The organism is Frateuria sp. sgz306004, assembly GCF_057750885.1.
This window is the reverse complement of the sequence record NZ_JBYLFE010000007.1, coordinates 227,335-282,810: the sequence shown is the minus strand read 5'-3', so window position 1 is coordinate 282,810 and position 55,476 is coordinate 227,335. Positions and strand designations below refer to the sequence as shown.

Sequence of the window (55,476 nt, the reverse complement as noted above, 5' to 3'; positions counted from 1 at the left end):
GGGTAGGTTTCGGCCAGATATTCGGCAATGGCCAGCGAATCCCACACGGCGGCGTGTCCATCGCGCAGGCAGGGCACACGGCCGTTGGGCGAAAAGCGGCGAAACGCCTCCCAGTTGGAACCTTCGGCAAACACCACCTGGTGCTCTTCGAAGGGAATGCCCAGCTCCTGCATCAACACCCAGGGGCGCAACGACCACGACGAATAGTTCTTGTTGGCGATGTACAGCGTCAGCATGGATCACCCTCTGGAGGAGTCGTATCAGGTATCGAGTATCAGCAATGTGCCATGACTGCCCGGCTCGACGCTGTGCGCCACGCCCGCTGGCACCACGCACAGTTCGCCGGCGCGCACGCACATGATGCTTTCATTCATGCGCAACATCATCTCGCCATCGAGCACCAGCAAGCCTTCGTCGTAAGCATGGCTTTCTTCGGGATAGGCCGCGCCATCCATGCGCACCAGCTTGAGCTGGGCGCCGCCAATGCGGGCAAGCACACGGGAGCGCCAGGCTTCGGGTAAGTCACGGGCGGTATCGAGCAAGGCGATGGGCAGCATGCATCAACCTTGTTTGGCGGTGGCGACGACCGGCGCACTGGATACCGGCGGGCGACGCCGCGCGTTCGCCAGCACCACGCCACCGATGGTGATGACGCCACCCATCAAGGTGAGCAAGGTGGGGCGTTCGCCCAGCCACAACCAGCCGATCAGCACCGCGATCGGCGGCGAGAAGTAGATGAAGCTGCTCACCTGCGAGGCGGAAGCGCGATGCAGCGCGGCGTTCCAGGCGATATAGCCGATGAAGGACGGCGCGATACCCAGCCACACCAGCGCCATGACGTGGGAGGTCGGCGCGGCCATCAGCGCCGCCGGCAGGCCGAGGCCGAACGGCAAGGTGCCCAAGGTACCGACGAAGAAGGTAAAGGCGGTGACGCCCAGCACGTTGTTGCGCGCGAAGAACGGCTTCTGACCCACGAAGAACACCGCCGAGGCCAGCACGCTCACCAGCACCAGCGCCGCCATCGGTTCCACTTTCACCTGCTTGCCGCTGGTGAGCACCACCACCACCACGCCCGCCAGCGCGATGGCCAGGCCCATGATGGTGCGTGCGGACAGCCGCTCGCGCAGCCACACCGCCGACAATGCCGCCGTGGTGGCCGGCACCAGCGAAATGAGGATGGCCGCGGTGCCGCTGGCGACCTTGGTCTCGGCCAGGTTGAGGCACAGGTGATAGACGCTCAGACCCACCACACCCAGCGCCGCCAATGCCGGCCAATCCCGTCGCGCCGGCAAGGACACGCGCTTCACCGCCAGCAGCACGGCGAAGCACAGCGAACCGATGCCCAGGCGCGCCAGCGCCACTTCGCCCGGCGTGAACGAGGCCAGTGCATAGGCAATGGCGGCATAGGCCGAGGACCAGGTCAGCAGGGCGACGCCGATATAACTCAGGGCCCGCCCGTCGAGGCGTTCCGGGGTGTGCATGCGTGCGATATCCGGTGGGGAAGGAGCGCATCGTAAGCCGAGCGACGATGCGCTTGAATGATGGATCGGCGTAGGATGAGCATGTTTCGCCAACGAACGAAATGTGCAATGAGCGCTGTCACCTTTGAATCGAAACCCACCTGGGACGCCACCGACTGGCAGTTGATCGAGGCCCTGCAACAGGACGCCCGCCTGGGCTATGCCGAGTTGGGCCGCAAGGTGCGCCTGTCCGCCCCGGCCGTGGCCGAGCGCGTGAAGCGACTGGAAGAGGCCGGCGTGATCGCCGGCTACCGCGCGGTGATCAACCCGCGCAGGTTGGGCTACGAGATCGACGCCATGATTCGCCTGCGCTGCGATGGCGGCATCTGCGCGCGCGTGGGCTCGCTGGTGACGGACATTCCCGAGGTGATCGATTGCCGCCGCCTGGCCGGTGAGGATTCGGCCCTGCTGCGCGTGGTGGCCATGTCCATTGCGCATCTGGAAAGCGTGCTCGACCGCCTGCTCAAGCTGCACGCCAGCATCAGCACCACCACGCTGATCGTGCTGCAGACCCCGCACGAGAACCGCCCGATCACGCGCGCGATGTGGAACACGGGCCGCGCCGTGCTGCTGGACTGAGCCGGGCACCCCTGACTTCTGTCACGGTCGCCCGGCGACCCCGGTACGCATACTCGGGTAGGTTACTTCTTACCTATGTGGGGATCGTTGCATGCGTCGTCTGTGGGTCCTGCTGTTGGGCAGCGGTCTTGCCCTCTCGCCCTCTTCCATCCTGCTGGCCAAGGACGCGCCTGCCGACAAACCCGCCGCCAGCAAGGACCAGGAGGTCCAGGCCCCCAGCACCGAAACCGCGGTGCGCACCAAGCACAGCGTGAGCATTGGCGGCCGTTCGGTCGCCTATACGGCCACGGCCGGCACGTTGGTGATCCGCGACGACAAGGGCCAGCCGCAGGCCAGCGTGTTCTACGTGGCCTATACGGTGGACAGCGGCAAGGCGGAGAAGCGTCCGGTGACGTTTCTCTACAACGGCGGCCCGGGCTCCTCCAGCATGTGGCTGCACATGGGCTCGTTCGGCCCCGAGCGCATCGTTACCGATAGCCCCGCATCCACCGGTCCGGCGCCGTACAAGATGGTGGCCAACAACGACAGCTTGCTCGACAAGACCGATCTGGTTTTCATCGACGCGGTGGGCGCGGGCTATTCGCGTCCGCTGGGCAAGGCCGAAGGCAAGGATTTCTGGGGCGTGGACCAGGACATCTCTGCCTTCAGCCGCGCCATCCAGCGCTACGTGAGCCTCAACCATCGTTGGAACTCGCCCAAGTTCCTGTTCGGCGAAAGCTACGGCACCACCCGCTCGGCGGCACTGGTGGACGCCCTGCAGGACAAGGGCATGGCGTTCAACGGCGTGGTGTTGATGTCCTCCATCCTCAACTACGGCGTGCGCCTGCCCGGCTACGACGAGATGTATGTCGGTTACGTGCCCAGTTACGCCGCAGCCGCCTGGTATCACCACAAGCTCGCCAACGCACCCGCCGACCTCAAGACCTACCTGGATGAAGTACGCGCCTTCGCGCGCGGTCCGTATGCCACGGCGCTGGCCAAGGGCCAGAACGTGCCCGATGCCGAAGCGGATGCCGTGGCGCGCCAACTGGCGGCCTATACCGGCCTGAGCGCCGACTACATCAAGCACGCCAACCTGCGCGTGGAACCCTCGCGCTTCCGCAAAGAGCTTCTGCGCGACGAACGCCGCACCATCGGTCGCTTCGATGCGCGCTTCCAAGGCGTGGATGAAGACGCCGCCGGCGAAACACCCGACTACGATGCCTCCGACGCGGGCATCAGCGGTGCGTTCATCACCGCCTTCCACGACTACATCACCAGCCAGCTCAACTACCACAGCGACCTGGACTATCGCCCCACCTACGACGAGATCGGCAAGAACTGGGAGTGGAAACACCAGGCCGCCGGTGCGCGACGCCCGCTGCCCACCGCCTATGTAGCGGGTGACCTGGCGCATGCCATGCGCACCAACCCCAACCTGAAAGTGCTCTCGGTGAATGGCTACTACGACTTCGCCACGCCGTTCTTCATCACCGAATACGATCTGGCGCACATGAATCTCGATGCGTCGCTGCAGGGCAACGTGCGCTTCCTGTACTACCCGTCGGGCCACATGATCTACCTCAACACCGATGCGCTGAAGCAGTTGAAGGCCGACCTGGCGCGCTACTACGACGACACCACCCATTCCTGATCCCTCCGGAGATCGACTGATGCGCACGCCCTCATTCGCCTCGCTCGCGCTCGCCACGCTGCTCGTGCTGGGCCAACTGCCCGCCCATGCCGCCGACACGCCGCCCAAGGACGCCCCCAAGTCGTCCACCGAGGCTGGCGACAAAGACAAGGACAAGGCCGGCGACGAGCAGCCCATTCCGCCCGAACGCAACGTGGTGACCAAGCACAGCGTGCGCATCGGCGGCCGCACCGTGAACTACACCGCCACCACCGGCACGCTGTTGATCCGCGACGACAAGGGCAAGCCCACGGTGAGCTTCTTCTATGTCGCCTACACCGCCGACGGCGGCAAGAGCGGCAAGCGCCCGGTCACTTTCTTCTACAACGGCGGCCCGGGTTCGTCCTCGATGTGGCTGCACATGGGCTCCTACGGCCCGGTGCGCGTGGCCAACGATGGCGACCAGCCGATTCCGCCGGCGCCTTACCGCTACGTGCCCAACGAATACAGCCTGCTCGACAAGAGCGACCTGGTGTTCATCGACGCACCGGGCACCGGCTACTCGCAGCTGGTGGGCAAGACCGAAGGCAAGGACGTGTGGGGCGTGGACCAGGATGCCGATGCGTTCACCCGCTTCGTCATGCGCTACGTGAGTAATAACCATCGCTGGAACTCGCCCAAGTTCCTGTTCGGCGAAAGCTACGGCACCACCCGCTCGGCCGTGCTGGTGAAATCGCTGCAGGACAAGGGCATGGAGTTCAACGGCGTGGTGCTGATGTCCTCCATCCTGGATTTCGCCGTGGCGGCGCCGGGTATCGACCACGGCTACATCGTCAACCTGCCGACCGAGGCGGCGATTGCCTGGTACCACAACAAGGTGCCCAACAAGCCGGCCGACATCGGCGCATTTCTCGCCGAGGTGCGCCGCTTCGCCTCGAGCGACTACACACAGGCGCTGGCCAAGGGCGACGCCATCGAGCCGGCCGAGGCCGACCGCATCGCCAACCAGATGAGCCGCTACCTCGGCCTGAGCCCGCAGTACATCAAGGAGGCCAACTTGCGCGTGGGCTCGAGCCGCTTCCGCAAGGAACTGCTGCGCGACCAGCGCCTCACCGTAGGACGTCTAGACGGCCGTTTCCAGGGCATCGACCCCGATGCCGCCGGCGAAACGCCCGATGGCGACACCGCCAGCGACGCCATCACCGGCGCCTACGTGGCCAGCTTCAACCAATACGCGGCCACCGAGCTCAAGTTCACCGAGGAACGCCCGTACCTGCCCAACAACTACGCCGCCATCGGCAAGAACTGGGACTGGAAGCGCAAGAGCAGCGGCGGCTGGCTGCAGGCCACTTACGTGGGCGACGACCTGGGCGAGGCCATGCGTCGCAACCCGCACCTGAAAGTATTTTCGGCCAATGGCTATTACGATCTGGCTACCCCGTTCTACGCGACCGAGTTCGACCTGACCCATCTGGGCCTGGAACCCGCCCAGCGCAAGAACATCACCTACGGGTTTTACCCGTCGGGTCACATGATCTACATCGATCAGCGTTCGCTGGAGCAATCCAAGGCGGACCTGGCCCGCTTCTACGACGATGCCGCACCGTGAGCCATACGCAGAACCCCACTCCCCCTGACGAACATCACGACGACCTTCCGCTCGATCCCTCGCGCCGCCGCCTGCTCGGCGGCCTCGCCGTCACCGGCGCCGCGCTTGCTGTAGGCGTCGGTGGCGAGGCGCTGGCCGATCGCGTGGCGCCCGCCAAGGGCGCCGCCACACCGCTGGACGAGGCCCTGCGCCAGCACATCCAGCAGGTAGTGGTGATCTATGCGGAAAACCGCAGCTTCAACAACCTGTTCGCCGATTTCCCCGGCGTGGCCCAGCCGCTTGGCGCGCTCAAGCCCGAGCAGTACCTGCAGCGCGATCGCGATGGCAGCGTGCTCAAGACCCTGCCACCGATCTGGCACGGCCTGGCGCCACACAAGCAGGTGGTGAACCACACCACCTACCAGGTGCTGCAAGACGACATCACCGGCCTGCCCAACGCGCCGTGGGCGCTGCGCACCGGCAGCGGCGAGCCCTTGCCGCAGGGCGTGGTAACGCGCGACCTGGTGCACGCGTTCTACGACAACCAGCGCCAGATCAACGGCGGCAAGAACGATGGCTTCGTTGCCTGGGGCGATACCGGCGCCATGGTGATGGGTCACTACGGCGACAGCGCCGCCCACCTGCGCCTGTGGCAGCTCGCGCGCCAGTTCACGCTGTGCGACAACTTCTTCATGGGTGCGTTTGGCGGGTCGTTCCTCAACCACCAGTATCTGGTGGCCGCGCAGCCGCCGTTTTATCCCAAGGCGGACGAGAGCCCGGCGCGCTTCAACATCGCCGTGACCGAGAGCGGCTCGCCCACCGATACGCGCTTGAAGCTGGCGGAAGATTCCCCGCGCAGCGCCATGGACGGCCGGCCCAAATACGCCTCGCGCAGCACGCTCACGCCGGACTTCTGGGCGGTGAACACCATGATGCCGCCGTACGCGCCCAGCGCTACCGAATCGGGCAGCAACCCGTTGCTCGCCGATTCGGACAGCCCTAACACGCTGGTACCGCAAACGCACCTGACCATCGGCGACGTGCTTTCCGCCGCCAACGTGGACTGGGCCTGGTATGCGGGCGGCTGGCAATTGGCGCTGGACGGCAAGGGCGATGGCGACGAGAAGAATTTCCCGCAACGCCCGAATTTCCAGCTGCACCACCAGCCGCTCAACTACTTCAAGCGCTTCGCACCGGGCACCGAGGCTCGCGCCACGCACTTGCGCGACGGCGGCGTGGGCGACACCGCGCAAACCAACCGCTTCCTTGCCGATATCGAAGCCGGCCGCTTGCCCACGGTGAGTTTCTACAAGCCGCAGGGCGACCTGAATATGCACGCCGGCTACTCCGATGTGGATGCGGGCGACCGTCACATCATGCGCGTGGTGGATGCCTTGCAGCGCTCGCCGGCGTGGAAGCATCTGCTGCTGGTGATCACCTTCGACGAGAACGGCGGCTGGTGGGATCACGTGGCGCCCCCCAAGGGCGACCGCTGGGGCCCGGGCTCGCGCATTCCCGCGCTGGTCGTCTCGCCCTTTGCCAAGAAGGGCCATGTGGATCACACCATCTACGACACCGGCTCCATCGCGCGTTTCCTCACGCGTCGCTTTGGCCTGGAACAGCTGCCGGGCCTGCGTATGCGCGAAGAAGCGATGACCGCAGCCGGCGGGCCCGCACCAGGCGACCTTACCAACGCGCTCACCTTCAGCGCCTGAAGCCTTCGGCGTGCTGGCGGCTCCTGCCCGCCAGCGCGCACGGACTGCTAACGAAGCCGATGCGATACTCCGCGCGTCCACGACAGGAGTCCTCCATGCAACGCACCCGTTTTCTCGCCGCCGCTTTCGCCCTGGCCGGCATCGCCGGCGCCGCCCATGCCCAGATCGGCCTGGGCAGCATGGCCAACACCACGGCCAACGTCGTGAAGAATTTCGATATTGCCGACAAAAACCACGACGGCCTGCTCACCAAGGAAGAAGCCGAGAAGGGCCCGGTGCCGTTCATCCGCGCGCACTTCGACGAGATCGACAAGAACCACCGCGGCGCCGTGTCCAAGCAGGACGTGCTGGACTACGTGCGCTCGCTGCACAAGGCCGCACCAGCCGCCGCCAGCTCCAGCCACTGAGCCCTGCGAGCCGGCGCCAGGAGCCTTCCGGCGCCGGCCAAGCGTGACCACCGGTACCCGTGCCGGCGCGCCGCCGATGGCATACTCGGCGTTCCTGCTGATGGAGTTTCCCCCGATGCGTCCGTTCCACGCCCTTGCCTTCGGCGCACTCGTGCTGCCGTTGAGCGCCTTTGCCGCCGATCCGCATTCCTACGCCCAGCCCGACCAGGTGAAAGTGACCCACCTGGACCTGGACCTGACGATCGACTTTCCGCACAAGCAGCTCGATGGCCAGGCCACACTCAAGCTGGACTGGACCAACCCCAAGGCGCAGTCGCTGGTGCTGGACACGCGCGACCTGAAAATCGCCCGCGTGGAAGCCATCGACGACGCCGGCAAGGCCAGCGCACTCAAGTACGCACTGGCACCGCGCGACAAGGAACTGGGCAGCAAGCTCACCATCGCCACGCCGCAGCACCCGGCGCAGGTACGCATCGTCTACTCGACCGTGCCCACCGCCTCGGGCCTGCAGTGGCTCACGCCGGAGCAGACGGCGGACAAGAAGCTGCCTTTCATGTTCTCACAGTCCGAATCCATCCATGCGCGCTCCTGGGTGCCGCTCCAGGATTCGCCGGCCATCCGCTTCACCTATAGCGCCCACGTGAGCGCACCCAAGGATGTGCGCGTGGTGATGAGCGCGCTCAACGACGCCAAGCATCCGCTGGACGGCAGCTTCAACTTCCAGCAGCCGCACCCGATCCCGTCCTACCTGCTGGCCATCGCCGCGGGCGACATCGCCGCCAAGGAAACCGGCCCGCGTTCGGCCGTGTACGCCGAGCCCAGCGTGGCAGGCAAGGCGGCCAAGGAATTTGAAGACACCGAAAAGCTGATCGTCGCCACCGAGAAGCTCTACGGTCCCTATGCCTGGGGTCGCTACGACCTCCTGGTGCTGCCGCCCTCGTTCCCGTTCGGCGGCATGGAAAACCCCAACATGACCTTCGCCACGCCGACCCTGCTGGTGGGCGACAAGAGCCTGGTCTCGGTGATCTCGCACGAGCTGGCACATTCGTGGTCCGGCAACCTGGTGACCAGCGCCGCCTGGCGTGACATCTGGCTCAACGAGGGCTTCACCACCTACGTGCAGGGCCGCATCACCGAGGCCGTGTACGGCAAGGCGCTGGCCGACGAGGAGGCACTGATCTCCGCCCGCTCGCTGCAGAAGGACATCGCCGAGATGCCGGCCAACGCGCAGAAGCTCGCACCGGAGCCGCGCGGCATCGGTGCCGACGACGCACTGTCGGATGTGGCCTATGACAAGGGCTCGTGGTTCCTGCGCACGCTGGAGCAGCGCTTTGGCCGCGACACCTTCGACGCCTACCTGAAAGGCTACTTTGCGCACTTCGCCTTCCAGAGCATCACCACCGAGCAGATGCTCGACTACCTGAAGGCCAACCTGTTCGACAAGAACCCCGGCAAGATGAGCTGGGACGAAGTGAAGGAGTGGGTGTACCAGCCTGGCATCCCCAAGAATGCGCCGCTGCCCGATTCGCCGCGCTTCAACGCCATCGACAAGGAGCGTGCCGCCCTGCTCGCCGGTTCGCTCACCGCCGACAAGCTCGATGCCAAGAGCTGGAACACGCAGGAATGGATGTACTTCCTGGATGGCCTGCCGGACGTGACGCCGCTGGAGAAGATCAAGCAGATCGACGCTGCCTGGCACCTCACCGGCACGCCCAACGCCGAGATCGGCATGCGCTGGTACAGCCACGCCATCGCCGCCGGCGACAAGGACGTATGGAACGCCGCCGCCGAGCACATGACGCGCATCGGCCGCCTGTACCTGACCATGCCGCTGTACAAATCCTTCGCCAAAACGCCTGACGGCCTGGCTTTCGCCAAGCAGGTGTATGCCAAGGCCAAGACCGGCTATCACCCGATGACGCAGGAAGCGGTGGAGGCGGTGTTCGCCAAGGCCGCCAAGAACAGCAAGTAAAAAGCACGGGCCCCGCCTTGCAAAAGGCGGGGCCCGCCGCCATCGATGACGCGCCCCAAAGCCAACCGAGCCACCCATGAAATCCAAGACCCAAGCGCCCCAGACCAGCACCGCCACGCGCCCGCTGTGGCAGCGGCTCGCCCTGCGCCGCCTGAAGTTCCTCGGCTTCGTGGCCGTGTTGCTCGCCGTATTGCTCGGCGGCTCCTACCTGTTTGCGCCGCAATGGCTGCTCAGCGCGGACATCAAGCGCCAGGCCGTGGCCGCGCACCTGGAAACCCATTCGGTACAGGTCGGCGACACGCGCTGGGTCTACTTCGAAGGCGGTGAAGGCCCCACCCTGGTGCTGCTGCACGGCTTCGCCGCCAGCAAAGAGGTGTGGCTCAAGCAGGCCGAACTGCTCACCCCGCACTTTCACGTGATTGCGCCGGATCTGCCCGGCTGGGGCGAATCCAGCCGCGTGGATGGCGCCAGCTACAACATCGACGCACAGGCCTCGCGCCTGGCCGCGTTCGTTGAAGCACTGCGCCTGCCGCGCTTCGTGCTCATTGGCCACTCGATGGGTGGCGCCATCGCCGGCGTCTACGCTGCCGAGCACCCTGAGCACGTGGCCGAACTGGCCCTGCTCGATTCGTTCGGCCTCAAGGCCAACGACAACGACTTCTCGCGCGAAGCCATGACCGGCAAGAACCCGTTCGTGTTCGACAACCGCGAACAGTTCGCCAAGGCCACCCTGCTTGCCTTCGCCAAGATGCCCACCATTCCCGGCCGCTTCCAGGATGTGCTGATCAAGCGGAACCAGGAAAATCGCGCCTTCATCGACCACACCTTCAACGAACTGCGTGACCCGTCGCAGTACCTGTCGGTGCAGAACCGCCTGGACAAACTCACCATGCCGGTACTTGGTATGTGGTGCCACGACGACAAGATCACCGACATCTCCGCGCTCGACAGCCTGCGCAACGGCCTGAAGAACGCCAGCGCCATCAGCACGAGCACGCTCAACGGCTGCAACCACATGCCGATCCTGGAGAAGCCGGAAGAAACCGCGCGTATCCTGACCTCGTTCTCGCTGTCGCACTGAGGCAGCCACACAAAGCAGGCTACGCGTCATCCACAGGGAAGGAGGGTGAAGTCCGCATGGCACACGAATTCAAGATCGGTGGCGTTTCACTCACCGTCGATGATCCACAGGGCCAGCTCGCACGCGCCGCAACCACGCAGCAACGCGCCGAACACGATGAGGCCGAGGCGCTGGAAGCCAGCGTGCGTACGGTGAAGAACCGGCCAACCGCTCAGGTCATCCAGACGGTCGATCCGATGGGCAGCATTTACGCGCGCGGCGAACTGGTCGACAAGATGGTCAACGGCAAGCAAGGCCTGGCGTCGGTGGCGCTGATGTGGATGCTGTTTGGCCCGCCGCTGATCACGTTTGCCGCCAAGATAGCCCTCTCCCTCGCTGGCAACGCGACCCGTCTGCACGGTGATGTGCCGACAGCGCTCACCGCGATGGGCGTGATGGCGGAACTTTTCATCATCGCCGGCTTGGGCCTGATGATCCGTCGCACGATACGTGTACTTCGCCAGCGGCGACGGGCGAACTCGGCGCAGACGGATTAATCCATCCGCGCCCGGCACTGCCATTGGATACCTGAGTTCAAAGCACGCCCGGGATCAGCGCCTTCACGCGCTGCATATAGCCCTCGTACACCGGGCCAAAGCTCTCGCGCATCCAGCGCTCTTCCAGGCGCAGCTTGAACCAGAACGAGGCGAACACGATCACCACGCTGAGCAGCCCTCGCCATTCGCCAATGGCCAGCGCGGTGCCGAAGAAGGCGAGCAGCAAACCGCTATAGATGGGATGGCGCACGCAGGCGTAGGGTCCGCGCTGGATCAGTTCGTGATCCTGCTTCACCTGTACCACCGAGCTCCAGTTGCGGCCGAGCACGTAACGCGCCCAGCAGGCAAAGGCGACACCAAGCGCGGTGAGTGCGGTGCCCGCGAGGGCGATGAGGAGGCTTGGCGGAAGCAGATGCTGGCCCAGCCAACTGCCGGCGTACCACTCGTCCGGTCCGGCCAGCAGCAACACGGCGACGGCCAGCGGCAGCCAGTATTTGAGCAAGCGCGGCAACGCCGGCTCACTGCGTCGCGCGCTTTTGACCCGCCGCCAGCCCCACAACCAGTACAACCCGAAGCACAGCCACAACACACGAATGATCTGGCCGATCGGCAGTTCCATGGCGCCCCCTCGCAAATGGTTGCGCCGAGCTTCGGGCAGGCGTGGGCCGCGCACAAGTGACACCCATCACCCGGCCCACGCCTGCTGACGTTTAGTTGGCGAAATCCATGTTCACCGGCGCGCGAGGCATGGCCATCACGTTGGTGGTGGTGGGCACGTCCTTGCCGACCACTTCAAGCTTGAGGCCATCGGCCCATACCTCGCCATGGCCATCCAGAATCACACCGAAGGCCAGCGCACGGGCGTTGTCGGGCACATCCAGCACCACCGCATAGTTGCGTCGCTCGGTGTCACCACGCACGGGCCGCGGTTCCATGTTGTCCATGCTGATGGGTTTGCGATCCGCGTCGTCAATGCGCAGCCAGAGCATGCTCTTGCCGGCGTTGTGCGTGCGCAGGTTGCCCGAGAGGCGCACGCGCTTGCCGCGATAGTCGGCCGCATCGATACCCTGGCTCAGCGTGCAGAAGCCGGCGCTGTCGTTCTTGGCGCGGATATGCACCACGCGTCCACCGGAGGCGCCATCAGAGGCTTCGGTGTTCACCTCGAAATCCTTGGCCGCCGGACCGGCGAAGTACCAGCCGCGCGGCGTTTCGGCATGCACCGCGCCCGCGAGCAGGGCGCACAGCAAGGCAGCGATCGACAACGATGTCCTCATGGGGTTTCCTCGGGTTGGTTGGGGAGCCGGCTAGCTACTTCGTCATGCAGCAGGTACTGCGCAATGTCCGAGCCAGGTGGTGCGGCCGGCACTTGCTGAAGTTCGTGGCGTAGCTGCAGCGCCTCCGCACTGGGCAGTGGCAGCGTGATGGCCGAGCCGAGCATCGGCGTGATCGGGTGCCATGCGGCCCACAGCACCAGCGACGCCGCCAGGGCCATCGGCCAGGCGAGATATCGCCGCCGACGTGGCGCATGCGCGGCGCGTTCGGCCGCTTGAAGAATGTGTGCATCCATCGCGATCGTGGTGGTTTCGCGTGCGGCCACGCGGTAGATGCGCAGCAGGTCATCCATGCCGGGATCGTTCACCGCCACGCCTCCAGGGCTGCGCGCAAGCGCTGCTGCGCATAACGCAGCCGGCTCTTGGCGGTTTCACTGGTCACCCCCGTGGCGTGGGCAATGTCTTCCACGCTGAGCTCGCCTTCGGCGCGCATCAGGAAGGCCTCGCGTTGCGGCAGCGGCAGCTGCCGGATCGCCGCAAGCAACGCCTGACCCAGGGCTTCGCTATGCGCCAGCTGCTCCGGGGCATGAATCGACGCGTGAGCCTGCTCGGTCAGCCAGGCCTCGCCGTCGTCATCGGCCAGCGTGGCCTCGGGCGCATGCCGCGCCAGCGTGCGCCAGCGATCAGCGGCGCGACGGTGGGCGATGCCGAACAGCCAGGTGATGAAGGGTGCCTGGGGCTGATACGTGTCCTTGCCGCGAATCACGGCCATCCACACGTCCTGGAAGATCTCCTCGGCATCGCTGGCGCGATCGGCCAGGCGCAGCACGTAGCGATGCAGCTTGTCGCGGTGACGCACGTACAGCAGGCGAAAGGCCTGCGCATCGCCGTTGCGATAGCGCTGCATGCACTCGGCATCGCTGGGCGCGGCGACATCCACCGTCGGCGCGGGCGCGCTCCACAGGGTTTGCCACTGCGTCAGCAGCGTGGCGTAGCGGTGCTTCCAGTCATCGGTGGGGCAGGCAAGCGTGGCCGACATGACGTCCATTCCAGGGGCGACCTAGAGATGATCGCTGGAATGGACGAAACGGGGTTAACGCACGCGCTCAATCGGCGACGTCGGCGATCAGGCGATCCAGCTCGGTCTTGAGCCAGGCGCCATTCAAGCGCAGCCAGTCGCGTTGCTCGCGCCAGTCGGGAAACAGCTGTTCCACCTGCGCCCAGAAGCGCGGTGCGTGACTGCGTACCTTGAGGTGGCACAGCTCGTGCGCGAGCACATAGCGCAGCGCGGCCGGCGGAGCGAGGGCCAGCGCGAGGTCGAGGTTGATGCGATCGCGCGTGTCCAGGCTGCCCCACAGGCTCTTCATGGGGCGCACGCGCAAGGCCGTGGGCGCCAGGCCCAGCTGCGGCACGTAGCTGGCCAGCCAGCGCGATACGTCGCGGCGAATCTGTGCTTCGAAGTACGAGGCCAACAGGCCACGCGCCACCGGCAAGGCGCGTGTATGCGGACGCGGCAGCTGCAGCGTGAGCGTGCCTTCGCCGGCCTCCACACGCGGGTAGTCGCCATCGGCCCAATCCAGCTGCACGGTTTCGCCGCGCAAAGGAAATTCGGTAGGCGTGCCGACGCGAAGCGGCGGCAACGGTTTGACGATGAGGTGCAGCTCGTCGAGCTTGCGTTCCAGCCAATCGGCATGATGACGCAGGAACGCACTGACCTGCGCCGGATGCGTGCCATGCGGATACGACACGCGCGCACCCTTGGGCGTCACGGTGAGGCGCAACCGACGTGCGCGCGGATGCGCGGCCTTGAGCACGCGGATGGTGCTGCCGCGCGCGGTGGCCAATTCGAGCCAATCGCCTTCGAGATGCTGCGTCATGTCCCCGCCCTACTGCCTACGGTTACTGCACGGCGTCCAGGCCTTCAGTGTCCCTCAGGGAATGTGGGGGGATCATGCAGGCTTCGCAAGACGAACGGGTGACCGGATACCCCTGACTTTTGGCCAGGGGTCGCTGTCTCAAGCGTCGGCGGGACGCGGCAGGCCGAACCACTCTTCCAGCTTGCCGAGCAGGCGCTCCAGCTCCATGGTGAGCAGGGCGAAGGTGGCATCGGCCTCGGCGGCCGCATCGGGGTGGCTATCGCCTAGTTCCTCGGTGACCACGTCGAGGAACTTAAGCTTGCGCACGATGAGATCCTCGCCGAGCACGAAGCTCATGCGCTCATCAAAGATGAGACCCAGCTGGAACACCTGCTTGCCGTTGCGCAGGTGCTCCTTCACTTCCTCGCTATCCAGGTCCTGGCGGCGGCATTTGGCGATGGCACCGGTGGCGCTGGCCGGGTCGCGCAATTCCACCTCGTCGCCTAAGGTCAGGCCGGCGGGCAGGTTGCCGGTGGCCAGCCAGTCGGTCATCAGCACGCGCGGGCCTTCCTCCGGTGCCAGCGGCACGGCGGGGAAGCTGCCCAGCGCCTCGCGGACCTGGGTAATCGCGTTCTCAGCAGACTTGCGACTGGCGGTATCCAGCACCAGCCAGCCAAGCTTCTTGTCCACATAGGCGCGCATGCGCGAGCTGCGGATAAAGGCGCGCGGCACCAGCTCATTGAGCACGTCTTCCTTCAGGCGCTTGCGCTCGCGGCCGCCGACCTTGCGGCCTTCTTCTTCCGCGATCTTCTGCACACGGCGGTGAAGTTCGTCGTTGACCACCGAACCGGGCAGCAGTTTGTCTTCGCTGCCCACGGTGACCATGGTGCAAGCGTTCACGCTGTGCGTCAGCGGCGCCTCGTCGCCCCGGCCAATCGGCGGCACGAAGCCCTTGGTGCCCATTTCCATCGGTCCACATGGGCGCAGGCGATGTTCGCCCAGTGCTTTATCCAGGCGGTTGAGATCTTCGGCGACGGCAGGGGAAAAACGGAACAGCGTGAGGTTGCGGAAGAACATGAGGTATCCGGAAACAAATGCTTGGCCGTCATCCCAGCGCGCCCCAAATGAGGGCAAGCGCTGGGCTCCGGCGTTTTTGGGCTTAGGCCACTGGGTCCCAGCTAGAGCTGGGACGACGGTGCGGGAAGGTTGAGGCTCAGCGGCTGACCGCAGCCACGGCGTTCACCACCGTATCCAGGTTGGCGCGGTTGAGGGCCGCCACGCAGATACGGCCGGTGCCGATGGCGTAGATGGCGTATTCCTCGCGCAGGCGATCCACCTGGGCCTTGCTGAGGCCCGAGTAGGAGAACATGCCCGCCTGCTCCTGGATGAAGCCGAACTGCGACGCACCGGCCGCCGCCAGCTTCTCCACCATGCCAGCACGCATGGCGTGGATGCGTTCGCGCATCTCGCCCAGCTCGTGCTCCCACATGGCCTTCAACTCGGCGCTGTTGAGCACCGCCGACACCAGCGCGCCGCCGTGGGTGGCCGGGCTGGAGTAGTTGGAGCGGATGGTGCGCTTGACCAGCGACTGCACGCGGAGCGCTTCCTCGCGATCCTTGCCCACCACGGACAACCCACCCACGCGCTCGCCGTACAGCGAGAACGACTTGGAGTAGGAGTTGGCGACCACGAACGATTCGATGCCCGAGGCGGCGAACAGGCGCACGGCGGTGGCGTCGGCATCGATGCCTTCGTCAAAGCCCTGGTAGGCCATGTCGATGAAGGGCATCAGGCCGCGCTCCTTCACCAGGTCCACCACCTGCTGCCACTGCTCGGCGTTCAGATCCACACCGGTGGGGTTGTGGCAGCACGCGTGCAGCAACACCACGGTGCCCGGTTCGAGCTTGCCCAGGTCGGCCAGCATGCCGGCGAAATCCAGGCCGTGGGTGGCGGCGTCGTAATAGGCGTAATCCACCACGTCGAAACCGGCCGCGCTGAACACCACGCGGTGGTTCTCCCAGCTCGGGTTGCTGATGGCGACCTTGGCGGTGGGCAGCACCTTCTTGAGCAGGTCCGCGCCGATGCGCAGCGCGCCGCTGCCACCGATGGTCTGCGAGGTGGCCACGCGGCCGGCGGCCAGCAGCGGGGAGTCTTCGCCGAACACCAGCTTCTGGGTGGCGAGGTTGTAAGTCGGCATGCCGTCGATGGGCAGGTAGCCGCGCGGCTTGGCTTCCAGCGCCAGCGACTTCTCCACCTCGTGCACGGCGCGCATCAGCGGAATGCGGCCCTGCTCGTCGTAGTAGATGCCCACGCCCAGGTTGACCTTGCCCGGACGGGTATCGGCCAGATAGGCCTCGGTGAGTCCCAGGATCGGATCGCCCGGGGTCATTTCAACGGATGCAAAGAGAGACACGGCGTTACTCGACTAAAAAGGTGATGAGGTCACGACTCGTCCGGCGTACCGGCGAGCCACTGGTGCGCGTCCGCGCGGGCGACACCTTCGCGCGCGCCCAGCGCGGCGAAGTCGAACAGGTTGCGATCCACCAGCTGGGAGGGTGCCACGTTGCCCAGCGCCCGGAAAATGTTCTCCGAGCGGCCCGGCTGGGTCTTCTCCCAGTCTTCCATCATGCGCTTGACCGCCTTGCGCTGCAGGTTTTCCTGCGAGCCGCACAGGTTGCACGGGATGATGGGGAACTCGCGCGCCTGGGCATAAGCGGCGATATCGCTCTCCTTGCAGTAGGCCAACGGCCGGATCACCACGTGGCGGCCATCGTCCGAGCGCAGCTTGGGCGGCATGGCCTTGAGCGAGGCCTGGTAGAACAGGTTCAGGAAAAACGTGCCCAGGATGTCGTCGCGATGGTGACCCAGCGCGATCTTGGTGACGCCGTTCTCCGCCGCCCACTTGTACAACGCGCCGCGCCGCAGGCGCGAGCACAGGCTGCACATGGTCTTGCCCTCGGGGATCACCCGCGTCACCGTGCTGTAGGTGTCCTGCTCGATGATATGGAAGGGCACGCCGCGCGCGGTGAGGTAATCGGGCAGCACATGCTCCGGGAAGCCCGGCTGCTTCTGGTCCAGGTTCACCGCGATGAGCTCAAAGCGCACCGGCGCCTTGGCCTGCAGCGACAACAGGACATCCAGCAGCGTGTAGGAATCTTTGCCGCCGGACAGGCACACCATCACCTTGTCGCCGTCTTCGATCATGTTGAAGTCGGCAATGGCCTGCCCCACCTGGTGGCGCAGGCGCTTGGCCAGCTTGGTGGCCTCGTGGTGCTGCTTGCGGTTGGCGTCGGGCTGGGCGGACATGGGCGGTTTCGGTACGGCTCGGCCCCCCATTGTAGCGATCTGACCGCCTGAGGTCCGGCGGGAGTACACTGGGGCTTCCCCTCCAGCCCCCAGCGCCCGCATGCAGGTTCAGGATCAAGCCGAGATTGCCCATCTGCTGGCCGAACTGCGCGTGGAGCACCGTGATCTCGACGTCGCCATCGAACACCTGGCCGCCCTGGTCGGTCGCGATGAGCTGCAGCTCACCCGCATGAAGAAGCGCAAGCTGCTGCTGAAAGACCATATCGCGCGACTGGAAAGCAAGCTGATTCCCGATCTGGATGCCTGAATCCCGCCCGCCGGAGTTTCCATGCCCGTGCTGCCCCCTGCCCGCCTCGAAGACGCCTTCGTCGCGCTTGAGCCCCTTACCCTCGAACACGTCCCGGACCTAGAAGCCGCTGCCGCCGATGGCGAGCTGTGGAAGCTGTGGTTCACCAGCGCGCCGGCCCCCGGTGAAGCAGCCGCGTACATCGCCAAGGCCCTGGAAGGCCACGCGGCCGGCACGATGCTGCCGTTCGCGGTGCGCGAGAAGAGCAGAGGTGAGATCGTGGGCACCACGCGCTTCTATGACTACGTGCCCGACCTGCCACGCATCGCCATCGGCTACACGTGGTATGCCAAGCGCTGGCAGAAGAGCCACCTGAACACGGCGTGCAAGCGGCTGCTGTTCCAGCACGCCTTCGACACCCTGGGTTGCGTGGCGGTGGAGTTCCACACCGACCATCGCAACCTCGACTCGCAGCGCGCCATCGAACGACTGGGCGCGCGCCGCGACGGCGTGCTGCGCGCCCACAAGCGCCGCCCCGATGGCACGCTTCGCGACACCGTGTGCTTCAGCGTGATCGCCAGTGAATGGCCGGACGTTTCGCGCTGGCTGACGATGCGCCTGGAACGGCTCGCCGGCTGAACGGTCCCGGCGCGGCCCTGCGGCCGCCCGTAAAACGCCACAGCGGGCTCGCAGACTGCCGCCTCTCAGTCGAAGGAGCGGCAGTGTCATGGCGGGCAGATCATTAGGCAGATGGTTTTGGCGTGGCGCGGGCGCGCTGGCACTCGCCTGGCTCTTCGGTGCGTGCGCCATTGCCCATGCCGGCTTGCGCAGCAAGCCACAGCCGGCCGACCTCGCCCTGGTGCTGGGCAACACGGTGGATCGCGAAGGTCGCCCGATGCCGCGGCTGGCGGCGCGACTCGATGCCGCTCGCGCGCTTTACGCAAGAGGCGACTGCGCCGTCATCATGGTGAGCGGCGGCATCGACGCGCGCGACGGCCGCAACGAAGCCCAGGGCATGAAGCGCTGGTTGGTGGAGCGCGGCGTGCCGGAGCACGCGGTGATCGAAGATGCATTGGGCGACAACACGCGCGCCTCGGCCGAGCATGCGCAAGCGTGGCTGCGCGCCAACGACAAGCGGCGCGTCGTGGTGGTGTCCCAGTTCTACCACCTGCCGCGTGCCCGACTCGCCTTGCAGCAAACCGGCGCCACGGTGGTTGGAGGCGCTTATCCGCATCAGTGGTTCGCGCGACATTTATTCGAGCCTGCGCGAAGTGCCGGGCTATCTGGTTTATGGATTGGGTTGGCGCTAAGGCATCGGCCTCAGCAGCGTGTTGCTCGTCAATCCAGCAAATGCGACCGGCACGTTTCAAGCGCCGAAGGCGCCAGTCATCCCGTGCTGGCTTTTCGGCGATTCGCTGGAATGACGATCGGCATCAATGAACCTTGAAAGCGTCACCGGCCTAGAGCAATCGCCCGATGAGGCTATCGAGCCGCACGCGACGCAGGCGCTTGAACAGGCGCCTTACTTCGGGCGGATAGCTACGCGCACCTTGCAGTTCGCGGTAGTGGTTCAGACGCGTGGCGTGCCGGCGCAGCGCCTGCCACTCGGCTTCGTGCTGGGTCACAAGCAAGCCTGCGGGGTCGCGCAGCAACAGGCCGTTTTCCAGATCCAGCGCCCACGCACGCGGGTTGAGGTTATTGCCGGTGAGCACGGCCACGTCGTGATCCACGAACAGACCTTTGAGGTGGTAGCTGTTGTCCTCGTGCCGCCATAGCCACAGATTGAGCTGCCCACGCTCGATGGCGCCCTGGTGCGAGCGAGCAAAGCGCCGCAGATTGCTCTCGTAGAGGTACGGCAACAGGCCGATGCGATTGAACGGCTGGCCCGGCGGAATGTAGAAATCGTTCGCCACCTTGTCGCCGACCATGATGTCGAGCTGGCAACCGCGGCGCAGCAACTGGCCGATCACCGCGCGCACGGGGCGCGGCAAGTTGAAGTACGGCGTAAGCAGGATCACCCGCTCGCGCGCGTTGCGCAGCAGGCCCAGCAGGGTTTCGTTGAGCGCGTTGTCGCCACGCCCGAAACCGGCCAGGGGTATCACCGCTACCTGGCCCGTGCCAGGCTCCTGGCGCGCGCCTTGGTACTGCGCCTGCTGCAGGGATTGACGTAAGCGCCGAATCGGCTCGGCCAGCTCGCGGGTGCTGGGCAGTGGCGACTGATCCAGGCGAGGCACGGCGTCGCTGCCACCGAACTCGCGCGCCACGAAGCTGGCCATGCTGTCCGCCAGTGCCCGATCACGGATGAGGTGATAGCGATCCAAGCGATAACGCTCGTGCTTGGCGAGGTAGACGTCGTTGAGGCTGGCGCCGCTGTACAGCACGGCATCGTCGATGATGAAGCCCTTCAGGTGCAGCACGCCGAACAGCTCGCGGTTCTGCACCGGCACGCCGCGGATCACCACGCCGCCGCCCAGGCGCTGGGCGTACTCGCGGTACATCGCCGCATTGCCTTCGCTGGCTCCCTTGCCGATCAGGCCGCGCCGCGCGCGATGCCAGTCGACATAGACCTCCACGCTCAGCCCCGGCCGCGCTGCCTTGGCCGCGTACAGTGCATCGAGCACTTCGCGACCGGCATCGTCGTCCTGCAGGTAAAGCGCCACCAGCACGATGCGCCGCTGCGCGGCGCCGATCTGCGCCAGCAGGGTCTGCCGGAATGCCTCCGGCCCGGCCAGGGTCGTGATGGCATCGGCCGGTACGGCCAATTGCGGAAAGCCGGACAGGTCCAGCGCCCGCCGACGCCGCAGGGACAGCAGGCGGCGGGCGAGGCTACGCGGCGAGGGCAAAGGTCGATTCATGGGGCGCCATGGTAATGAAGCGCGCCCCAATGTAGGAGCCATGGGCCCGGGAGCCCATGACGGGTCGGAGCCAGGGATGCGCCGAACTTGCTCGTCATTCCTGCGCAAGCAGGAATCCAGTGACTTTCCACTCAACGATTGACAGGCGCTGGAGGACCCGCCTTCGGCTGTAGCAAAGCGCCTCCAGCGCTTGCCCCTTTTGGGGGCTCGCCGGGATGACGCGCACCGTGTCGTTTAGTCAGACCCCGGTCAGCGCGCGTCCGCCGCCTTGTCCAGCACGCGGCGCGGCTGCACGTCGATGCTGGCCGTCATGCCAGCCGCCAGCACCACGTCCTTGGGCACACTGGCCTCGTCGATGGCGATGCGCACGGGCACGCGCTGCGCCAGGCGCACCCAGTTGAAGGTGGGATTGACGTCGGCCAGCAGGTCGCGGCCGGTGGGGTTGTCGCGATCCGTGATACCACGCGCCACGCCGATGATGTGACCCTTCAGGTGCACGCCGCCGCTCATCAGGCGCACGTCCACCGGGTCGCCCACGCGCAGGTGCGGCAGCTTGGTTTCCTCGAAGTAACCGTAGATGTAGTAGCTGTGGCGATCGATCAGCGCCAGGCGCGGGCTGCCGGTGGCGGCGTAGTCGCCCACGCGCACGTCGAGGTTGGTGACGTAGCCGTCGACGGGCGCACGCACTTCGGTACGTTCCACGTCGAGCTTGGCGCGATCCACCGCCACCTGGGCCTGCACCACGGCGGCCTCGGCCTGTTCGCGAGCAGCCCCGGCCTGGTGGCCGCTGGCCTGCGCCTGCTGCCATACCGCGAGCGCGGTGTCGGCGGCGGACTTGGCGTCAGTGCGCTCTTCCTTGGGCACGACATCGGCCAGGTCCTGGCGGCGCTTGGCCTGTTCCTGGCGCATTTCGAACTCGGCCTTGCGCGCGGCGGCGCTGGCGAGCACGGCGTCGATGTTGGCGCCCGCGGCGCGCGCGCTGGCCTTGGCGGCGTTGAGGTTGGCCTCGGCCTGCGCCAGCGCGATGTGGTAGCGCTCCGGGTCGATCTCGAACAGCACGTCGCCCTTCTTCACTTCCTGGTTATCGATCACCGCCACGCGGGTCACCAGGCCCGACACGTCAGGCGCGATGCGCACCACTTCGGCGCGCACGCGGCCGTCACGGGTCCACGGCGAGTACATGTAGTGGTTCCACAGGGCGCGACAGAGCAGCAACGCCACGATGACCACGATGGCGGTGATGGCGAAACGGAGCAGGGCTTGGGATTGGACTTTCATAGGTGCACTCAGGGATACAGCAGCAGCCCGGCAACGCCGAACAGGACGAAGAACACGGCTACGCGGAACAGCGAGGGATGCCACACATAGCGATACAGGCCATAACGGCCCACGATGGTGTCGACCACCCACAGCACCAGCAGGCAGCCGGCGTACACCAGCAGGATGCTTGGAACGAGGGCATCGGCCAGGGCGATTTCAAAGGGCACGAGCGGCCTCCGTTGCCTTGTCGATGTAGGGAGCCAGCGCCGACTCGTCGTCGCGCAGGGCCGTGCGCAATTGCAGCAGGTGCGCGAGCGCCGGACGGCAGCTCGCACGCGCCTGCGGCAGCGTATGCGTGGTGAGGGTGAGCGCGTGTTCCACGCTGCGGTCGGCATCGCGCCAGCGCGCCTGATCGGGCTCGTCATAGAAGCGTGCCAATGCATCCACCGCGCGCTGCATGGATTCGGCTACCGGCGGTGGCAACTCGGCGTGGCGCATGTCTTCGCGCAACTCGATCAGCGCGCGGCCGCTGTCATGCACGGCCAGCGCCCAGCCCAGCAGGGCTCGCGATTCTTCACTGTGCGGCTGGGTGAACTGCACGATCTGGTGGAACAGATCGCGGTTCTGCGCTTCGAAGCGGTAGACCAGACCCTGCAGCGGCGCCGTGGCGGCCAGCACCACCTGGCGACGCAGCTGCACCAGCTGGCGGCGACGCAGCCAGGCCGTACCGATCACCGTGGGAATCACCATGAACGCAGTCGCCGACATCATCAGGCCGAACAGCGAGGCGATGGCGTCGTTGAGGAAGTGCTCGGGGCTGTACACCATCGGGTTCTTCAACGCGAGGATGTACACGTAACCCAGCGTATAGCCCGCGCCCACGCCCGGCAGCGTGGCGTTGCGCGTGGTGAGGTAAGGGCCGATGGCCAGCAGCGGCGCCGTCACCAGAAACAGCATGAGGAAACCGTCGCTGCCCGGCATGAGGTAGAACACCACAAAGTACGCCGCCGTCATGCCGATGGCGTAACCGATCCAGGTGTTGATGGTGTTGGCCACCGGATTGGGCGAGGCAGCCATCAATCCACTGAAGATGGTGGCCAGCAGCATGGCGCTGGGGCCGAACGGCCAGCCGGTCCACAGCCAGAACACGCTCAGCGTGATCATGGTGAGGAAGGTGCGCAGCACGGCGATCGCGGGCGCTACGTAGTCGTTGGCGCGCTTGAACTCGACCTGCTCCACGTTGCCCGTGAGGCGCCCCTGTGTTTCACGCAGGGTGGCTTCCAGCGCGGTGAAGTCGCGCAGCTCAGCCACGAAGCGATAGAGCAGCGCCGTACCGCTGTCGAACTCCAGCAGCAGCTCGGGCTCTTGCCTCAACTCCTCACGCAATTGGGCGGCGAGCGGCGGCAGCGTGGCCTCGCAGGCCTCCAGTCGCGTGGCGAGCAAGCGCGGCACACCGCGTTCGGATGCAGGCGGCGACAGTGCCTCGCCCACGGGCGCATACAGGCGAATCAGCGCGCCAGCGGTGCGCGGGTGATTGTTGCGTTGCAGGCGATTGATCAGATGATGCAGCGACTGGAAGGTGGTGGCTGCCGCCATGTAGCGCACATTGAGCAGCTGCATACGGCTGCTGCGCGCGCGGGCTTCGGGGTCTTCGAAGATCACCGAGGCGCGCAGGTCTTCCAGCTGCACGGCCGCGCGCACGAAGCGCAGGTGGGCCTGCTCCATCTCCGAACGCGGAATCGCACCACCCAGGCTGCCGCGCGCGAATTCGATGAAGTGCGCATAGTGTTCGCGCGCGCTGCGGCGAAGCACCTGGCGCAGGCGTTCGGGCAACACCACGTCGCTGACCAGGCCGGCCACCACGATGCCCAGCAGCACCTCGCTCACGCGCATCATGGCGGAGTCGAACACGGTGTAAGGGTTGTTGATGGCCGGCAGCGCCACGATGGCGGCGGTGTAGCCGGCCAGCACAAAGCCATAGGACATGAAGTTGCGGTAGAGCACCGCACCGCCCGCGCACAGCCCGACCCACAGCGACAAGGAGAGCAGGAACAGCTCGCGTTGCTGCGGAAACGCTGCCATCAGCAGCACGCCGCACAAGCTGCCGGCGAGTGTGCCGATGGCGCGGTAGAAGCTCTTGGCCAGCACCATGCCGCTGTGCGGATGCATCACGATGGATACGGTGATCATCGTGGTCGAGGGCTGCTCCAGCTGGAACAGCATGGACAACCACGCGGCGATATAGAACGCCAGGATGCACTTGAAGACGAAGATCCACGCCTGCCGCTCGCCGGTGAAGAACTCGCCCAGCCAGGGCCAGCGCGACTTGGCGGCGGCGACGTCGGAGGGAACGGCAGCCACGGTTATTCCCGCTCCAGTTGGGCGAGGAACTTCTTCAGCAGCTTTTCCAGTTGCGCCATGTCACGCGCCGGCATGTCGCCCACCTGGCGATCGAGCAGCGCGCATACATCCGGCAGGAAGCTCTCGATCAGCGCCACACCCTGCTCAGTGAGGGTAAGGGCGATCTTGCGGCGATCCTCGTCGCTGGCCTTGCGCGCGATCAGCCCCTTGTCCGCCAGCTCGTTGGTGAGCCGGGTGATGTTGGCCGATTTCTCGCCGGCAGCGTCCGCCAGCTCCGTGGGATGCAGCGTGTAGCCCTCGGTGCCGTACAACATCATCAGGAGGTTGTACTCGGGATGATTGATGCCGTAGGGCTTGAGCATGGCGTTGGCGTCGTCGTGCACACGCTTGAAGATGTGCCGGATCAGGCGCACAAGCACGGCCGGCTCCCGCGGAAAGGCGGGATGCCGCTGACAGGTGACGGCCAAACGTTGTTCGGTGGGAAGGAAGCTGCTCATGGCGCGGGGCCTAGATAGTACATATATGTAATATATACATGTAAATTTTATGCCTGCGCCCGAGGCTGTGCAAGAGCGTCGGCCTTCGAATGTGAAAAAGGCGCCACGAGGGCGCCTTTTTCGAGGGCTCCGGGTCGGCCGGCGAGACCCGCCGGCAACTCAAGGGGCTCAGTTGCTCTTGATGGGATAGGTCTCAAAGCCGCCAGGCGTCGTTGCCGGTGCCTGAGGGTTGCCCTGGTTGGCCGGATTGGCCGGGCGTTTGGCCGGAGCCAGCTGCGCATTGCCACACTGGTAGGCCCCCCAGGGCTGCGAACCGCTGCTGGGCTCACCCAAGGGCTTGATGGTGTCGGCGTGCATCTTGGCCGCTTCATTGCGGGCCATGACCTCCAGCTCGTCGCGCACCTTGATGTCATTGCGATTGACCGGGCCAACGCGATCCATCACGGACACGGTGACCTTGCCCAGTTCACGGCAAGAGGACACGTCGCCGCTCCAGGCCGTACGGACGTTCTTCGCGGCATCGTCCAGGGTGATGCCCCAGGTGCAGGCGCCGAGCAGCGCGATGGGAACGAACAACAGCAGGGTCTTGCGCATGAGTAACTCCGCGATCGGAACAGTGAAAAGGCCGGGCAGTCTCCCGCCCGGCCTCCATCCTAACCCGGGGACGTGAACGGCCCCCACAAGAACAGAACTTACTTGACTGGCTTGCCGTCGCCATCAATGACCTGCACGTCGCCCAGCTTGAGGTCACGCACCGGCTTCTCGATCTTCTTGAGATCGCCCACGATCACCCAGGTAAGGGCGTTCGGCTGGATGATCTCCTTGATGGCGCCTTCCGCATCGGTCTGGGTCACCGCCTCGGTGCGGGCCTTGAGGGTCTGCACGTAGTTGTCCGGGCGGCCGTACTGCACGATGTCGTTCATGGCGCCCAGCACTTCGGCGCTGGTTTCGAAACTGCCCGGCAGGCCGCGCACGTTGGAGTCCTTGATCTTGTTGACCTCCTGCGTAGTGAGCGGATGCGTGCCGACCACCTCGGTGGCTTCCTTGAGCACTTCGTGCGCCGACTCGGCGGTCTTGTCGGTCTGCACCGGCGCATACATCAGGAACGGACGCTGGCCGATCGCATCGCGCATGAAGCTGAAGGCGCCATAGGCCCAACGCTTGTCCTCGCGCAGATTCATATTGAGACGCGAGGTGAAGCTGCCACCGAAGGCACCGTTGGCCACATCGATGGCCAACTCATTGGGTGCCTTACTGGAGGGCGCCAGCAAGCCGGCGAGAATCAGCGACTGCGGCGCGTCGGGCTTGTCGATCAGGAACACGCGCGGCTTGGTCTGCGCCGCCACCTGGGCAACGTTCTTCTTCGGCCGCGCACTGGCAGGCGCCTTCCAGTCGCCGAAGGCGGCATCGAGCTGCGGGATGATCTGCTGCAGCGTGGTATCGCCAGCCACCAGGATCTTCACGTTGTCCGGGCGCAACCAGTCGCGCTGGAACGTGGACAGGTCCGACGCCTGCATCGCCTTGATGGCCTCTTCGGTGCCCGAACCGGTAAACGGAATGCCGTAAGCATGGTTGGCGCCGTACAGCAGTGGCGGCAACGTGCGTAGCGCCAGCGCCGTAGGCTGGGTCTTTTCTTGCGCAATGCTGGCCAGCCACTGGCCGCGCACACGCTCGATGTCGTCGGACTTGAACGCCGGATTGCGCACGATATCCGCGAACAGCGCCAGCGACGGCTGCAACTGATCGTTGAGGGCGTTGAGCGAGGCCGAGCAGGTATCCAGGCCGCAACCCACGCGGGTGATGGCGCCAAGGCGCTGCTTGCGCTTGGCCACTTCCACCGAGTCGAGATCCTTGGTGCTCTCGTTCATCAGCGTGGTGGTGAAACTCGCCGTACCGAGCTTATGGCCTTGATCGGCGGCGTAGCCGGCGTCGAACATCAACTGCACATGCGTCACCGGAATGGTGTGGCGCTGCGCGAGTATCACTTCGATGCCGTTCTTGAGCTTGCCGCGCTCCAGAGCGGGGAAACTCAGGTCCGGGAAGGTGGTCACATCGGGCACGCCCTTGCTGCGATCCACCTGGCTCTTGGCAAGGGTGTAGTCATGCTTGGCGGGCAGCTTGGGCGCGGGACGACCTGGGGCGGGAGCGAGCGCCGCGACCTTGGCATCCTCCGCGTCCGGGTTGAAGTCCGGGCCGGCGGGCAGCACGGTGAGCAGGTAATCGCCCTTGCTCAGCCACTTGTCCGCGGCAGCCTTGATGCTGGCGGGCGTCGCCGCATCGGCGCGCTCCAGATCCTTCTTGTAGGCACCCGGGTCACCGCGATACACCTGGCCCTCGGCCAGGATCACCGCCTTGCCGCCGGAACCACCTACCTTTTCAAGGCCGCGCACGAAGCCCGCGCGATTGACGATCTTGGCGCGCTCCAACTCGTCGGCGGTGGGGCCCTCGGCCAGGAATTTCTTCAGTTCCTCGGCAATGACTGCCTCCACCCTAGCCTGATCTACGCCGTCCTTGATGTCGGCCTGAATCTGGAACTGACTGGCCAAGGCAAACGGCGCGATGCTGGCGGACACGTCATCGACCAGTTTGTCCTGGTAGACCAGACGCTGGTACAAGCGCGAGGTCTTGCCACCACCAAGCACAGTGGAAGCGAGATCCAGCAGCACCGAGTCGTCGGTGCCCAGCTGCGGCACCACCCACGTGCGGTAGATGCGCGGTTGCGCCACATGATCGTGCTGCACGCCGCGCGTGGATTTGGTCAGCGGCGTGATCCACGCCTGCTGTCGCGGCACCGGCGGGCCGGCCGGAATGTCGCCGAAATACTTCTCGGCCTTGGCCTTGGCCTCCGCCACCGTGATGTCGCCAGCCAGCACCAAGGTGGTGTTGGCGGCGCCGTAGTAGTCGTGGAACCACTGCTTCACGTCGGCCAGCGAGGCCGCGTTGAGATCTTCCATCGAACCGATGGTGTCGTGCTGGTAAGGGTGATTGCCCGGGTAGGTGTTGGACAGGATGTTCTGGTCCACGCGGCCATACGGGCGGTTTTCACCTTGGCGCTTTTCGTTCTGCACCACGCCGCGCTGCGTATCGAGCTCCTTCTGGCCGATGGCGCCCAGCAGGTGACCCATGCGATCCGATTCCATCCACAACGCCATGTCCAGTGCGGTGGTCGGCACCGTTTCAAAGTAGTTGGTGCGGTCAAACCAAGTGGTGCCGTTCATGTCGGTGGCACCGGCGAGCTCGAACGGCTGGAAATAGGTGCCCTTGTGGTTCTCCGACCCCGAGAACATCAGGTGCTCGAACAAGTGCGCAAAGCCCGTCTTGCCCTTGGGCTCATCAGCCGAGCCGACGTGATACCAGATGCTCACCGCCACCACCGGTGCCTTGTGGTCTTCGTGCACCACGACCGTGAGGCCGTTGGGCAGGGTAAAGCGGGTATAGGCAATGTCCGGCACGGCCGTGGCGGCGGACTCGACGGCCGCAGCAGGCGCAGCGACGGCCGGCAAACCGGCGGACACACTGAGCAGGCCGGCCACGAGCAGGGCGAGGGGCTTTCTTGCCATCGGGACACTCCTATTTGTTTCTGTGGGCGAACGATCCGAGGCTAACGATGCCTCTTGGGCATGGCAAATGACCAATGGCAGGGGTGCCAGTTCCCCGACAGCATCGCGTCCGCAGCATGGCGATCCAGTGGCGGAATGCTCATTTGACCGGCCGTCCGGGTGTCCGCATCGCTGTCCGGCCACGCCCGGCCGCTGTCCGCGGACAGCTAGGCGCAGACCGTCGCCAGAAAGCATGTTCAACAAATACAAGCAGTTACTTGCCATCAAAGGGTTGGCACGGGCCTTGCCATGGATAGGGTGCAGGACCTACCCAACTTTCATCGGAGACATGATCATGAAATTCGAAGCCTTTATGCTGCGCGGCCTGTTTGTTGCCTGCCTGCTGGTTTGTGGACTCGTGCTGGGTGCCATGGTGAATGCCTCGCCGGACGCCGTCCGTCTCGCCGCCGCTGGCAGCGCTGGCCAGCTGATCGCCGCACCGGTGGCCTGCGCACTGCCGCCCGATGGCGTGGTGTGCCCGCGCTCGAACGGTTGAGCAAGGACGCTCGCCATTCCACAGGCCAAGGGAGAGGCCTGATAATGGCGACATGCTGCACGTCATTCTTTACCGACCCGAGATTCCCCCCAACACCGGCAATGCGATCAGGTTGTGCGCCAACACGGGCGCCACGTTGCACCTGATCCGGCCCCTGGGGTTTGAGCTGGACGATGCCCGCCTGCGCCGCGCAGGCCTGGACTACCACGAATATGCGCAGCTGGCCGTACACGACGACCTCGCCAGCTGCCTGGAGGGCATCGGCCAGCCACGCGTGTTCGCGTTTTCCACGCGAGGCCGCGTCGCTCATGTGGATGCACGCTTTGCCGAGGGCGACGCCCTGTTGTTCGGCTGCGAAACCGCCGGCCTGCCCGGCGAGGTGCTCGACAGCATTCCCGACGCGCAGCGGTTGCGCCTGCCCATGCGGCCCAACAGCCGCAGCCTCAACCTGTCCAACACGGTGGCCGTGGCGGTGTACGAGGCGTGGCGCCAACTCGACTTCGCCGGCGCGGCGAGCTGAGTCGCCTGCGCGATAGGGCGAGGGTCGACCGGCGCTAGCCGCTACAATCGCCGGCATGACTGCCGCCTCACCCTTCTCCCTGTTGCCCCGCCCCTTGCGTGCCCTTGCCGGGCGCGCCTTGGAAACCGCGCTCAACCACACGCTCTCGCTCGACCCGGACACGGCCAAGCGCCTGGCCGCGCTCGACGGGCGCAGCGTGCAATTGCACCTGCGCGGGCCGGAGCTGGCCTTGTCGGTCACGGTGGAAGGCGAGCGCCTGAAGGTGGGGCCGGCCCAGGAAGACAACCACCTGCGCGTGGCAGCCACGCCGGGCAGCCTGCTCGCCATGCTGGTGAAGCGTGACGATGAGGGCGTAGCGCCGGGCAAGGTGGAGATCGCCGGCGACGCCGACCTCGCCCGTCGCCTGGAGAAACTTGCCAGCAAGTTCGCCCCGGATTTCGAGGAGGCCTTTGCCCGCACCTTCGGCGACGTGCTGGGCGTGCCGCTGGCCAAGGCGGTACGCAAGGGCCTGGCGCATGCCAAGGAAACCGCCAGCCACCTCACCACCGATACCGCCGACTGGCTGCGCGACGAAGCACGCGTGGCCGCCGCGCCGGGTGAAGTGGAAGGTTTCCTTGATGGCGTGGACGACGTGCGTGAGCGCAGCGAGCGACTCGAATCGCGGCTGGCCCGGCTGGAGCAGCGTTTGAAGAAGGGACCCACCGCGTGAGGACACCGCTGAAGGTTGTACCGCGCGTGATGCGCGTGGCCTCCGTGCTGCTGGCCTATCGCCTGGACGAACTGGTCGATGCCGCCCACCTGTTCCGCCCGCTCAAGCTGGTGCGTCCGTTCGTGGCGCGTCCGCGTGCGGACGTCAGCACGCTCTCGCGTGGCGCCCGCCTGCGCCTGGCGCTCACCGACCTTGGCCCGATCTTCGTCAAGGCCGGTCAGGTGCTGTCCACCCGCCGCGACCTGGTGCCCGGTGACATCGCCGACGAACTGGCGCAGCTGCAGGACCAGGTGCCACCGTTTCCCGGTGCGCAGGCCCGCGCCATCATCGAGCAGGAGCTGAAGGCACCGGTAAGCGAGCTGTTCGCCAGCTTCGACGAAACCCCGCTCGCCTCCGCCTCCATCGCCCAGGTACACGCCGCCACCATGCACGATGGCAGCGCGGTGGTGGTGAAGGTGTTGCGCCCGGGCATCGACAAGCGCATCGAGCGCGACATCAAGCTGCTGCATTCGCTGGGCGAACTGGCGCAGCGCTGGCATCCCAACGCCGACAAGATCCGTCCGCTCGATGTGGTGGCGGAAGTGGAGAAGATGCTGGAAAACGAGCTGGACCTGCAGCGCGAAGGCGCCAGCGCCAGCCTGCTGCGACGCAACTTCGAAAGTGGCGTGGATCTGTACGTACCCGCCGTGCACTGGAATCTCACCACCGCGCGCGTGCTCACCCTCGAACGCGTGTACGGCGTGAGCTGCGACGACATCGCCGCGCTGGATGCGGCCGGTGTGGATCGCAAGACGCTGGCGGTGAAGGGTGTGCGCCTGTTCTACGAACAGGTGTTCCGCGACAACTTCTTCCACGCCGACGCGCACCCCGGCAACATCTGGGTGGATACCGCGCGCCCGGGCGAGCCACGCTTCATCGCGCTGGATTTCGGCATCATGGGTTCGCTGCCGGAAGAAGACCAGTACTGGCTGGCGCAGAATTTCATCGCGCTGTTCGAACGCGACTACGCGCGCATCGCCCAACTGCACGTGGACGCCGGCTGGATGCCCTCCACCGTGCGCCTGGACGAACTCACCGCCGCCGTGCGCACGGTGTGCGAGCCCTACTTCACCCGCCCGCTGTCGCAGATTTCGCTGGCAGAGCTGGTGGTGAAGCTGTTCCAGACCGCGCGGCGCTACGAACTCACCTTGCAGCCGCAGCTGATTCTGCTGCAGAAGACCTTGCTCAACATCGAAGGCGTGGGTCGCATGCTCGACCCGCAGATCGACATCTGGGCGGTGGCGCACCCGGTGCTCAAGCGCATCCTGCGCGAGCGCTACAGCCCGCTGCGCACCCTGCGCGACGTGCGCAAGCGCCTGCCCGAGTGGTTCCATGCCGCGCCTCAGTTCCCCGAACTGGCGCGCGATGCACTGCGCCAGATCGCCAAGGGCGAGCACCAGCAACGGGTCGATCCGCAACAGCTGGCACAGCAGCGCGACGACGCGCAACGCGGACGACGCACGCTCGCCTGCGGCCTGCTGGGCGGAAGCCTGCTCGTCGGCAGTGCCGTACTGTGGACCCAAGCGCCGGCCCATGGCGCATGGCATGCCGCCGCCGCGGGCGTGGCCGGCCTGATCGCATTCGCCGCTGGCTGGCCGCGGCGTTGATGTGCCCCAACGTCATCCCCGCGAAAGCGGGGATGACGGCTCGTCTTAACCCGCGGCAGAACCGCGCCAGCTTGAATACCCCATGCTCGAGATCCTCTACCAAGACGACGCGCTCATCGCGGTCAATAAGCCCGCCGGCCTGGCCGTGCACCGCTCCAAGATGGTGGGCAACGCCGAGGAGTTCCTGATCGACCTGCTGCGCGAGCAGGTGGGCGGCACCACCTACCTGGCGCATCGCCTGGATCGCGCCACCAGTGGCGTGCTGCTGGTGGCCCGCTCCAGCGAGATCGCCGCGGCGCTGGGCGAGCAGTTCATGGGGCGCGACGTGCACAAGCAGTACCTGGCCGTAGTGCGTGGCTGGCCCGAACCGGAACAGGGCGTGGTGGATTACCCCCTGCCCGGCTCCAAGGACTCGGGCCCGCGCCGCGAGGCGCAGACCAGCTACCAGCGCCTGGCGACGGTGGAGGTACCCATCGCCCTGGGGCGCTACCCGCAGCAGCGCTACGCGTTGGTGCTGGCCGAGCCGCATACCGGGCGGTTCCGGCAGATCCGCAAGCACATGGCGCATATCCACCACCCCATCGTCGGCGACTGCCAGCACGGTCGCAGCGACCACAATCGCCTGTACAAGCAGTACTTCAGCTGCCACCGCATGCTGTTGCACGCCTGGCGACTGCGCTTTGCCCATCCGGTGTCGGGGGAGCCGATGTGCCTGGAGGCGCCACTGGATGCCGCCTACACCCAGCTGCTGGAACGCTTCGGCTGGTCGCTGCCGACGCCTTGATGCGGCAACGCGGCGTGGAGCGTGTCATGCGTGCCCGCTAAACTGAGTGCCATGCTCACGATCAGCCGATCCATCGCCCTGCCCGAGACCGAGCTGACCGAGCGCTTCCTGCGTGCGGACGGTCCTGGCGGGCAGCACGTCAATCGCACCGAAAGCGCGGTGGAACTGCGCTTTGACGTGGCGCGCTCGCCTTCCCTGCCCGAGCCGCTGCGCGCGCGCCTGCTGGCCCGACGCGATCGTCGCCTTACCGACGACGGCGTGCTGGTGATCCAGGCGCGCCGCTTCCGCGACCAGGGGCGCAACCGCGAGGACGCGCGCGAGCGCCTGGTCGAGATCATCCGCGGCGCGCTGGTTGTCCCCAAGGCGCGCATCGCCACCAAACCTACCCGCGGCTCGCAAGAACGTCGCCTCGCCGGCAAGCAGCAGCGGGGCAAGATCAAGCAGACGCGTTCGCGTGACTGGAGTCGTGAATGAGCACGCCGATGCTCCCCCCTGCCCCGCCCCAATCCCCCAAGCTCAACAGCCGCTTCTGGCCCTGGCTGGCGCGCTGCCTGCTGCGCCTGTCCGGCTGGAAGCTGCTCGGCGAGCTACCCGACGTGCCCAAGCTCATTCTCATCGGCGCGCCGCATTCCTCCTATTGGGACGGCTACTACGGCCTGCTGATGAAGATCGGCCTGGGCGTGGACATCAACATCATGATCAAGCGCGAGGTGCTAGATGGCCCGCTCGGCTTGATCCTGCGCCCGATCGGCATGATCCCGATCAACCGCAGTGCCGCGCTCAACGTGGTGGACCAGATGGTGCAGCGCTTCGATGAAAAGGGCCGCATGTGGCTGGGCATCACGCCCGAAGGCACGCGCAAGCGCGTCACCCACTGGAAGTCCGGCTTCCTGCGCATCGCGCATGAGGCGAACGTACCGATCCAAACCCTGTTCCTCGATTACCCGAGCAAGACCTTCACGCTCGGCCCGGTAGTGCACGCCACCGACGATCACGAGGCCGACATGGCCAAGATCCGCGCGCTGTTTTCGCCCTATCGCGGCAAGCACCGCAACGCCAACGACTAAAGGCCCGCCATGACCTCGCTCGGCATCCAGCACTTCGACGCTTTCCTGCTTGCCTGTATCGCGCTGAACCTCACGCCGGGCCTGGATACGTTCTACATCCTCACCCGCAGCGGTCGCGAAGGTCGCGCGGTGGGCGCCATGGCGGCGCTAGGCATCCAGGCCGGCTGCGTGGTGCATACGCTGGCCGCCGTGCTGGGCATCTCGGCCATCCTGATGACCTCCGCCCTCGCCTTCAACGTGCTCAAGTACCTGGGCGCGGCTTACTTGGTGTGGGTCGGCCTGCGCATGCTGCTCAGCCGCAGCGAAGGCCCGCGCGAACCCACCGCCACGCGCGGCACCGGGCACGTTGCGGCGTTTCGCCAAGGCATGCTCACCAATGTGCTGAACCCCAAGGTGGCGCTGTTCTTCCTCGCCTTCCTGCCGCAGTTCGTCTCGATGAGCGCGCCGCATCCGCAACTGGGCCTGATGGTGCTGGGCCTGAGCTTCATCGGCACCGGGTCGTGTTGGTCGCTGGTCCTGGCATTGCTGGGCGGCCACATCCACCACCTGTTGAATGCACGCCCGAGCGTGGGTCAATGGATGGATCGCGTGTGCGGCACGGTCTTGATGGGCTTTGGGGTGAAGCTGGCGCTGCATCGGCAGGCGTAATCGCCATCGCCTCTGCCGCTTGCCTCCACGGAGAGAAAGAGCCAGTTGCACGGGGCTATGGACGGCATGACTCTCCCCAACGAGAACGCAAGATTGGCGCTTACGCAGCGAGCGTTTCGATCGTCTGCCGATAAAGCGAAGCTGGTCCCTTGGGACAAGGAATACGCCGCACTATCGCTCCGAATGCCCTGACTCGTCGTAGTCACGATGCGTCAGCAAACCCGGCTTCACCAGGTCCACGAAGGCCCGCGCCTCCGCGCTGAGAAACTTGCCCTTGCGCATCACCACGCCATAGCTGCGTTGGGGGAAATACTGCTTCATGTTTCGGACGGCCAAACGCGTGCGATCCGCCTCCGTGATGCAGATACCAGTGACGATGGAAATGCCCAGCCCCATCGCCACGTACTCCTTGATCACATCCCAGCCGCCCACCTCGATCGCCACGCGATACGGCACCTGGCGCTGCTGAAACACCAGGTCCACCAGGCGATAGGTGGATAGCCGTTGCGGCGGCAGGATCAGGCCGTAGGGCGAGAGATCCTGCAAGGTCACGGTGGCCTTGGACGCCAACGGGTGATCCAGCGGCGTGATCAGGATAGGGTCGTAGTGGTACACCGGCGCCCAAGCGATGTCGTGCGGCACATCCAGCATGGAGCCCACCGCAAAATCCGCTTCGTCGGCGCGCAGTAGCGCCAGGCCGTCCTTGCCCGTCACGTTGGCCAACTGCAGTTGCACCTCGGGGAATCGCTCGCGGTAGCGGCGCACCAGGTCGGGCAACAGGTACTGGATGGTGGAGCTGCCGGCCGCAATGGTCAGGCGGCCGGTCTGCAGGCCCTTCACCTTGGCCTGGAAGTCGCGATCCAGATTCTCCCAGCCCTCCACCAGTGGGCGGGCCAGCTCATAGAGCGCCTCACCCGCGTCGGTGAGATTGATGCGGCGGCGACGGCGTTCCAGCAGCACCACGCCCAGCTCCCGCTCCAGCGCCTGCAGCTGGAGGCTCACCGTGGGCTGAGACAGAAAAAGCGCCTCGGCCGCGCGGGTCAGCGTGCCCAGCTTCACGGTGTACACGAAGGCCCGCATCTGCTTCTGGCGGTTGCCCTTGTAATAGAAGCGCTCGGTGTCGGGGCTATCTCCCCGACGCCTTTTTTGCGCTGCAACAGGCTTCTTTTTAGCCTTGTTCAGCCGTTTGGGTGGTCTGCTCATAGCTTTACACTCAGTCACTTACAAGAAGCATTGAGAATAACAATATCAAAAATTGAAACATTTGCTTTGTCAAAGCCACGCTCCGAGACCTAGTGTCATCCCATCGTCATCACGGAGATTCCCATGGCTGTCCCCAAGGAACGCGTCGCCCTGCCCCCGGCCCAGGTCCTCGGCACCACCGGCCCGGAGCACGACGCCATCCTCACCCCCGAGGCACTGGATTTCCTGGCCCGCCTGCACCGCCAGTTCGACGAACGTCGGCTGACCCTGCTGCAAGCCCGCCATGGCCGCCAGGCCCGCTATGACGCGGGCGAGCTGCCCGATTTCCGTGCCGACACCACCGAGATCCGCGAGGGCCAGTGGACGGTGGCACCGATCCCCGCCGCGCTGCGCGACCGCCGCGTGGAAATCACCGGGCCGGTGGAACGCAAGATGATCATCAACGCGCTCAATTCCGGCGCGAAGGTGTTCATGGCGGACTTCGAGGATTCGTCCTCGCCCACGTTCGCCAACCAGATGGACGGCCAAATCAATCTGCGCGACGCGGTGAATGGCACCATCGAGTACACCTCGCCCGAGGGCAAGCATTACCGCGTCAACGCCAATCCGGCGGTGCTGATCGTGCGTCCGCGCGGCTGGCACCTGCCCGAGCGCCACCTTGCCGTGGACGGCGAGCCAATGGCCGGCGCGCTGGTGGATTTCGGCCTGTTTGCGTTCCACAACGCCCACGCACTGCAGGCACGCGATCGCGGCCCCTACTTCTACCTGCCCAAGCTGCAGTCGATGGAAGAGGCCGCGCTGTGGGACGACGTGATGGCCACCACCGAGGCCGAACTGGATCTGCCGCCTTCGTGCATGAAGGCCACTGTGCTGATCGAGACGCTGCCGGCGGTGTTCCAGATGCACGAGATTCTGCATGCGCTGCGCACACGCGTGGTCGGCCTCAACTGCGGCCGCTGGGACTACATCTTCTCCTACCTGAAGACCTTCCGCGCGCACCGCGATCGCCTGCTGCCCGACCGTGGCCAGGTGGTGATGACGGTACCGTTCCTGAAGGCGTACTCGGAGCTGTTGATCCAGACCTGCCATCGCCGCGGCGCCTTCGCCATGGGCGGCATGGCGGCGCAGATTCCGATCAAGGGCGACGAAGCCGCCAACGATGCGGCGCTGGCCAAGGTGCGCGCCGACAAGCTGCGCGAAGTGCAGGCCGGCCATGACGGCACCTGGGTGGCGCATCCGGCGCTGGTGGCCGTGGCGCAGGAAGTGTTCGACAAGTACATGCCCTCGGCCAACCAGCTGAACGTGGTGCGCGCCGATGTGAATGTCACGCGCAACCAGCTGATCGCGCCGTGCAGCGGCACCATCACGCGTGCCGGCTTCGACAACAACGTGGACGTGGCGCTGCGCTACACCGCCTCGTGGCTGGACGGGCAGGGCTGTGTGCCCATCCATCACCTGATGGAAGACGCGGCCACCGCCGAGATCGCTCGCGCCCAGCTGTGGCAGTGGCTGCATCTGGGGCCACTGGAATTCACCGACCACGCACCGATCGACGTTGCGCTGTTCGACCACTCGCTGGCCAAGCACACCCATCGCCTGATCGAAAGCGGCGGCCCGTACGCGCATCGCGCCGAGCAAGCCGCGGCCTTGCTCAAGCAACTCACGCACGCCGAAGAGCTCGGCGATTTCCTCACCCTGGCGGCCTATCAGCAGCTCTGAGCCTTACCAGTTTTGCCCACACGCATCACGGATACGCAGGAGAAACGACCATGAAGACCACGCTGCCCACCGCCGATCAGATCGCCCTCGACTGGAAGAACAATCCCCGCTGGCAAGGCGTCCAGCGCAACTACGGCGCCGCGGACGTGGCGCGCCTGCGCGGCACCGTGCCGGTGGAGCACTCGCTGGCTCGCCACGGCGCCGAGCGCCTGTGGAAGTCGCTGCACAAGGAAGATTTCGTCAATGCACTGGGCGCGCTCACGGGCAACCAGGCCATGCAGCAAGTGAAGGCCGGCCTGCAGGCGATCTACCTGAGCGGTTGGCAGGTGGCGGCGGACGCGAACCTCGCTGGCGAGATGTATCCCGACCAGTCGCTGTATCCGGCCAACTCCGTGCCGTCGGTGGTCAAGCGCATCAACAACACGCTGCTGCGCGCCGATCAGCTGCATCACGCCGAAGGGCAGGACGACATCGACTGGATGGTGCCCATCGTGGCCGACGCGGAAGCCGGCTTCGGCGGCGTGCTCAATGCGTTCGAGTTGATGAAGGCCATGATCGAGGCGGGCGCCGCCGGCGTGCACTTCGAGGACCAGCTCGCCTCGGTGAAGAAGTGCGGCCACATGGGCGGCAAGGTACTGGTGCCCACGCGCGAAGCCGTGGACAAGCTCAACGCCGCGCGCCTGGCCGCCGACGTGCTCGGCGTGCCCACGCTGATCGTGGCGCGCACCGATGCGGATGCGGCGGACCTGCTCACCTCCGACATCGACGACAACGACAAGCCGTTCGTCACCGGCGAGCGCACGGTGGAAGGTTTCTTCCGCGTACGTCCCGGCCTGGATCAAGCGATCAGCCGTGGCCTCGCTTATGCGCCGTACGCCGACCTCGTGTGGTGCGAAACCAGCAAGCCCAACCTGGAGGAGGCGCGCAAGTTTGCCGAAGCCATTCACGCCAAGTATCCGGGCAAGCTGCTGGCCTACAACTGTTCGCCCAGCTTCAACTGGAAGAAGAACCTGGACGACGCCACCATTGCCAAGTTCCAGAAGGAACTGGGCGCGATGGGCTACAAGTTCCAGTTCATCACGCTGGCCGGCTTCCACAGCCTCAACTACGGCATGTTCGACCTGGCCTATGGCTATGCACGCCGCCAGATGAGCGCCTTCGTGGAGCTGCAGGAGCGCGAGTTCGCGGCGGCCGAACGCGGCTTTACCGCGGTGAAGCATCAGCGCGAAGTGGGCACCGGCTATTTCGACGCGGTGACGCAGGCGATCCAGCAAGGTCAGTCGTCCACCACGGCACTGAAGGGATCGACCGAAGAAGCCCAGTTCCAGGCCGCGCGTCAGGCCAGCGCTGCCTGATCGCACACGCTCGTGCAATCGACGACGGCGCGATTATTCCGCGCCGTCGTTCGTTTCAAGCGTTGCCGCTGAGCTCGGGCGGCACCAACGCAATCACCAGCCAACCAGGGCGCGGTTCCAGCTCGCGCTTCACCGACGCCACGCGCAGGCTGCCTTTTTCTTCCACGCCAAACAGCAACACCGTGGGTGAGCCGTACTGCTCGATGAAATGGGGCCAGTCGAAAGTGGCGGTGAGGCGCGTGGACTTGATGCGCCAGCCCTCCACCAGTCGCTCGTGCAAACGATCGTGGGTGAGCTCGGCCTCGAACAGGGCGGGCGCCAACAGCGGACTACCTAGCTGCGCACGTCCATTGCTGCTTTGCGCTTCATCGTTCTGCAGGCGATAGACCTTGCTGCGACCGAATTCCTGCCGGTAGTACACGCAGGCCAGCGCGTTGCGCTCGCGATGGGCCGACATCGCCAGCAAGCGGCCGATACCGGTGATATCCAGGTGCCGCTCGGCAAAGGACGAACCTGGGAACCCATAGAAAGTAGCCAAGCCCTCCATGCGCGCCTGGCGAATGCCATCCCAATCCTCGTCGGCCACCAAGACCCGAATGCCCGCTTCATGCAGGGCTTGCGCCACAGCGCGCGCTGCCCGGTCCGAACCGTAGATCAGAACACCGTTGGGGTCGGGCTCGGAAACCTTCAGCCACAGCGCCAGCGGCCGCGCGGTGGCGCTCTGCAAGACCACAGTGCCGATGATCAGAATGAACACCATCGGCACCAGAATCTCCGCCCCGCGCATGCCCAGGGCATCCAGCTTCAGCGCGAACAGCGCCGACACCGCCGCGGCGACGATGCCGCGCGGCGCCACCCACGCGATAAGCGCACGCTCACGCCAATTCAGCGTACTGCCCAGCGTGGCGATCAACACCGTCACAGGCCGCACCACCAGCTGCGCCGCCACAAAGATCGCGATGCCCGACCACAGCACGCCATGCGGCAAGGGCCAACTCAGGCGCGCAGCAAGCAGGATAAAGAGCACCGACACCAGCAGGGTGGTGAGGTTTTCCTTGAAGTCGAGAATGTCGTCGATATGCACGCCGCGCATATTGCCCAGCGCGATGCCCATCACCGTCACCGCCAGCAGGCCCGACTCGTGCGCCATCGTGTTGGACAGGGTGAACGCCGCGAGCACGGCCACCAGGGTGCCGTAGTTCTGCAGGTATTCGGGGATCATCTGTCGACGCAACAGAACGGCGAGCAGCCACGCCACCAGCAGGCCCACCAGGCTGCCGCAGGCCACCACGCCCAGAAACACACCAAGCGTGCGTCCTTCGTGATGCGACACCACCGCTTCGAACACCAGCACGGCAAAGAGTGCGCCGAGCGGATCGATCACGATGCCTTCCCAACGCAGGATATTGGCGATGCGCGCATTCGGTCGCACCGTGCGCAGCATCGGTGCAATCACGGTAGGTCCGGTGACGCAAGTGAGGGCGCCGAACAACAGCGCGACTTCCCAACTGAGCCCACCCAGGTAATGCGCCGCCGCGCCCAGCAGCAGTACCGCCACGACTGCGCCGTACGTCACCAGTCCGCGTACCACGCTACCAATGCCCGGCAGCTCGTTGAAGCGCAGCGTCAAGCTGCCTTCGAACAGGATCAACGACACCGCCAGCGACACCACCGGGAACAACAGCGGACCGAGCAGCGTGTCCGGCTTCAACACGTCACCGACCGGCCCCAGCAGGATGCCCGCCAGCAAGAGGAACAGGATCGCCGGTAGGCGAACTCGCCACGCCAGCCATTGCGCGAGAAAACCGATGCCCAGCATGCAGACCAGCAACAGGCCCAGATCCAGCGACATGCATGCTCCTTCATCGTCCGTCGTGGAGCTATCGGACCACGCACACACGCAACGCGTCCACCGCAGGGCGCTGGCAAGTCAGAAATGATGGAATCGGGGGAGGGGAAAGGTAAGGCCAAGCCCCGGTATCGGACGGGGGAGGGGGAGGGAGTACCGATACCGGGGTGGCGGGCTGAGTTCATTAAAGAACTAGCGGGTACAGATAATACGCCCACCAAGAGGGAAGTCAATACCCGAGAGTTCAGAAATTGAAATGAGCACCCTCAAACGGTGCCTACGAGGCGATTCCGTGGCGTCCGCACCTTGAGTCGCAGGTAAATGACCCGTCGATGGAGCCACGCCGAGCCAGTCAAAAAATCCAATAACGTCAATAGCATGAACCGACAAAGCCTCGAACTCGCGCCGGATTTTCGCGAACAAGGCTACCTGCCACGAGGGACGATGGAGCCACCAAACCATCCTTGGCCCTCTGCTCCCTTGGCTAGCCGTTTCAGTAAGCGCGTCGCATCCAGCCGCCGGCCTGGCCCGTATTCCAAACAAACGTGGCCACGCTTCCCGCCGGCATCGTGTACTCGAACTGGGTATGGTCTTCAGCGATCCGCACATGGCGTGCGTCGGGGTTGCTGTTCACCATCACCAGCACGACCGACCCGTCGTTGGCGTTGGTGAAGGCCACGTTGTCGATGCCGCTTTTTTCGGTGGCGGTGGATTCCACGCGCACGGCACCGGGCAACACGAAGCGGCTGAAATGCGCCAACGCGTAGTACTCATCGTTGCGGCTGACCTCGCCCGTGTGCGAGTCGATAGTCACTACGCCCTTGCATGCGGCGCAACCGCCAAAATGCGGCCCGTGATTCTCATCAAGCACGAGGTTCCAGTACAAGACGCCCTTGGCCCACTGCCTAATGCCGGTGACCAAGAGATTTCGCGAGAACCAAAGCAATTCGCCATTGGCGCTCGATGCCCAGTCACCGCCCGAACACTCCGTAAGGTAGACATCCTTTGACGGATAGGCACGATGAACGCGGCTCTGCGCATAAGGGCTGCCTTCGTAGCAGTGCCAAGCGACGCCATCGACATAAGGGGCGGCATCGGGGTCAGCCAGCACACTCAATGGCTGCTCGGGATGGTTCCAGTTGTGATCCCACTCCAAGATCTCGGTCTTGGGCTTGCGATTGGCCAGTCTGGGGCCAAGGTACTGCCCGATGATGCGCGCCCGTGTAACCGCGGTCATTTCCATGCCTGGATACGTAATGGGCGTGAAGCTTGGCTCATTCTGCAAGGTCAACGCGAAGATGGGAATGCCGTAGCCGCGATAGGTATCGAGATACCGGATGAGGTAATCGGCATAGGTGCTTTCATATTGCGGCAGCAGCTCGCCACCGATCAGGTTCTGGCTGGTTTTCATCCAGGCAGGTGCACTCCATGACGATGCCATGATGCGCAAACCAGGATGGATCGAGAGCGTCTCGCGCACCGTCGGTATCACGTCCTGCAGATTGGACGTCACATTGAAATGCAGGAGCTGCGGGTCACTCTGGCCAAACGGCACGTCATCCAACGTATAGGGCTTCAACGAGAAATCCGACGCGCCGATGGTCAGGCGCATCATGCTCAGATTGAGGTTGGGTGGCGCGCCATACAGTTCATTCAGGAGGTCGCTGCGCTGCCTCTCCGACAATTTGTTCTGCAGCAACCACGCCGAGGCGTCGGTCATGGCCGCGCCAAACCCGGCCATGGTTTGATACTTCTTGCGAACATCGATGACCACATCAGCGGGCGAAGCATCCCGCGCGGTCATCTCCACATCCGGCTGCTGCATCAACTTGAGTCGGCGATCCGCGGTGCTCAACCACAGCTCAACCACCGGAACGAAAGGCCGCAACGCAAGCCCTGCTTTGGCACCCGCTGCGGGAACCTCAAAGCGTGGCGCGCAAATAACACCAAGCGTGAGCAGCGCAAGCAGTCCAATGAATGCCGCGGCGAGCCGACCGGATTCCGCCTTGTGCTCATCCATGGTGCGTATAGAACCTTTCACTCATGCTGCTGCCGCTCACTTGAATCGCAAAGCTCCTGCGCGCCGGTTGATCAACCATAATAGGAAACGCGCTCCGAGAGGCATTTCTTGTGGCCCCTTCGTCCCAGCAAGAACGGCCAAGCTGCCGTCACGGAATACACTGGATACCTTGCAGTTCCAAACTGCAAGCACAGGCCTATACCCGTTGCCTGATAGCACCCTCTTGAAAGGCCACCACAAGCTGACTCAAGACCGACACCGGACCCACAATGCGGCAATCGAGCGCTCGTGAACTACGGTCTTGTCCAGATGCAATTGCAGGTCTCCCGCTAAGGCGGTCAGCCTTATTGATCACCATGACGGTAATGGCGGGTCCGCAGCCGTTGGCTCGTAAGCCCCTAACCAGCGGCTTTATTGCCAACACTTCCGCTGGAGGAGGCCCATCGTTGGCATGAACGTGACTGGCACTTGCTCTTTGACGACAACGGGCTCGCCAGTTTCCGCTTTAGCCCGTGGATACGATTAGACATGACCGTCGCGAGCGGACCGCTCCCATCGGAGCCTTCGGGAAAGCGGGGACTATCAAAACCGCCGATAGGTCAGCGCTTCGGCCAGATGCGTGCGGTCGAGCAGGGCGGTGCCCCCATTGAGGTCGGCGATGGTTCGAGCCACACGGAGCGTGCGGTGATAAGCGCGGGCGGATAGACCCAGGCGCTCCAGGGCAGCATCGAACCAGCGACGTTCAGCCGGCCCCAGCGCACAATCTCTTTCCAGTTCGCGCGTGCTGATTTCCGCATTGGAGCGGCCTGCACGCATAAGGCCATGGTGACGCGCCTTGATGACGCGTGTACGCACGGTGGCCGAGTCTTCATCCTGCGCGCTGCGCTCGGCGCCGAGCTCGCCCAGAGGAACGCGGGGTACTTCCACGGCCAGATCGATGCGATCGAGCAATGGCCCCGAGATGCGCCCGCGATAGCGCTGGATCTGATCGGGCGTGCACTGGCAACGCTGACGTGGATCGCCGGCATAGCCACACGGACAAGGGTTCATCGCCGCCACCAGCTGGAACTGGGCCGGAAAGGTGGACTGCCTGGCCGCGCGGGAAATCATGATATGCCCGGATTCCATCGGCTCGCGCAGCACATCGAGCACGTGGCGGCCAAATTCCGGCAGCTCATCGAGAAAGAGCACACCATTGTGGGCCAATGAGATTTCACCCGGCCGAGGCAACGCACCGCCACCCACGAGGGCTACCGCGGATGTGGTGTGGTGAGGGGCACGGAATGGCCGCCGGCGCCACTGGGCGAGGTCCACGGGCTGGCCCGCCACCGAGAGCACGGCGCAGGTTTCCAGTGCCTCGGGCTCGCTCAACGGCGGCAGGATGCCGGGCAGGCGCTCGGCCAGCATGGTCTTGCCGGTGCCGGGCGGCCCCATCAATAACAAGTGATGTCCGCCAGCGGCAGCGATCTCCAGGGCGCGTCGGGCCTGGAGCTGACCACGCACATCAGTCAGATCAGGCACGGTGCCGTCAAAGACGTGGTGCCCGGCTTCACCTGGCACACCCAGTTCCTGCGCGCCGCGCAACCAGCCGCAAACTTCCGCCAGGGAGTCGGCCAGAAGCACTTCGGCGTCAGTGACCAAGGCGGCCTCGGCTGCGTTGGCGCGCGGCACCACCACGCGCCGCCCGCGGGCCCGCGCTCGCAGCAGGGCCGGCAGCACGCCTGAAACGGGACGCAGAGCGCCTGAGAGAGCCAACTCGCCCAGGAACTCACAGTCGTCCAGACGCTCGCGCGGCACCTGGCCGCCTGCGGCCAGAATGCCCAGGGCAATCGCCAGATCGAAGCGGCCGCCATCCTTGGGCAACTCGGCCGGGGCGAGATTCACCGTGACCTTGCGATTGGGGTACTCAAATGCCGTGTTCTGGATAGCCACACGCACGCGGTCACGCGCTTCGCGAACGGCCGCTTCGGGCAATCCCACAATATTGGTACCCGGCAAGCCGCCGGAAAGATGCACTTCCACCATCACCTGAGGCGCCGCGACGCCTTCCTGGGCACGGCTGAGGGTGACGGCGAGGCTCATGGGACCGAGACTGGATGAGCGCGAAGGAGGCGACTACCCGGTTCGGACATGAAGCGATTCCCTCGCGCGGCCTTCTAGAAAATAGCCGCCCCCGATCGTTCTCGGGGTGAGGGTGACAAATCGGGGGCGGCTCCCGGGGCGTGGACCCGCGCTACGCCCCCTTAGGTGCCAGCACTGGCCTCAAGATCGGCGATTCGTTTCTCCAGAGCCTCGACTTTGGCGCGAGTACGCGCCAGTAGTTGAGTCTGGACATCAAACTCTTCGCGTGTGACTAGGTCGAGGCGACGCAATCCCTGCGTCAGGACATCGCCGAAGTTGGTGCGCAAGTCCACGTGCGCCTGAGCCAATCCTGATGGAACCAACGAAACAAGACGCTGGGCAAGTTGATCGATCCCCTGCCTATCCATCATGGATAGCACCTCGAACTCGTCGAGAAAAAGTGTAGATTCATTTCGTGAAATGCCACTATCGGCATGCTCCGTTACGTGTTGTAGGAATTTTCCTACATTGAGGCTCCCGGCGACAGTTCCGGGCGGCCCAGGCAAAATGTACCCCCGGCGGCGCCCATGTGGGGGCCCAATGCATGTGAGGAAGACCCATGAAGCTGGTGGTGGCGGTCATCAAGCCGTTCAAGTTGGATGATGTACGCGAAGCCCTGGCCGAGGTGGGTGTGCAGGGCATCACCGTGACCGAGGTGAAGGGCTTTGGCCGCCAGAAGGGCCATACCGAACTTTACCGCGGGGCCGAGTACGTGGTGGATTTCCTGCCCAAGATCAAGCTGGAAGTGGCCGTGAGCGACGACCAGCTCGACCGCGTGGTGGATGCTATTCAGCAGTCGGCCCGAACCGGCAAGATCGGTGACGGCAAGATCTTCGTCAGCTCGCTGGAGCAGGTGATCCGCATCCGCACCGGCGAGCTGGACAACGACGCCCTCTGAGCGTCGGTTCAGGCGGCCGCCTGGGCCGCCTCGAAACGCCGGTGGTGCACCAGCAGGCCGGCGTTGTAGCAGATGTAGTAGCCAAACATCAGCCCGAAGATCGCCAGGGTCAGCGGGCTGTTGCCGAAGGCCGGGCCCGAGTGCGCCACGGCCGGGTCCTGCATTTGCGGCATCACCACCAGGAAGCGCCAGGCCAGGCGCGCCAGCAGCAGCACGGTCAGCAGGCCGCCGATCCAGGCATTGGGGATATAGAGGTCCGCGCCATCGGCGCGGCGCTCGAAGCGTGTCAACCGCAGGCCGAGCGTGCCCAGCGCGGCGCCGGCCAGGGCACCACCCAGCAGGCCTTCCAGCAGCTTGAGGTTGTGCAGGCCACTGAGCGCCAGCAGGCCCATGATCACGACCAGGAAGACGATGCGCCCCATCATGCGCTTGCGGCGGATGGGCTGCGGACCGAAGTTGCCGCGCACGCGGCGCCAGATGGCGAACGCCATCAGCGGAATCATGAGGGCGTAGATCATGTTCGGGGTCATGGCGGCGCCTGGCTGGGAAGATGTGCGCAAGCTTATCCGCGGCCCGATGCCATGGCGATTGACGCGCCATAGCCATCGCGGGTGACGTCTGTCACCCGCGACGAGCGAGGTTTACTTGGCCTTGCCCTGGTTGGCCACGGCGGCCATCTTGGCGGCGATCGCGGCCGCGTCGCCCAGGTAGTAGTGGCGGATGGGCTTGAGGTCGGCGTCGAACTCGTACACCAGCGGTACGCCGTTGGGGATGTTGAGCTCCACAATTTCGTCCTCGGACATCTGGTCCAGGTACTTCACCAGTGCGCGCAGCGAGTTGCCGTGTGCAGCCACCACCACGCGCTGGCCCGAGCGGATGGCCGGCGCAAGCACGTCGTGCCAGTAGGGCAGTACGCGGTCGACGGTGTCTTTGAGGCACTCGGTGTCCGGGATCATCGAGGCATCCAGGTTCGCGTAGCGCGGGTCGGTTACGGCCTCGTTGCTGGCGCGATCGAGCGGCGGCGGCGGGATGTCATAGCTGCGGCGCCAGACCTTGACCTGGTCTTCACCGTACTTGGCCGCCGTCTCGGCCTTGTTGAGGCCGGTGAGGCCACCGTAGTGGCGTTCGTTGAGGCGCCAGTCGGTTACCACCGGCAGCCACATCTGATCCATGCCGTCGAGCACACCCCACAGCGTGCGCACCGCGCGCTTGAGCACCGAGGTATGGGCCACGTCGAAGGCATAGCCCTCTGCCTTGAGCAGGCGGCCTGCTTCGGCAGCCTCTGCCATGCCTTGTTCGGTGAGGTCCACGTCGGCCCAGCCGCTAAAGCGGTTGTCGAGGTTCCACTGGGACTGGCCGTGACGAATGAGTACGAGCTTGTACATGGCGAACATCGCTGGCGGGAAACCTGAAATGGTGAGGCCGGGCCGAGGGCACGTCAAATCGGGGGCCCGTGTCGAAGGTCATGCTAAACCTCGCGCCTTGACGGCGCATCCTAGAGAGGTCCATTCATCTCTTGGGGAGCTTTACCATGCGCCGTACTCTCATCGCCCTCGCTTTCGCCCTGGCCCTGCCCGTGGCCGCCCATGCCTGGGACAACGACGTCAGCAAGGTCAACGGCACCGTCCGCGTGGAGTCGGGCCAGCAGGCCGGCAACGTGAGCACCGTCAACGGCGCCGTGCACATCGGCGACAACGCCACGGTGCAGAAGGCCAGTACGGTCAACGGCTCGGTGGACATCGGTGACAAGTCGCAGGCCGCGCTAGTGGATACCGTCAACGGCTCGGTCACGCTGGGCGCCGGCAGCCGCGTCACCGGCACTATCGGCACGACCAACGGCGGTGTGCGCCTGGGCGATCGCGCCGAGGTGGTGGGCAAGGTCAGCACCGTCAACGGCACCATCAACCTCGCTGCCGCGCACGTGGGCGACGGCATCCGCACGGTCAACGGTGACATCAATGTGGGCGCCAACTCGCGTGTGGAAGGCGGCATCCTGGTGGACAAGCCCGGCGGCTGGTTCAACTGGAACACCAACAGCCGTCTGCCGCACATCGTGATCGGTCCGCATGCCGTGGTGCAGGGCACGCTGGAGTTTCGTCGCGAAGTAGTGTTGCAGGTGAGCGACAGCGCGCAGATCGGCCCGGTGAAGGGCGCCACGCCGGTCAAGTTCAGCGGTGATGCGCCGGCCGAATAAGCCACACGCATTAAGGCAAGGCAGCGAGGCGGACGCCTCACTGCCTTGCCAGTGTCACACCCAGTCGCGCGGCTTGAGGTAATCGTAGAGCCGCGCCTCGGCCGAGTCCGGCTCGGGCTGGTAGGCGTATTCGAAGCGCACGCGCGGCGGCAGGCTCATCAGGATGGACTCGGTGCGTCCGCCCGATTGCAGGCCGAACAAGGTGCCGCGGTCGTACACCAGGTTGAATTCCACGTAGCGGCCGCGACGGTAGAGCTGGAACTCGCGCTCGCGCTCGCCGTACGAGGTGTCCTTGCGACGTTCAACGATGGGCAGGTAAGCATCGAGGAAGCCGTTGCCTACGTCGCGCGTGAAGGCGAAGCAACGCTCGAAGCCGCCTTCGTTGAGATCGTCGTAGAACAGGCCGCCGACACCGCGTGTTTCGGCGCGGTGCTTGAGATAGAAATAGTCGTCGCACCATTTCTTGTAGCGTGGATAGACCTCTTCGCCATAAGGCGCACACAGGTCACGCGCCACCGTGTGCCAATGCACCACGTCTTCATCATGGGGATAGAACGGCGTGAGATCGAAGCCGCCACCGAACCACCACACCGGCTCAACACCCTCTTTGCTTGCCTCGAAATAGCGCACATTGGCATGCGTGGTGGGCACGTGCGGGTTGCGCGGATGCAGCACCAGCGATACACCCGTCGCGATGAAGCTGCCGCCGGCCAGATCCGGGCGATGCGCGGTGGCGCTGGGAGGCAACTGCTGGCCGTACACGCGCGAGAAGTTCACGCCGGCCTGCTCGAAGATGGCGCCATCGCGCAGCACGCGCGTGCGTCCGCCACCGCCGGCGGCGCGCGTCCAGGCGTCTTCCTCGAAACGGGCCTTGCCATCGATCTGCTCGATGGCCGTGCAGATGCGGTCCTGCAGTTCGCGCAGGAAAAGTTCGGCTTGGTCGGCTTGCTGGCTCATCACGCGATCCGTGGTCGTGTCCAAAACACGCCAAGCTTAGCAAGCGGCGTAGCCTGCACCGGTGCGGCTACGCGTCGCGCGCGCCAACGCCCTGCGATCAGCTCAGGCGCGCGACGATGCGCCGGTGACCGATCAACTGGCCCCAGCGTACGCCCACGTCGATCCACATCAGGTAGCCCGATTCGGTGAGCAGCCGCAGCAGGTACCGGCGATCAAGACGAAACTCCGGCTCGGCGGCCACCGGGGTGCCATCAAAGCCCAGGCGACGCGCCAGCAGGAGGCAGCGCGCCAGATGGTAGCGACTGGTAACCAGCGCCACGGGCGGCAACACGCGCATTACCGGGCCGTCCTGCTGCAACAAGCTGCGCGCATGGCGCAGGTTTTCCAGCGAATCGATCGATGCCTGCTCCAGTTGCAGCGTGACACCCGGCGGCAGGTCGTGCTGGCGCAACCAAGCCTGGCCGGCAGCCGCCTCGCTCACGCTGCCGCCGCTGCGTCCGCCCAGCAGCAATACATGGTCGGTACGCTCGGCGCGCATCAGCGCCAGGGCGCGCCCGAGGCGCTGCTGGTAATCACGCTCGGGCACGTCGTTCACCAGGCGTCGCCCGAACACCAGCACGGTCATCGGCTGGTTCACCGTCAACGGGCTGCGCGCCGCAACGCGCCAGACGTGGATGAGATAGGCCACCCACAGCAAGCCTAGGCTCAGCGCCAGGGCGAGCAGGGTCACCAGCGCCGCGTGCAGCACATCGCGATCGCTCAGGTAGCGCCAGGGTCCACGTTTGAGCGGGGCAGTGAGTGGGGACACGGCGGGAACACGGCACAAGGGCGATGAGAGTGTGCGCAGGCCGTAAGCCCGGCGCAATCGGTCGGAAGCGCCGATCGGAACGAACATGAACGCCGCCCCGTGCGCGGATCGCTCAGGCTAGGCAATGCGGCGGGTGCTGGGTACGCTGATTGGATGCCTGTACCGTTTCAACCCCTGGCCGTCAGCGCCTACACGGCCACCTCCGCCCTGGGCCACGGTCTCGATGCGCAGTACGCCGCCCTGACCGCGTCGCGCAGCGGACTGCGACCCAACGATTTCAGCAGCGCGCCGTTGGCGTGCTGGATCGGCCGCGTCGAGGGCGTGGAAAACGCCGCGCTACCCGCCGCCCATGCGGCCTGGGAATGCCGCAACAACCGGCTGGCCTGGCTGGGCCTGCAACAGGATCGCTTCCTGGACCGCGCCCTGGATGCGCGCCTGCGTTACGGCGCCTCCCGCGTGGCGCTGGTGCTGGGCACGTCCACCTCCAGCATCGGCGCGACCGAGGAAGCCTATCGGGGCCTGGACGAAGAAGGCCGCATGCCGGCCGAACTGCGCCGACCGCTGATCCATGCAACCCATTCGCTGGCCGGCTTCGTGGCCGAGGCGCTGGGGCTAGAGGGGCCGTGCCTCACTGTTTCCACGGCCTGCTCCTCCAGCGCCAAGGTGTTCGCCAACGCCGAGCGGCTGATTCGCATGGGCCTGGTCGATGCCGCCGTGGTCGGCGGCGTGGATACGCTGTGCGACAGCGTGCTGTTCGGCTTCAACGCGCTGGAGCTGGTGTCGAGCGAGCCATGCCAGCCGTTCGACCAGGCACGTCGCGGCATCTCCATCGGCGAAGCCGCCGGGTTCGCCTTGCTGGAGCGCATCGATGCCGCACCGCAGGCACCGCGCCTGCTTGGCTATGGCGAGTCCAGCGACGCGCACCACATGTCCACGCCGCATCCGCAGGGATTGGGCGCGGAGCTGGCGCTGCACGATGCGCTGGCGCGCGCAGGCCTTCGCGCCGAACAGGTCGACTACATCAACCTGCACGGCACGGCCAGCCAGAAGAACGACGAAGTGGAAGCCGCGCTGATCGCGCGCACCTTTCCCGCCGACACGCGCGCCAGTTCCACCAAGGCCTTCACCGGCCACACCCTGGGTGCCGCCGGCATCCTCGAAGCAGCCTTCGCCTTGCTCGCCATCCAGCGCGGCTGGGTGCCGGGCAACCTCGGCGCGCAGACGCCCGACCCTGCTTGTGGCCCCCAGTTCGCCTGGCAGGGCGAGCAGCGTGCGGTGCAGGTAGCGTTGAGCAACTCGTTCGGCTTTGGCGGCAACAACGCCTGCCTCGCTTTTGCGGCGGCCACGGCATGAGTGCGCTCTCGATCCATCTGGAAGGGGTTGGCCTGTGGTCGCCCACGCTGGCGGACTTCGCCGCGCTGCGGGCCCAACAGAAAGGCCAGGCGCCGGTGCCATCCACCGGTCGTCCAGCAGCCGCCACGCTGCCGGCCAACGAACGCCGCCGCGCCCCGGAAAGCGTATTGCTGGCCGTGGAAGTGGCCGGGCAGGCGGTGCGCATGAGCGGACACGCTGCCGAAACCCTGCCTTGCGTGTTCAGCTCCGCCTATGGCGACCAACTGATTTCGGATTACATGTGCGCCACCTTGGCGCAGGCACCGACCGAGTTGTCGCCCACGCGCTTCCACAACTCCGTGCACAACGCGCCGGCCGGCTACTGGACGATCGCCACCGGTTGCCATGCGCCTTCGAGCGCAGTGAGCGCGGGGCACGCCAGCTTCGGCGCGGGCCTGCTCGAAGCGGCCACACTGGCCGTGGCCGATCAGCGCCCCGTATTGCTGGTGTGCAGCGATATCGCCGGCAACGGCCCGCTGGGTGAGATGAGCGGCACCCGGGTCAGCTTCGGCTGTGCCCTGGTCATCGCCCCCCAGGCGAGCAGTCGCAGCATGGCTCGCCTTAGTCTGGAGCTGCTGCCCCACGCGGCCGACGTACTGCGCCCCGCGCCACCCACTGGCGCGTGGCAGGAAGACAATCCCATTGCCGCATCTGCGTGGCCGCTGATGCAGAATCTCGCCCAGGGCGAGGGCGAAACAATCCTGGCTGCGGCCGAAACGCTGGCCTTGCGCGTTGTCATGGAGACGCTTGCTTGAATACGACCGATGTCCGCTGGTGCGTGCTAATTCCCTGCCTCAACGAAGAGGCGGCGATCGGCAGCATCGTGCAATCCGTGCTGGCGCTCGGCGTACCGGTGATCGTAGTAGATGATGGTTCGGACGACCGCACGCCGGAGATCGTCGGCGCCTTGCCGGTCACCCTGTTACGCCATCCGCAGCGGCGCGGCAAGGGCGAAGGCCTGCGCACCGGCTTTCGTGAAGCGCTGCGCCAAGGCTTCGATGCGGTGCTCACCATGGACGGCGATGGCCAACACCTGGCCAGCGACATCCCGCGCATCGTCGCGGCCGCGCAGCGATACCCCAACCATATCGTGATCGGCGCGCGCCTGCTCGATCGCGAGCAACAGCCCAAGGGCCGTCGCCGCGCCAACGCCGTGGCGGATTGGGGTATCTCCTGGGCCTGTGCCCAACCGGTGGCCGATACGCAGAGCGGTCAACGCTGGTATCCGCGCGCCGCGCTGGATCTGGTCGACCTGCCGGCAGAGAACTTCGTGTTCGAGGCGGCCATTCTTATCGCTGCCTCACGCGACAAGGGGCTGGGTGTGGTTTCCGTTCCGATTGCATCGCGTTATCACGGCGAGTTCCGCCTGAGCCATTTCAGCCCGGTGCGTGACGTCACCCGTATCACCGTGTACACGGTGGGACAGCTGTTGCAGCATGGGGACGTGATCGCCAGCTACCGTCGATCGCGCGCGTCGCGCCCAATCGTGTTCGACGCGGCCGTAACCTGAGCCGCGCTTGAGCAGGTCCGGTGCCTGCCCCTGTTGCTATTCGCGAGAAGGGTGGATGACCGCTGCGCGGCCACTGGCCAGCAGGTGTCCGCCCTGTTCGATCCGAAACGCATACTGCGCACCGGCATCATCGGCATAAAGCGCCTGCGCGTGAACGTCCAGACGGCCGCCATCGACGTCTACGTATTCCACCGCCAGCACCACATCGCGCAGGCTCACCAAGCGCCCTGGACGAGCCGTTTCGACACCCCGCTGTCGCGCCAGCAGCGCGCCATGCACCGCCATGGCCTGCGCACCGTACTCGGCCAGGTGCACCGCATGCAGCCCCTCCGCGCCACGCAAGGGCTGCTCGGCGCGCGCATGGCTTTCGCTGATGGCGTGGATGTTGGCGTCGTCCCAATCCAGTACGGCATCCAGCAGGCACATGCTGCCCTGGTGGGGAATCAGATGTGCCCAGTCAGTCTTGTCGAGCATGCGGTGCCATCAGAATGGAAAGACAGAAATGGAAAGTCACGCCCAGGCTCACGGTGAGGCCAATGGCGCGCAGCACCGGGATGGAGCTCCAGGCCAGCATGCCAAAAACCAGCAGCGCCGACAGCACACATACCAAGGTCGCATGCAGGGTACGGCGTTGCTCGTCCGCGTCACCGGTATCGCGTTCGAAAAACAGCGCGTAGTGCAAGCCAAGGCCCGCCGCCAAGATCAGCGCAACGAGGTGGAACAAGGACACCTCCACGCCGCCCATGCGCTCCACTGCCAGCACCAGGAAAGTCGCCAGCGTCATCGGCGCCAGTACGTGCCAGGCTCGGCGCAGGCTGCGCAGCGCCAGCGCGATGGTCACCATCAGCAATACGGTAGCGGCCAACAACGCCTGGAGGATGCGCGTGCGGTAGTCCACCACCAGTGACTCCGCCGCGTCCTTGAGGTCGAGCAAGCGCACCGACTCGCCCTGCGCATGCGCCCATTGCTGCAAGGCCGCCACATCGTGCACGCCGCTGATCGTACCCAGGCCCAACCAATGGCCTTCGCGCGGCTGCAACATGGCCGCCAGTCGCTGACCGAGTGGGCTTGCAGCGAAGGCCGCGGGTTCAAGCAGCGGGAGAGTACGCGCCTTGGTGACATCCTCCACGAAGGGCTCGAACAAGCCTGGCTGGAATGGCATGCCCTGCGTTGCCTGGGCGAGGGCCTGCTCCAACGATGCGTGGTCAGGCAGGCGTAGCTGGCGCGCACGCTGCACGGCGTCGCTAGGCAGGTATCGCGAAGGCAGTTCGATGGCATCCACCACGTGACGGGCCTGCAAATCGTCCGCCGAGGCTTCCAGCGACTCCGAGCGCTGCAGCACAGCTTGAGCATCGCGCGCCTGTATCACCAGCAGGTAACGCACATCGGGAGCACCCAACGCTTCGCGCAAGCGTGCGTCACGCTGCAGCAAGTCACGCGGCAAGGGTGTCAGCGCGGATAGATCGCTCTGCCAGAACGGTGAGGGCGCCATCGCCAGCATCACGACCACCGCGAACGCAACCAGCAAGGGTACCCAGCGCGGACGCGGCAATGCATCCACGCGGCGACGCGCTGTGACCAGCCAGGGCATGCGCGCCACGTCGCGCACGCGTGCCGGCAACAGATAGGGCAACAGATAGCGTGTGGTGAAACCCGCTACCAATAGGCCGACCACAGTGAACACGGCCAACTGGCGCAGGCCATTCACACCGGAAGCGTAGAAGGCCAGGTAGGCAATGCAGGCCGAGAGGATGGCCGTGAGCAGCAACGGCCACAGGTCGCGCACACTCTGCACAGCATCCTCGCCCGCGCGCCGATGGCTGAGCACGCGAATGGGGTACTCCTGCGCCACGCCCAGCAAGGTGAAGCCGAAGGCGAGGGTAATGCCATGCACCTGTGGGTAGCAGGCGATCAACGCGAGCATGCCCGCCAGCGCCGCACTGGCTATGGGCAACGCAGACAGCAGCAGCGAGATGACGCTGCGATAAGCAAGCAGCAGCAAGAGAACGAAGCCTACGGTGGAAATGCGCCCGATCCACTCCGCCTGCCCACGCGTCTGCGCGCTGGTGACTACGCTGAAGTAACCCGGACCGCTGAAGGTAAGTGTGGCGCGTGCATGCTCGGGCAGCGTCTCGAAGGCCTGCTGGATGCCGGCAATGGCCCCGCTCTGCGCATCCGGATCGAAACCTGCCTCCCGAGTCTGCACCACCATAAGCGCTTCGTGCCGATCGGAGAACCACACTCCTTCGCGCATTTCCGGCGAGCGGGGCGGCGTCCAGCGCTCGGCCAGCTGCAGTACTTCGAGTGTGGGATCACGCGGCAACAAGCCCTTCAACAGGCTGGCTGCGGGCGAAGAGAGATCGTCGAGACGCTGCTCCAGCTGATCACGCAAAAACGGCGCATCGAACGTTTGCTTGTCCAGCGTTGGCGAGAGCAGGTAACGATACGGAAGCAACGATTCATCGAGTGCCGTCAGATCGAAGCTGCCGTTAAGCACCTGGGTGTAGCGCGCGTCGTGACGCAGCGCTTGCAGTAAGCCCTGGCTCAAACTCGCCAAGGTTTCGTCGGGTGCGCCACTGATGGCGAGCATCAGCAGGCGTGAACCCGGGCCTTCGCCCACCTGCTCCATCAACAGGCGCTGGTCCGCCGTGGTCGGCGCTGGCATAAAGCTGCGCAGATCCGTGGTGACGCGCAAGCGCTGCACCACCAACAGGGTCATCACAGCCAGCACGACCAGCCAGCCCAACAACAGAAACAGCCGCCCACCCTGGCGCATGATCAACCGCCTTGGCAAAGCGTCGACAAAGCCTCACGTGTGGGTGCGGCAGGCATCTTCGCGGCCAAGGGGCCCAGCAGATCGACCGCCAGGTCGCCATCGGCCTCCTGCACGCGCATGCAGCGCGGTTCCCGGCCATGGCCGTCGATCTCGATATGACTGACCGCGCGCGCGAGTTTGGGGTCACGCGGAGTCAGCGTGAGCGTCCAGTGCGTCGCGTCGCTACCGCTGCGCTGGATGGTAAACGTCTGCTCCAGGTGTGCCGGATCGCCGCCGAGCAGTGCCACGAAGCTGTCCAGCAACACCTGCAATTGCGGCGCACGCTTGAGCGAAAAACGGCGAGGTTCGCGACCGTCACGCTGCTGAGTGACCTCACCATCGGCGATGGTGGACAGCTCGCGATGCGGTTGCATGACCTGACGTTCAAGCTTGTCGCCGCCTAACCAAGCCAGCTCACCCGACACTACCAGTGGCTGTGCCAGCACCTTCATGAAGCGCGCCTC

General features: G+C 65.4%; 56 protein-coding genes (2 of these 56 cut by a window edge). 26 read left to right on the top strand and 30 right to left on the bottom strand.

Annotation, left to right across the window (positions count from 1 at the left end; translation table 11 throughout):
- The 3 genes in view from AC3G2C_RS16535 to AC3G2C_RS16525 are tightly spaced (at most 24 nt apart) and all read right to left on the bottom strand, a layout consistent with a single transcriptional unit that may run on beyond the window.
- Positions 1-236: the beginning of a glutathione S-transferase family protein gene (locus AC3G2C_RS16535; protein WP_488385728.1), read on the bottom strand. The gene continues 448 nt to the left of window position 1, outside the view; the window shows 236 of its 684 coding nt (coding positions 1-236); its start codon is at positions 234-236; its stop codon lies beyond the left edge, outside the window.
- Positions 237-260: 24 nt separating this feature from the next.
- Complete coding sequence (locus tag AC3G2C_RS16530; protein ID WP_488385727.1) at positions 261-557, bottom strand: cupin domain-containing protein; 297 nt, start codon at positions 555-557, stop codon at positions 261-263.
- 3 nt (positions 558-560) lie between these two features.
- Positions 561-1,481 carry a DMT family transporter gene (locus AC3G2C_RS16525; RefSeq protein WP_488385726.1) on the bottom strand — a complete coding sequence of 307 codons (921 nt, stop codon included), beginning with the start codon at positions 1,479-1,481 and terminating at the stop codon, positions 561-563.
- Positions 1,482-1,589: 108 nt separating this feature from the next.
- Here AC3G2C_RS16525 and AC3G2C_RS16520 point away from each other — a divergent pair, with 108 nt between their 5' ends.
- The 8 genes from AC3G2C_RS16520 (at position 1,590) to AC3G2C_RS16485 (ending at position 11,010) form a co-directional block, all read left to right on the top strand.
- On the top strand, positions 1,590-2,099 hold the full coding sequence (locus AC3G2C_RS16520) for an Lrp/AsnC family transcriptional regulator (protein ID WP_488385725.1): 510 nt from the start codon (positions 1,590-1,592) through the stop codon (positions 2,097-2,099).
- Between the two features lie 91 nt (positions 2,100-2,190).
- Positions 2,191-3,732, top strand: coding sequence for a S10 family peptidase (locus AC3G2C_RS16515; RefSeq protein WP_488385724.1), 1,542 nt, complete (start codon positions 2,191-2,193; stop codon positions 3,730-3,732).
- Positions 3,733-3,751: 19 nt separating this feature from the next.
- Complete coding sequence (locus AC3G2C_RS16510; protein WP_488385723.1) at positions 3,752-5,320, top strand: S10 family peptidase; 1,569 nt, start codon at positions 3,752-3,754, stop codon at positions 5,318-5,320.
- Positions 5,317-7,014 carry an acid phosphatase gene (acpA, locus tag AC3G2C_RS16505; RefSeq protein ID WP_488385722.1) on the top strand — a complete coding sequence of 566 codons (1,698 nt, stop codon included), beginning with the start codon at positions 5,317-5,319 and terminating at the stop codon, positions 7,012-7,014. Before AC3G2C_RS16510 ends, acpA begins: the two co-directional genes overlap by 4 nt.
- Positions 7,015-7,109: 95 nt before the next feature.
- Positions 7,110-7,421 carry an EF-hand domain-containing protein gene (locus tag AC3G2C_RS16500; RefSeq protein ID WP_488385721.1) on the top strand — a complete coding sequence of 104 codons (312 nt, stop codon included), beginning with the start codon at positions 7,110-7,112 and terminating at the stop codon, positions 7,419-7,421.
- Between the two features lie 115 nt (positions 7,422-7,536).
- A complete protein-coding gene (locus AC3G2C_RS16495) occupies positions 7,537-9,393 on the top strand; it encodes a M1 family metallopeptidase (RefSeq protein WP_488385746.1) in 1,857 nt (618 codons plus the stop codon).
- A gap of 76 nt (positions 9,394-9,469) precedes the next feature.
- On the top strand, positions 9,470-10,474 hold the full coding sequence (locus tag AC3G2C_RS16490) for an alpha/beta fold hydrolase (protein WP_488385720.1): 1,005 nt from the start codon (positions 9,470-9,472) through the stop codon (positions 10,472-10,474).
- 56 nt (positions 10,475-10,530) lie between these two features.
- Positions 10,531-11,010 (top strand): hypothetical protein, encoded by a 480-nt coding sequence (locus tag AC3G2C_RS16485; protein ID WP_488385719.1) that lies wholly within the window; start codon positions 10,531-10,533, stop codon positions 11,008-11,010.
- Positions 11,011-11,047: 37 nt separating this feature from the next.
- On the opposite strand, the gene AC3G2C_RS16480 is transcribed toward AC3G2C_RS16485, so the two are convergent.
- From AC3G2C_RS16480 to ttcA, 8 genes are all read right to left on the bottom strand, one after another.
- Positions 11,048-11,629, bottom strand: a complete 582-nt coding sequence (locus AC3G2C_RS16480) for a methyltransferase family protein (RefSeq protein WP_488385718.1) — start codon at positions 11,627-11,629, stop codon at positions 11,048-11,050.
- Positions 11,630-11,720: 91 nt separating this feature from the next.
- Positions 11,721-12,284 (bottom strand): hypothetical protein, encoded by a 564-nt coding sequence (locus tag AC3G2C_RS16475; protein ID WP_488385717.1) that lies wholly within the window; start codon positions 12,282-12,284, stop codon positions 11,721-11,723.
- A complete protein-coding gene (locus tag AC3G2C_RS16470) occupies positions 12,281-12,634 on the bottom strand; it encodes a hypothetical protein (protein WP_488385716.1) in 354 nt (117 codons plus the stop codon). The genes AC3G2C_RS16475 and AC3G2C_RS16470 overlap by 4 nt, the downstream gene beginning before the upstream one ends.
- An 11-nt stretch (positions 12,635-12,645) precedes the next feature.
- Complete coding sequence (locus tag AC3G2C_RS16465) at positions 12,646-13,320, bottom strand: sigma-70 family RNA polymerase sigma factor (protein WP_488385715.1); 675 nt, start codon at positions 13,318-13,320, stop codon at positions 12,646-12,648.
- Positions 13,321-13,387: 67 nt separating this feature from the next.
- Positions 13,388-14,158, bottom strand: coding sequence for a M48 family metallopeptidase (locus AC3G2C_RS16460; RefSeq protein ID WP_488385714.1), 771 nt, complete (start codon positions 14,156-14,158; stop codon positions 13,388-13,390).
- Positions 14,159-14,296: 138 nt separating this feature from the next.
- Entirely contained in the window at positions 14,297-15,214 is a 918-nt protein-coding gene (locus AC3G2C_RS16455) for a recombination-associated protein RdgC (protein ID WP_488385713.1), read from the bottom strand.
- A gap of 136 nt (positions 15,215-15,350) precedes the next feature.
- Complete coding sequence (locus tag AC3G2C_RS16450) at positions 15,351-16,550, bottom strand: amino acid aminotransferase (protein WP_488385712.1); 1,200 nt, start codon at positions 16,548-16,550, stop codon at positions 15,351-15,353.
- Between the two features lie 29 nt (positions 16,551-16,579).
- Positions 16,580-17,443, bottom strand: coding sequence for a tRNA 2-thiocytidine(32) synthetase TtcA (gene ttcA / locus AC3G2C_RS16445; RefSeq protein ID WP_488385711.1), 864 nt, complete (start codon positions 17,441-17,443; stop codon positions 16,580-16,582).
- A gap of 100 nt (positions 17,444-17,543) precedes the next feature.
- On the opposite strand from ttcA, the gene AC3G2C_RS16440 reads away from it, so the two are divergent.
- The 3 genes from AC3G2C_RS16440 to AC3G2C_RS16430 all read left to right on the top strand — a co-directional run bounded on the left by AC3G2C_RS16440 (position 17,544) and on the right by AC3G2C_RS16430 (position 19,176).
- The gene (locus AC3G2C_RS16440; protein WP_488385710.1) at positions 17,544-17,750 is read left to right on the top strand and encodes a YdcH family protein; all 207 of its coding nucleotides are present in this window, start codon (positions 17,544-17,546) and stop codon (positions 17,748-17,750) included.
- A gap of 21 nt (positions 17,751-17,771) precedes the next feature.
- On the top strand, positions 17,772-18,368 hold the full coding sequence (locus AC3G2C_RS16435; RefSeq protein ID WP_488385709.1) for a GNAT family N-acetyltransferase: 597 nt from the start codon (positions 17,772-17,774) through the stop codon (positions 18,366-18,368).
- Between the two features lie 88 nt (positions 18,369-18,456).
- A complete protein-coding gene (locus AC3G2C_RS16430) occupies positions 18,457-19,176 on the top strand; it encodes a YdcF family protein (RefSeq protein ID WP_488385708.1) in 720 nt (239 codons plus the stop codon).
- A 13-nt stretch (positions 19,177-19,189) separates the two neighbouring features.
- Here AC3G2C_RS16430 and pssA read toward each other — a convergent pair whose 3' ends face one another.
- The 7 genes from pssA to AC3G2C_RS16395 form a co-directional block, all read right to left on the bottom strand.
- Entirely contained in the window at positions 19,190-20,584 is a 1,395-nt protein-coding gene (gene pssA, locus AC3G2C_RS16425; protein WP_488385707.1) for a CDP-diacylglycerol--serine O-phosphatidyltransferase, read from the bottom strand.
- A 249-nt stretch (positions 20,585-20,833) separates the two neighbouring features.
- Positions 20,834-21,862, bottom strand: coding sequence for an HlyD family secretion protein (locus AC3G2C_RS16420; protein WP_488385706.1), 1,029 nt, complete (start codon positions 21,860-21,862; stop codon positions 20,834-20,836).
- Between the two features lie 8 nt (positions 21,863-21,870).
- Positions 21,871-22,071 carry a DUF1656 domain-containing protein gene (locus AC3G2C_RS16415; RefSeq protein ID WP_488385705.1) on the bottom strand — a complete coding sequence of 67 codons (201 nt, stop codon included), beginning with the start codon at positions 22,069-22,071 and terminating at the stop codon, positions 21,871-21,873.
- Positions 22,061-24,205 (bottom strand): FUSC family protein, encoded by a 2,145-nt coding sequence (locus AC3G2C_RS16410; RefSeq protein ID WP_488385704.1) that lies wholly within the window; start codon positions 24,203-24,205, stop codon positions 22,061-22,063. Before AC3G2C_RS16410 ends, AC3G2C_RS16415 begins: the two co-directional genes overlap by 11 nt.
- A 2-nt stretch (positions 24,206-24,207) precedes the next feature.
- Entirely contained in the window at positions 24,208-24,702 is a 495-nt protein-coding gene (locus AC3G2C_RS16405) for a MarR family transcriptional regulator (protein ID WP_488385703.1), read from the bottom strand.
- A gap of 168 nt (positions 24,703-24,870) precedes the next feature.
- On the bottom strand, positions 24,871-25,296 hold the full coding sequence (locus AC3G2C_RS16400; RefSeq protein WP_488385702.1) for a DUF4156 domain-containing protein: 426 nt from the start codon (positions 25,294-25,296) through the stop codon (positions 24,871-24,873).
- Positions 25,297-25,394: 98 nt separating this feature from the next.
- Positions 25,395-28,262, bottom strand: a complete 2,868-nt coding sequence (locus AC3G2C_RS16395) for a M16 family metallopeptidase (protein WP_488385701.1) — start codon at positions 28,260-28,262, stop codon at positions 25,395-25,397.
- 334 nt (positions 28,263-28,596) lie between these two features.
- Between AC3G2C_RS16395 and AC3G2C_RS16390 the strand changes: the two genes are divergently transcribed.
- The 8 genes from AC3G2C_RS16390 to AC3G2C_RS16355 all read left to right on the top strand — a co-directional run bounded on the left by AC3G2C_RS16390 (position 28,597) and on the right by AC3G2C_RS16355 (position 34,171).
- On the top strand, positions 28,597-28,797 hold the full coding sequence (locus tag AC3G2C_RS16390) for a hypothetical protein (protein ID WP_488385700.1): 201 nt from the start codon (positions 28,597-28,599) through the stop codon (positions 28,795-28,797).
- Between the two features lie 52 nt (positions 28,798-28,849).
- On the top strand, positions 28,850-29,317 hold the full coding sequence (gene trmL / locus AC3G2C_RS16385) for a tRNA (uridine(34)/cytosine(34)/5-carboxymethylaminomethyluridine(34)-2'-O)-methyltransferase TrmL (RefSeq protein ID WP_488385699.1): 468 nt from the start codon (positions 28,850-28,852) through the stop codon (positions 29,315-29,317).
- Between the two features lie 55 nt (positions 29,318-29,372).
- On the top strand, positions 29,373-30,026 hold the full coding sequence (locus tag AC3G2C_RS16380) for a ubiquinone biosynthesis accessory factor UbiJ (protein WP_488385698.1): 654 nt from the start codon (positions 29,373-29,375) through the stop codon (positions 30,024-30,026).
- 8 nt (positions 30,027-30,034) lie between these two features.
- Positions 30,035-31,672 (top strand): ubiquinone biosynthesis regulatory protein kinase UbiB, encoded by a 1,638-nt coding sequence (gene ubiB / locus AC3G2C_RS16375; RefSeq protein ID WP_488385745.1) that lies wholly within the window; start codon positions 30,035-30,037, stop codon positions 31,670-31,672.
- Between the two features lie 82 nt (positions 31,673-31,754).
- Positions 31,755-32,456, top strand: coding sequence for a pseudouridine synthase (locus AC3G2C_RS16370; protein ID WP_488385697.1), 702 nt, complete (start codon positions 31,755-31,757; stop codon positions 32,454-32,456).
- A 51-nt stretch (positions 32,457-32,507) separates the two neighbouring features.
- Positions 32,508-32,930, top strand: coding sequence for an alternative ribosome rescue aminoacyl-tRNA hydrolase ArfB (gene arfB / locus AC3G2C_RS16365; RefSeq protein ID WP_488385744.1), 423 nt, complete (start codon positions 32,508-32,510; stop codon positions 32,928-32,930).
- An 8-nt stretch (positions 32,931-32,938) separates the two neighbouring features.
- The gene (locus tag AC3G2C_RS16360; RefSeq protein ID WP_488385696.1) at positions 32,939-33,523 is read left to right on the top strand and encodes a 1-acyl-sn-glycerol-3-phosphate acyltransferase; all 585 of its coding nucleotides are present in this window, start codon (positions 32,939-32,941) and stop codon (positions 33,521-33,523) included.
- A gap of 9 nt (positions 33,524-33,532) precedes the next feature.
- Positions 33,533-34,171: a LysE family translocator gene (locus AC3G2C_RS16355; protein WP_488385695.1), complete on the top strand. Its 639-nt coding sequence runs from the start codon at positions 33,533-33,535 to the stop codon at positions 34,169-34,171.
- Positions 34,172-34,342: 171 nt separating this feature from the next.
- Here AC3G2C_RS16355 and AC3G2C_RS16350 read toward each other — a convergent pair whose 3' ends face one another.
- Positions 34,343-35,374 (bottom strand): LysR family transcriptional regulator, encoded by a 1,032-nt coding sequence (locus AC3G2C_RS16350; protein ID WP_488385694.1) that lies wholly within the window; start codon positions 35,372-35,374, stop codon positions 34,343-34,345.
- A gap of 123 nt (positions 35,375-35,497) precedes the next feature.
- On the opposite strand from AC3G2C_RS16350, the gene aceB reads away from it, so the two are divergent.
- Positions 35,498-37,093, top strand: coding sequence for a malate synthase A (gene aceB / locus AC3G2C_RS16345; RefSeq protein WP_488385693.1), 1,596 nt, complete (start codon positions 35,498-35,500; stop codon positions 37,091-37,093).
- Positions 37,094-37,143: 50 nt separating this feature from the next.
- On the top strand, positions 37,144-38,448 hold the full coding sequence (aceA, locus tag AC3G2C_RS16340; RefSeq protein WP_488385692.1) for an isocitrate lyase: 1,305 nt from the start codon (positions 37,144-37,146) through the stop codon (positions 38,446-38,448).
- A gap of 55 nt (positions 38,449-38,503) precedes the next feature.
- Here aceA and AC3G2C_RS16335 read toward each other — a convergent pair whose 3' ends face one another.
- The 4 genes from AC3G2C_RS16335 to AC3G2C_RS16320 form a co-directional block, all read right to left on the bottom strand.
- Complete coding sequence (locus AC3G2C_RS16335; protein ID WP_488385691.1) at positions 38,504-40,300, bottom strand: cation:proton antiporter; 1,797 nt, start codon at positions 40,298-40,300, stop codon at positions 38,504-38,506.
- A 490-nt stretch (positions 40,301-40,790) separates the two neighbouring features.
- Positions 40,791-42,317 (bottom strand): glycoside hydrolase family 30 protein, encoded by a 1,527-nt coding sequence (locus AC3G2C_RS16330; protein WP_488385690.1) that lies wholly within the window; start codon positions 42,315-42,317, stop codon positions 40,791-40,793.
- 582 nt (positions 42,318-42,899) lie between these two features.
- Complete coding sequence (locus tag AC3G2C_RS16325) at positions 42,900-44,399, bottom strand: YifB family Mg chelatase-like AAA ATPase (RefSeq protein WP_488385689.1); 1,500 nt, start codon at positions 44,397-44,399, stop codon at positions 42,900-42,902.
- A 161-nt stretch (positions 44,400-44,560) separates the two neighbouring features.
- Positions 44,561-44,809 carry an accessory factor UbiK family protein gene (locus tag AC3G2C_RS16320; protein ID WP_488385688.1) on the bottom strand — a complete coding sequence of 83 codons (249 nt, stop codon included), beginning with the start codon at positions 44,807-44,809 and terminating at the stop codon, positions 44,561-44,563.
- Positions 44,810-44,997: 188 nt separating this feature from the next.
- Here AC3G2C_RS16320 and glnK point away from each other — a divergent pair, with 188 nt between their 5' ends.
- Positions 44,998-45,336 (top strand): P-II family nitrogen regulator, encoded by a 339-nt coding sequence (glnK, locus tag AC3G2C_RS16315; RefSeq protein WP_488385687.1) that lies wholly within the window; start codon positions 44,998-45,000, stop codon positions 45,334-45,336.
- 8 nt (positions 45,337-45,344) lie between these two features.
- Here the strand turns inward: glnK and AC3G2C_RS16310 are convergent, their stop codons facing one another.
- Together AC3G2C_RS16310 and gpmA are read right to left on the bottom strand one after the other, a co-directional pair.
- On the bottom strand, positions 45,345-45,866 hold the full coding sequence (locus tag AC3G2C_RS16310) for a CcdC protein domain-containing protein (RefSeq protein WP_488385686.1): 522 nt from the start codon (positions 45,864-45,866) through the stop codon (positions 45,345-45,347).
- A gap of 111 nt (positions 45,867-45,977) precedes the next feature.
- Entirely contained in the window at positions 45,978-46,721 is a 744-nt protein-coding gene (gpmA, locus tag AC3G2C_RS16305; RefSeq protein ID WP_488385685.1) for a 2,3-diphosphoglycerate-dependent phosphoglycerate mutase, read from the bottom strand.
- Positions 46,722-46,867: 146 nt separating this feature from the next.
- On the opposite strand from gpmA, the gene AC3G2C_RS16300 reads away from it, so the two are divergent.
- Positions 46,868-47,530: a DUF4097 family beta strand repeat-containing protein gene (locus AC3G2C_RS16300; RefSeq protein WP_488385684.1), complete on the top strand. Its 663-nt coding sequence runs from the start codon at positions 46,868-46,870 to the stop codon at positions 47,528-47,530.
- Between the two features lie 54 nt (positions 47,531-47,584).
- Here AC3G2C_RS16300 and hemF read toward each other — a convergent pair whose 3' ends face one another.
- Positions 47,585-48,487 carry an oxygen-dependent coproporphyrinogen oxidase gene (gene hemF / locus AC3G2C_RS16295; protein ID WP_488385683.1) on the bottom strand — a complete coding sequence of 301 codons (903 nt, stop codon included), beginning with the start codon at positions 48,485-48,487 and terminating at the stop codon, positions 47,585-47,587.
- 97 nt (positions 48,488-48,584) lie between these two features.
- A complete protein-coding gene (locus AC3G2C_RS16290) occupies positions 48,585-49,295 on the bottom strand; it encodes an ElyC/SanA/YdcF family protein (protein WP_488385682.1) in 711 nt (236 codons plus the stop codon).
- A 153-nt stretch (positions 49,296-49,448) separates the two neighbouring features.
- On the opposite strand from AC3G2C_RS16290, the gene AC3G2C_RS16285 reads away from it, so the two are divergent.
- The 3 genes from AC3G2C_RS16285 to AC3G2C_RS16275 are packed head-to-tail and all read left to right on the top strand — an operon-like array spanning position 49,449 to position 52,197.
- On the top strand, positions 49,449-50,648 hold the full coding sequence (locus AC3G2C_RS16285; RefSeq protein WP_488385681.1) for a beta-ketoacyl-[acyl-carrier-protein] synthase family protein: 1,200 nt from the start codon (positions 49,449-49,451) through the stop codon (positions 50,646-50,648).
- The gene (locus AC3G2C_RS16280; protein WP_488385680.1) at positions 50,645-51,442 is read left to right on the top strand and encodes a beta-ketoacyl synthase chain length factor; all 798 of its coding nucleotides are present in this window, start codon (positions 50,645-50,647) and stop codon (positions 51,440-51,442) included. Before AC3G2C_RS16285 ends, AC3G2C_RS16280 begins: the two co-directional genes overlap by 4 nt.
- Positions 51,439-52,197 carry a glycosyltransferase family 2 protein gene (locus tag AC3G2C_RS16275; protein WP_488385679.1) on the top strand — a complete coding sequence of 253 codons (759 nt, stop codon included), beginning with the start codon at positions 51,439-51,441 and terminating at the stop codon, positions 52,195-52,197. The genes AC3G2C_RS16280 and AC3G2C_RS16275 overlap by 4 nt, the downstream gene beginning before the upstream one ends.
- 36 nt (positions 52,198-52,233) lie before the next feature.
- Here AC3G2C_RS16275 and AC3G2C_RS16270 read toward each other — a convergent pair whose 3' ends face one another.
- The 3 genes in view from AC3G2C_RS16270 to AC3G2C_RS16260 are tightly spaced (at most 2 nt apart) and all read right to left on the bottom strand, a layout consistent with a single transcriptional unit that may run on beyond the window.
- Positions 52,234-52,671: a hotdog family protein gene (locus AC3G2C_RS16270; RefSeq protein WP_488385678.1), complete on the bottom strand. Its 438-nt coding sequence runs from the start codon at positions 52,669-52,671 to the stop codon at positions 52,234-52,236.
- Positions 52,655-54,973: an MMPL family transporter gene (locus tag AC3G2C_RS16265; RefSeq protein ID WP_488385677.1), complete on the bottom strand. Its 2,319-nt coding sequence runs from the start codon at positions 54,971-54,973 to the stop codon at positions 52,655-52,657. Before AC3G2C_RS16265 ends, AC3G2C_RS16270 begins: the two co-directional genes overlap by 17 nt.
- Positions 54,974-54,975: 2 nt before the next feature.
- Positions 54,976-55,476, bottom strand: partial view of a LolA-related protein gene (locus AC3G2C_RS16260; protein ID WP_488385676.1) — the 3' portion only. The gene runs 105 nt beyond the window's last position; 501 of the gene's 606 nt are visible here — the last part of the coding sequence; its start codon lies off the right edge, out of view; the stop codon is at positions 54,976-54,978.

Excerpts from the sequence above, each read along its gene's own strand:
- aceA (WP_488385692.1), top strand. The coding sequence starts at position 37,144 with ATGAAGACCACGCTGCCCACCGCCGATCAGATCGCCCTCGACTGGAAG.
- AC3G2C_RS16485 (WP_488385719.1), top strand. The coding sequence starts at position 10,531 with ATGGCACACGAATTCAAGATCGGTGGCGTTTCACTCACCGTCGATGAT.
- AC3G2C_RS16480 (WP_488385718.1), bottom strand. The coding sequence starts at position 11,629 with ATGGAACTGCCGATCGGCCAGATCATTCGTGTGTTGTGGCTGTGCTTC.
- AC3G2C_RS16285 (WP_488385681.1), top strand. The coding sequence starts at position 49,449 with ATGCCTGTACCGTTTCAACCCCTGGCCGTCAGCGCCTACACGGCCACC.
- AC3G2C_RS16440 (WP_488385710.1), top strand. The coding sequence starts at position 17,544 with ATGCAGGTTCAGGATCAAGCCGAGATTGCCCATCTGCTGGCCGAACTG.
- AC3G2C_RS16525 (WP_488385726.1), bottom strand. The coding sequence starts at position 1,481 with ATGCACACCCCGGAACGCCTCGACGGGCGGGCCCTGAGTTATATCGGC.
- hemF (WP_488385683.1), bottom strand. The coding sequence starts at position 48,487 with ATGAGCCAGCAAGCCGACCAAGCCGAACTTTTCCTGCGCGAACTGCAG.
- AC3G2C_RS16390 (WP_488385700.1), top strand. The coding sequence starts at position 28,597 with ATGAAATTCGAAGCCTTTATGCTGCGCGGCCTGTTTGTTGCCTGCCTG.
- AC3G2C_RS16465 (WP_488385715.1), bottom strand. The coding sequence starts at position 13,320 with ATGTCGGCCACGCTTGCCTGCCCCACCGATGACTGGAAGCACCGCTAC.
- AC3G2C_RS16380 (WP_488385698.1), top strand. The coding sequence starts at position 29,373 with ATGACTGCCGCCTCACCCTTCTCCCTGTTGCCCCGCCCCTTGCGTGCC.
- AC3G2C_RS16475 (WP_488385717.1), bottom strand. The coding sequence starts at position 12,284 with ATGAGGACATCGTTGTCGATCGCTGCCTTGCTGTGCGCCCTGCTCGCG.
- gpmA (WP_488385685.1), bottom strand. The coding sequence starts at position 46,721 with ATGTACAAGCTCGTACTCATTCGTCACGGCCAGTCCCAGTGGAACCTC.
- AC3G2C_RS16515 (WP_488385724.1), top strand. The coding sequence starts at position 2,191 with ATGCGTCGTCTGTGGGTCCTGCTGTTGGGCAGCGGTCTTGCCCTCTCG.
- AC3G2C_RS16490 (WP_488385720.1), top strand. The coding sequence starts at position 9,470 with ATGAAATCCAAGACCCAAGCGCCCCAGACCAGCACCGCCACGCGCCCG.
- AC3G2C_RS16435 (WP_488385709.1), top strand. The coding sequence starts at position 17,772 with ATGCCCGTGCTGCCCCCTGCCCGCCTCGAAGACGCCTTCGTCGCGCTT.
- AC3G2C_RS16420 (WP_488385706.1), bottom strand. The coding sequence starts at position 21,862 with ATGAAAGTCCAATCCCAAGCCCTGCTCCGTTTCGCCATCACCGCCATC.
- AC3G2C_RS16500 (WP_488385721.1), top strand. The coding sequence starts at position 7,110 with ATGCAACGCACCCGTTTTCTCGCCGCCGCTTTCGCCCTGGCCGGCATC.
- AC3G2C_RS16455 (WP_488385713.1), bottom strand. The coding sequence starts at position 15,214 with ATGTTCTTCCGCAACCTCACGCTGTTCCGTTTTTCCCCTGCCGTCGCC.
- AC3G2C_RS16265 (WP_488385677.1), bottom strand. The coding sequence starts at position 54,973 with ATGCGCCAGGGTGGGCGGCTGTTTCTGTTGTTGGGCTGGCTGGTCGTG.
- glnK (WP_488385687.1), top strand. The coding sequence starts at position 44,998 with ATGAAGCTGGTGGTGGCGGTCATCAAGCCGTTCAAGTTGGATGATGTA.
- AC3G2C_RS16350 (WP_488385694.1), bottom strand. The coding sequence starts at position 35,374 with ATGAGCAGACCACCCAAACGGCTGAACAAGGCTAAAAAGAAGCCTGTT.
- AC3G2C_RS16395 (WP_488385701.1), bottom strand. The coding sequence starts at position 28,262 with ATGGCAAGAAAGCCCCTCGCCCTGCTCGTGGCCGGCCTGCTCAGTGTG.
- trmL (WP_488385699.1), top strand. The coding sequence starts at position 28,850 with ATGCTGCACGTCATTCTTTACCGACCCGAGATTCCCCCCAACACCGGC.
- ttcA (WP_488385711.1), bottom strand. The coding sequence starts at position 17,443 with ATGTCCGCCCAGCCCGACGCCAACCGCAAGCAGCACCACGAGGCCACC.
- AC3G2C_RS16370 (WP_488385697.1), top strand. The coding sequence starts at position 31,755 with ATGCTCGAGATCCTCTACCAAGACGACGCGCTCATCGCGGTCAATAAG.
- AC3G2C_RS16430 (WP_488385708.1), top strand. The coding sequence starts at position 18,457 with ATGGCGGGCAGATCATTAGGCAGATGGTTTTGGCGTGGCGCGGGCGCG.
- AC3G2C_RS16530 (WP_488385727.1), bottom strand. The coding sequence starts at position 557 with ATGCTGCCCATCGCCTTGCTCGATACCGCCCGTGACTTACCCGAAGCC.
- AC3G2C_RS16280 (WP_488385680.1), top strand. The coding sequence starts at position 50,645 with ATGAGTGCGCTCTCGATCCATCTGGAAGGGGTTGGCCTGTGGTCGCCC.
- pssA (WP_488385707.1), bottom strand. The coding sequence starts at position 20,584 with ATGAATCGACCTTTGCCCTCGCCGCGTAGCCTCGCCCGCCGCCTGCTG.
- AC3G2C_RS16400 (WP_488385702.1), bottom strand. The coding sequence starts at position 25,296 with ATGCGCAAGACCCTGCTGTTGTTCGTTCCCATCGCGCTGCTCGGCGCC.
- AC3G2C_RS16460 (WP_488385714.1), bottom strand. The coding sequence starts at position 14,158 with ATGACGCAGCATCTCGAAGGCGATTGGCTCGAATTGGCCACCGCGCGC.
- AC3G2C_RS16310 (WP_488385686.1), bottom strand. The coding sequence starts at position 45,866 with ATGACCCCGAACATGATCTACGCCCTCATGATTCCGCTGATGGCGTTC.
- AC3G2C_RS16320 (WP_488385688.1), bottom strand. The coding sequence starts at position 44,809 with ATGATGGATAGGCAGGGGATCGATCAACTTGCCCAGCGTCTTGTTTCG.
- aceB (WP_488385693.1), top strand. The coding sequence starts at position 35,498 with ATGGCTGTCCCCAAGGAACGCGTCGCCCTGCCCCCGGCCCAGGTCCTC.
- AC3G2C_RS16335 (WP_488385691.1), bottom strand. The coding sequence starts at position 40,300 with ATGTCGCTGGATCTGGGCCTGTTGCTGGTCTGCATGCTGGGCATCGGT.
- AC3G2C_RS16355 (WP_488385695.1), top strand. The coding sequence starts at position 33,533 with ATGACCTCGCTCGGCATCCAGCACTTCGACGCTTTCCTGCTTGCCTGT.
- AC3G2C_RS16270 (WP_488385678.1), bottom strand. The coding sequence starts at position 52,671 with ATGCTCGACAAGACTGACTGGGCACATCTGATTCCCCACCAGGGCAGC.
- AC3G2C_RS16495 (WP_488385746.1), top strand. The coding sequence starts at position 7,537 with ATGCGTCCGTTCCACGCCCTTGCCTTCGGCGCACTCGTGCTGCCGTTG.
- arfB (WP_488385744.1), top strand. The coding sequence starts at position 32,508 with ATGCTCACGATCAGCCGATCCATCGCCCTGCCCGAGACCGAGCTGACC.
- AC3G2C_RS16470 (WP_488385716.1), bottom strand. The coding sequence starts at position 12,634 with ATGGATGACCTGCTGCGCATCTACCGCGTGGCCGCACGCGAAACCACC.
- AC3G2C_RS16520 (WP_488385725.1), top strand. The coding sequence starts at position 1,590 with ATGAGCGCTGTCACCTTTGAATCGAAACCCACCTGGGACGCCACCGAC.
- AC3G2C_RS16510 (WP_488385723.1), top strand. The coding sequence starts at position 3,752 with ATGCGCACGCCCTCATTCGCCTCGCTCGCGCTCGCCACGCTGCTCGTG.
- AC3G2C_RS16330 (WP_488385690.1), bottom strand. The coding sequence starts at position 42,317 with ATGGATGAGCACAAGGCGGAATCCGGTCGGCTCGCCGCGGCATTCATT.
- AC3G2C_RS16405 (WP_488385703.1), bottom strand. The coding sequence starts at position 24,702 with ATGAGCAGCTTCCTTCCCACCGAACAACGTTTGGCCGTCACCTGTCAG.
- AC3G2C_RS16325 (WP_488385689.1), bottom strand. The coding sequence starts at position 44,399 with ATGAGCCTCGCCGTCACCCTCAGCCGTGCCCAGGAAGGCGTCGCGGCG.
- AC3G2C_RS16300 (WP_488385684.1), top strand. The coding sequence starts at position 46,868 with ATGCGCCGTACTCTCATCGCCCTCGCTTTCGCCCTGGCCCTGCCCGTG.
- AC3G2C_RS16360 (WP_488385696.1), top strand. The coding sequence starts at position 32,939 with ATGCTCCCCCCTGCCCCGCCCCAATCCCCCAAGCTCAACAGCCGCTTC.